The following is a 57,671-nucleotide window of genomic DNA, read 5'->3' as shown; positions in this document are numbered from 1 at the left end:
GCAGCCCGCGTAGCGGACGAGGTCCATGTGGACCCTCCGCCACAGGCGCACATCGGTGTCGGTCACGATCCGGAGTAGACCATGGAGGTGGGAGGCGGTCAACTGCTGCTCAGCATGCGGTCGCCGGGGTCCCGGCGATCGGTCACCGCCCCACCCGCAACCACACTGGGCGCCTCGCCCGAACGACGCTGGCCGCCTCGCCCACAGCGACGCCGGCCGCCCGCCCGCGACGAAGCCGGGTGCCTCGCCCGCAACCACACCGGCCGCCCGCCCGCAACGACGCCAGGCGCCTCGCCCGCAACGACGCCGGCCGCCCCGCCCGCAACGACGCCGGCCGCCTCGCCCACAACGACGCCGGCCGCCCCGCCCGCAACGACGCCGGCCGCCCCGCCCGCAACGACGCCGGCCGCCTCGCCCGCAACGACGCCGGGCGCCCCGCCTCCCGCACACCGCCAACCGCCCCGCCCGCGCCGCCGCCCCTCACTTCGCCGGCCGCCCCGCCCGCGCCTTGGCCCCGCTGCTCCCCTCCGCGCTCACTCGGGTCTCCCCGCCACCGCCACCGCCCCGCTGGGCGTCGTCACCGGCGTCCGCCGCTTCACCGGCCCCGTCCTTGGCGGCGCGCTTCACCGGCTTCGCGCCGCCCACCGCCGCCTCGGCCGCCGCGTACAGCTCGGCGGGGCGCACTCCGGAGAGCGCGGTGACCAGGTGGCCGTCGGGGCGGATGAGCAGGACCGAGTGCGCGGCGGCCCCGGGGTAGCTCTCCGCGACGAGCAGTTCGGCGGGGTGCGGCAGCGCCGTGACGGCGGCGGCGAGGCGCGGCATGATCCCGGCCGTCACCCAGTGCCGCCGCTCCCACACCACGGTGCCCGGCGCGACCAGGAGGACGAGGAGCCGGCCGAACCCGAGCCGTTCCCGCAGCTGGACGAACGAGCCGTCGGGCGCCGTCACCCGCACATCGGCCACGGGCGCGCCCACCTCCGTGCCCACCGCCACCTCGGACTCCGAGGGCGCGGGCGCCAGCGGCGAGTGCGCGTACGACGAGGGCGCGCCGAGCGGCCCGCGCCCCACGTGGCCGTCCGTGAGGAGCGCGTCGTGCCCGCGCGCGGACCCCGGCACGTAGGAGCGCAGGCCCTTGCCGCCCCGCAGGACCGGCAGCGACTGGTCGGCGGCGCGCAGGCGCGCGGCCACGCCGGCCCGCCGCTCGGCCTGGTAGCTGTCGAGCAGCGCGTCGCGCTCGCCGTGGTGCCAGGCGAACGCCAGCTTCCACGCGAGGTTGTCGGCGTCCCGCAGCCCCTCGTCGAGTCCCTGCGTTCCGAGCGCGCCGAGTAGATGCGCGGCGTCCCCGGCGAGGAAGGAGCGGCCGACCCGCCACCGGCGGGCGAGGCGGTGGTGGACGAGGTGGACACCGGTGTCGAGCAGTTCGTACGGCGGTGTGGCACCCCCGCACCAGCCGGCGAGGGTCTCCCGGATCCGCTGGACGAGGGCGTCGGGGGTCACCAGCTCGCCGCGCGGCGGCAGCAGCCAGTCGAGGCGCCACACCCCGTCCACCAGCGGGCGCCCGGTCACCTCGGCGCCCGCGCCGCGCCACGGAGGCATCCGGTGCAGCAACGCCTCACCGGGCCAGGGAAGTTCCGTACGCAGTGCTGCCACGGCGTGTCGCTCGACGGCCGTACGGCCGGGGAAGCGGATGTCGAGCAGCTTGCGCACCGTCGAGCGGGACCCGTCGCACCCCACCAGGTAACTGCCCCGCCACCACGTGTCCTTCGGCCCGCGCGTGTGGGCGGTCACTCCGGAGGAGTCCTGTTCCAGGGCGTCGAGCTTGCTCCCCACCGCCATCTCGACCAGGCGCTCGTGGGCGATGGCGTCGCGCAGCGCACCGGTCAGCACGTGCTGCGGCACGTGCAGCGGGGCGGGCACCTCGTCCCCGAAGGAGAGCTCCCGCATCACCTGCTTGCGCCGAAGGGACCGCCAATTGGTCCAGCGCGCACCCGACCGCGGATCACCGAGCGAGTGGCCCACCAGCCGTTCCACGAAGCCGGCGGTGTCCTCCCGGAGCACGACCGTCCGCGCCAGGCGCTGCTCGTCCTTGCCGGGACCGTCGTCCAGGACCACCGTGGGCACCGAGTGGCGGGCGAGGGCGAGAGCCAGGGCGAGGCCGACGGGTCCCGCGCCGACGACGATCACCGGGTCCACGGCACACACCCTCCGGCCCGTCGGGAGCCGAGGGTCCGGGCTGCTCGGAAGCGCTGGACGTACCTGTAGGAGCTGGCAGTTGGAGCCCGGTGCACGATCACAGAACGTATGCAACCCATTGCCGGTGCTTGCGTCAAGTGACGACGGCAGTGGCGTTCACCAGGAAGTAACAGCGGAGCGGCCTGCCGGGAGGGGGAGGCGGGCCCAGGGAGACGCGTGTGGGGGGCGGCTCGGTGGCCACCCCCCACACACTATGTCGACGCTACGTCAGTTGGATTTCCCAACCGAGCCGTTGGTGTCGTCGGTCGGGCCCTTGTCCGCCTCCGTGGCCACCGTCGGGCCGAGCGGCGTGGCCGCGTCCAGTACGGCGGGCGTCTCCGCGGGCTCCGCCGCGGCGGCCACCACGATGCCGGTCTTGGTGCGGCGCCCGCGCTTCTCGATCCAGGTGGCCAGCGAGGAGAGCGCCAGGCAGAGCCCGATGTAGATGGCACCGACGACCGCGACCGTCTGGACGAAGGGGTACGTGCCGTTCACGGGGGTGTTGTTGGCGATCAGCCGCGCCGAGTACAGCAGCTCGGGGTACAGAATGATGTAGCCGAGCGAGGTGTCCTTGAGCGTCACCACGAGCTGGCTGATGATCGTCGGCAGCATGGAGCGCACGGCCTGCGGGAACAGGATGCCGGCCGTCACCTGCGTCTTGCTCATGCCCAGGGCGTAGGCGGCCTCCCGCTGGCCCTTCGGCACGGCGTTCACGCCCGCGCGCAGGACCTCGGCCTGGACGCAGCCGTTGTAGATCGACAGGCCGAGGACCAGCGCCCAGAACGGCGTCACGTCGCCGACGATGCCGACCCACAGGGCGAAGATCGTGATCAGCAGCGGGATCGACCGGAAGAGGTCGATGAAGATCACCGAGGCCCAGCGCACCACCCGGTGCTCGGACAGCCTGCCGACACACAGCACGACCGCGAAGGCCAGCGAGAGCACCGCGGCGAGCGCGAAGGCCTTGAGCGTGGCCAGGAGCGCTTCGAAGATGTTCTCGCGGATGCCGGAGTAGTTGAAGATGTCCCACAGGGCGCCTTCGAACTCGCCCTTCTCGTTGAGCCGCAGGACGGCCCAGACGATCAGGCCGAGGACCGCCGCGGTGCCGGCGATGGAGTAGATCCGGTTGCGGACCTTGGCCTTGGGCCCGGGTGCGTCGAAGAGGACACTGGCACTCATCGGGCGACCTCCATGCGGTGCTCCAACAGCCGGAAGGCGCCGTTGATGGCGTACGTGATGATCAGGTACGCGACCGTGATCCAGACGAAGATCATGGCTATGTCGTAGCCCTCGTTGCTGAGGGTCTTGGCGACGTTGAACAGGTCGACGTTGTCGAAGCTGCCCGCGATGGCGGAGTTCTTCGTCAGCGCGATGAAGATCGACCCCATCGGGGCGACCACCGCACGGGTGGCCTGCGGGAGCACCACCACCCGCATGACCTGCGTGAAGCTCATGCCGATCGCGCGGGCCGCCTCGGCCTGGCCCATCGGCACGGTGTTGATGCCGGAGCGCAGTGCCTCGGCCACGAACGACGAGGTGTAGAACCCCAGCGCCACGACGCCGAGCACGAAGGAGTCCATGTCCGGGAAGAGGATCTTGGGGAGGATGAAGAAGGCCACCAGGAACAGCAGCGTCAGCGGGGTGTTCCGGAGGATGTTCACCCACAGGGTGCCGAAGACGCGCAGCGGCGGCACCGGGGAGACGCGGAATGCGGCGATGATCACGCCGAGCACCATGGCGATGACCCCGCTGACCACGGTCAGCTCCACGGTGCCGATGAACCCCTCGCGGAACAGCGACAGGTTGTCGGTCAGTACGTTCATGAATTCTCCGCGAGAGGGCGGTCGGGCGGCGATGGGCTCACAGGACGCCCCGCCCCGTACGGACGTGTCGGCCGTACGAAGCGGGGCGCGGGGGTCCTACTTGGGGTCGGTGAAGGCCGGCGGGTCCTTGTACTCGGAGCCGGACTTGCCGAGGGTGGCCTCGAAGGCCTTCTTGTAGTCGCCGTTCTCCTGGTGCGCCTTGATGGCGTCCGCGACGGCCTTCTGCAGGGCCTTGTCGCCCTTCTTGAGGCCGACGCCGTAGGGCTCGTCGGAGAAGGGCTTGCCGACGACCTTGAGCTTCTTCGGGTTCTGCGCCGCGTAGCCCATCAGGATGGCGTCGTCGGTGGTGACGGCGTCGACCTGGTCGTTGAGCATCTGCGCCACGCACTCGGAGTACTTGGACAGCTCGGTCACCTTGGCGCCGTACTTCGGCTTCTTGATGTTCTGCAGCGGCGTGGAGCCGACGATGGAACAGACCTTCTTGCCGCGGACGGTCTCCGGGCCCTTGATGTCCTTCTCGTCCTTGCGGACGAGCAGGGAGGCGCCGGCGTGGTAGTACGGCCCGGCGAAGTCGATCTGCTTCTTGCGCTCGTCGTTCATCGTGTACGTGCCGATCATCAGATCGACGTCGCCCTTGGAGACCGCGGTCTCCCGGGCGCCGGAGTCGACCGTCTTGTACTCGATCTGCTTCGCCGAGAAGCCCAGGTCCGCCGCGATCATCTTCGCGATCTCGATGTCGAAGCCGGACCGCTCCTTGGTCGACTGGTCCTCGAAGCCCAGGTACGGCTGGTCGGCCTTGGCGCCGACGATCAGCTTGCCGCGCTTCTTGGCCGCCTTGAAGACGGACGAGTCGAGCGACACGTCCTTCTTGACCGTGTAGCTGAGGGCCTTGGTGTCCTTGCTGTCCGGGCCCTGCGGCTTGTCGCCGGCGGAGCCCTCCTTGCCGCCGCAGGCGGTGGCGGTCAGCGAGAGCGCGGCGACGGCCGCCGCCACGGCAACGGACTTACGGAGCTTCATGGGGAACATCCTCTGATTCGACTGGAGTTGAGACGGCGTGAAGCCTCAGTGTTTAAGGATCTTCGACAGGAAGTCCTTGGCCCGGTCGCTGCGCGGGTTGCTGAAGAACTGGTCCGGCGTGGCCTCTTCGACGATCCGGCCGTCCGCCATGAAGACGACACGGTTCGCCGCCGACCGGGCGAAGCCCATCTCGTGGGTGACGACGATCATCGTCATCCCGTCGCGGGCGAGCTGCTGCATCACCTCGAGGACCTCGTTGATCATCTCCGGGTCGAGCGCCGACGTGGGCTCGTCGAAGAGCATCACCTTGGGGTCCATCGCCAACGCGCGTGCGATGGCGACACGTTGCTGCTGACCGCCGGAGAGCTGCGCGGGGTACTTGTCGGCCTGTGAGGCGACCCCCACGCGGTCCAGCAGGGCGCGGGCCTTCGTCTCGGCCTCCGCCTTGCCGGTCCTGCGCACCTTGGTCTGGCCCAGCGTCACGTTCTCGAGCACCGTCTTGTGCGCGAAAAGGTTGAACGACTGGAAGACCATGCCCACGTCCGCACGGAGACGGGCCAGCTCCTTGCCCTCCTGGGGCAGCGGCTTGCCGTCGATCGAGATGTCTCCCGAGTCGACCGTCTCCAGGCGGTTGATGGTGCGGCACAGGGTCGACTTGCCCGACCCGGAGGGGCCGATCACCACGACGACCTCGCCGCGGGCGATGGTCAGGTCGATGTCCTGGAGGACGTGCAGAGCGCCGAAGTGCTTGTTGACGTTCTTCAGCACGACCAGGTCGTCCGCCCCGGGCGGTATGGCGTCCTTGGTCACCGATACTTCGGTCACGGCTTGTTGCTCCATCCTCCTCGGTTGGGGAGGACAGTAATCACCCAGTGCGACCAGCGTCATTACATCTGAGGGGAAATTGAGCATAACGATCCGGCCGCAACCGGACACTCCGTGTGAAGAGGGCCCACGATGTCCGTACCGGCTGGATAACGGAACGTGTCCGTGACCCGAACCCTCTTGACGCGGTCCTCATCCATCGGCGTGGATGCCTTGGTGCGCTCGCGCGAGTACCGGCCACGGTCGAACCACGGATGAATTGGAGGGGGCCCGTATGAGACTGCTTCTTGTCGAGGACGACGATCACGTGGCCGCCGCCCTGTCCGCGATCCTGGCCCGGCACGGCTTCGACGTCGTGCACGCCCGCAGCGGCGAGGAGGCGCTGCAGGCTTTGCTCCCCGCGCAGGCGCCCCCCTTCGGAGTGGTCCTCCTCGACCTCGGCCTGCCCGACCAGGACGGCTACGAGGTCTGCGGCAAGATCCGCAAGCGCGGCTCGACACCGGTGATCATGGTGACGGCGCGCTCGGACGTGCGCTCCCGGATCCACGGCCTCAACCTCGGAGCCGACGACTACGTGGTGAAGCCGTACGACACCGGAGAACTCATCGCCCGCATCCACGCGGTCATCCGGCGACCCACCCCCGGCGGCGCGGCGGTACCGGGCGACAGCGAGCTGCGGCTGGGAGCCGTGCACATCGAACTGCCCACCCGGCAGGTCAGCGTGGACGGTTCGGTCGTCCAACTGACCCGCAAGGAGTTCGACCTGCTCGCCCTCCTCGCCCAGCGCCCCGGAGTGGTGTTCCGCCGCGAGCAGATCATCAGCGAAGTCTGGCGCACCAGTTGGGAAGGGACGGGACGCACCCTGGAAGTACACGTGGCGTCCCTGCGGGCCAAGCTGCACATGCCGGCGCTGATCGAGACGGTGCGCGGCGTCGGCTACCGCCTCGTCGCCCCGGCCACGTAGCAAGAGCGAGGACCGGTGCGCTCACGCCTCCTCCCGCTGCTGATCGTCCTCATGGCGGGCGTCCTGCTCGCGCTCGGCTTCCCGCTGGCCGTCAGTGTCGCGGCGGCGCAGCAGCAGAAGGCGGTCGTCGACCGGATCGACGACACGGCCCGCTTCGCCTCCCTCGCGCAGTTCGTCACCAAGCGGCCCTCGGGCTCCCGCGTCAAGGGCGACACCGACGAGCGCCGCGAGACCCTGCAGAAGGAACTCGACGACTACTACGAGGTCTACGGCATCAGGGCAGGCGTCTTCTACCGCGACGACAGCCCCATGGCACACGCCCCCGCCACCTGGTACCTGCCCACCGAGGGAGACGTCCGCGGCGCTTTCCGGGAAGCCCTGCGCTCCCGTGGCAGCCACGACCCCGAGCAGGTGTGGCCGTGGCGGCGCGGCCGCCTCGCCGTCGCGTCCCCGGTGATCAGGGACGGGGACGTCATCGCCGTCGTCGTCACCGACTCGCCGACCGGACGCATGCGCTCCAAGACGCTGTACGGCTGGCTGCTGATCGCCGCAGGGGAGTTCGCGGCGATGCTCCTGGCCGTCGGAGCCGCCCTGCGGCTCACGGGCTGGGTGCTGCGCCCCGTGCGCGTCCTGGACGCCACCACGCACGACATAGCCACCGGACGCCTCAAATCGCGCGTCGCGGCGGCCGGCGGGCCACCGGAACTCAGGCGCCTCGCCCGCTCGTTCAACGAGATGGCGGACCACGTCGAGGACGTGCTCGAACAGCAGCGCGCCTTCGTCGCCGACGCCTCCCACCAGCTGCGCAACCCCCTCTCCGCCCTGCTGCTGCGCATCGAACTGCTCGCCCTCGAACTGCCCGAGGGCAACGAGGAGATCGCCTCGGTCCGCACCGAGGGCAAGCGCCTCGCCCAGGTCCTGGACGACCTGCTCGACCTGGCGCTGGCCGAACACGCCGCGGCGGACCTGTGCCTCATCGACATCGGTGAACTGGCCGCCGAGCGCGTCGCCTCCTGGCGCCCGCTCGCCGAGCAGCGGGGGGTACGGCTGACGGGCGAGTGCCCGGCGACCACCGGCTGGGCCGACCCGGTCGCCCTCTCCAGCGCACTGGACGCGGTGATCGACAACGCCCTGAAGTTCACCCCCGAAGGCGGACCGGTCCACGTGGCGGTCTCCTCGGGCAACGGCTCGACGACCGTCGTGGTCACCGATGGCGGCCCCGGGCTCACCGACGACGAGCTGGCCCGCGTCGGCGACCGCTTCTGGCGCAGCAACCGCCACCAGAACGTCAAGGGCTCGGGCCTCGGCCTGTCCATCTCGCGGGCCCTGCTCGCGGCGGGCGGCGGCTCCATCGCGTACGCGCGGAACGAACCGCACGGACTGAGGGTGAGCGTCAGCGTCCCCCGCAGCGAGCCGTCGACGGGCCCCTGAGGGCCGTTCCGCGGCCTTGCCGGAGTCACCCGCTCACGGCTTGACCGAGCGGTAGTAGCGGCGCGCCCCGTCGTGCAGCGGCAGGGGGTCGGTGAACAGGGCGGTGCGCAGGTCCACCAGCTGGGCCGCGTGCACCTGGTCGCCGATGTGGTCCCGGCTGTCGATGACGGTCCGGGTCAGCCCGGCGGTGAGGTCGGCGTCGGCCCGGTCGGTGGTGACCAGGAGGTTGGCCACCGCCAGGGTCGGCACGGCGGAGCCCTGCTGGGCGTGCGGATAGGCGTCGGCCGGCATGGTCGCGGCCCGGTAGTAGCGCGAGGCGCCGCCCTGCTCGTGCAGCTTGTCGACGAGGTAGCCGAGTCCGACGAGACGAATGTCCGTCTTCTTCGAAAGCACCCGCACCGAGGTCGTCGGCAGCCCGCCCGACCAGAAGAAGGCGTCGATCGAACCCCTCCGCAACAGGTCGGGCATGGTGTCGATGCCCGCCGACACCGGCTCGATGTCCGTCCGCGGGTCGAGCCCCGCGGCGTCCAGCACCCGGTCCGCTATCAGCCGCACGCCGGAGCGGTCCTGCCCCACCGCCACCCGCTTGCCCCGCAGATCCGCCACGGAGTGGATGTCGGAGCCCCGGGGCACCACGAGCTGCACGTAGTCGTCGTAGAGGCGCGCGCAGCCGCGCAGGCGGTCCGCCCCCGGTGCGCCCTCCAGGCGGTACTTCTCCACGGCGTCGGCGGCCGCGATGGTGAAGTCGGCCTCGCCCGTGGCCACCCGCTCGACGTTCTGCGGCGACCCCTGGCTGTTGCGCAGATCGACGTCCACCTCCGGCATGTCCTGCGAGATCGCCGAGCGCAAGAGCTTGCCGTACCGCTCGTAGACGCCGTTGCGCACGCCCGTGCTGAACGTGATCCGGCCGCTCGGGGAGCTCTCGCCCATGGGCATCAGCCACCACACCAGCAGCCCGAACACCACGAGCGCGGCGGCCGCGCCCTGGAGGGCGCGGCGCCTGCCGATGCGGGGGAGTGCCTGGAGCATGCGCGCGATCCTGCCAGCACCCTCACCGGGATGACCAGGGGCGAGGTCACACCTCGGGGCCCTGACGGCCGCCCCCGGGGAGCCCCGGCCGCCGTCCCCGGCCACACGCGCGTGGCGACCCCGTACCCTGGGGGGCGAGATGAGCGCGAAGACTTACGAGGTGCGCACCTACGGGTGCCAGATGAACGTCCATGACTCCGAGCGGCTCTCCGGGCTGCTGGAGGACGCCGGCTACGAACGTGCGCCCGAAGGAGCCGACGGCGACGCCGACGTCGTCGTCTTCAACACGTGCGCCGTGCGGGAGAACGCCGACAACCGCCTGTACGGCAATCTCGGCCGCCTGGCCCCGATGAAGACCAAGCGGCCCGGGATGCAGATCGCCGTCGGCGGCTGTCTCGCCCAGAAGGACCGCGACACCATCGTCAAGAAGGCGCCCTGGGTCGACGTCGTCTTCGGCACGCACAACATCGGCAAGCTGCCGGTCCTCCTGGAGCGCGCCCGCGTCCAGGAAGAGGCGCAGGTCGAGATCGCGGAGTCCCTGGAGGCGTTCCCCTCGACGCTGCCCACGCGCCGCGAGAGCGCGTACGCCGCGTGGGTCTCCATCTCCGTGGGCTGCAACAACACCTGCACCTTCTGCATCGTCCCCGCCCTGCGCGGCAAGGAGAAGGACCGCAGGACCGGCGACATCCTCGCCGAGATCGAGGCGCTCGTCGGCGAAGGCGTCAGCGAGATCACCCTCCTCGGGCAGAACGTGAACGCGTACGGCTCGGACATCGGCGACCGCGAGGCCTTCAGCAAGCTGCTGCGCGCCTGCGGCGGGATCGAGGGCCTGGAGCGCGTGCGCTTCACCTCCCCGCACCCCCGCGACTTCACCGACGACGTCATCGCCGCCATGGCCGAGACGCCCAACGTGATGCCGCAGCTGCACATGCCGCTGCAGTCCGGCTCCGACCCGATCCTCAAGGCGATGCGCCGCTCCTACCGCCAGGACCGCTTCCTGGGGATCATCGAGAAGGTCCGCGCGGCCATGCCGGACGCGGCCATCTCCACCGACATCATCGTGGGCTTCCCCGGCGAGACCGAGGAGGACTTCGAGCAGACCATGCACGTCGTCCGCGAGGCCCGCTTCGCCAACGCCTTCACCTTCCAGTACTCCAAGCGCCCCGGGACCCCGGCCGCGACCATGGAGGACCAGATCCCCAAGGAGGTCGTCCAGGCGCGCTACGAGCGTCTGGTGGCCCTCCAGGAGGAGATCTCCTGGGAGGAGAACAAGAAGCAGGTCGGCCGCACCCTGGACCTGATGGTCGCCGAGGGCGAGGGCCGAAAGGACGGAACCACGCACCGCCTCTCCGGCCGCGCTCCCGACAACCGCCTGGTGCACTTCACCAAGCCGGACACCGAGGTGCGCCCCGGCGACGTCGTGACGGTCGAGATCACCTACGCCGCCCCGCACCACCTGCTCGCCGAGGGCGCCGTGCTGAACGTACGCCCCACGCGCGCGGGTGACGCGTGGCAGAAGCGCAACACCGAGGCGGCCGCGAAGCCCGCGGGCGTCATGCTGGGCCTGCCGAAGATCGGCGCCCCGGCCCCGCTGCCGGTGGCCACGGGGAGCGGCTGCGGCTGTGACTGATCGGGCCGGTCGCCCACCGGGTGCGCGTTAGTCTGCGGATCATGCTTGTCGCCGCAGCCGTCTGCCCCAGCGCGCCCCTGCTCGTGCCCGCCGTCGCCGCGGGAGCCGCCCCGGAACTGGACGCCGCGCGCGCGGCGTGCACCGACGCCCTAGGGGTGCTCGCCGCATCCCGGCCCGATCGCCTCGTCGTGGTCGGGCCCGCCGACGGACCGGGCGAAAGCGAGCCGTATCCGCAAGGCACCCTTGGCTCCTTCCGGGGCTTCGGGGTGGACCTCGACGTACGGCTCGGGCCCGGCACCGACGAGGGTGCGCCGGCTGGGCGCGAGCTGCCGCCCTCGCTCGCCGTGGCCGCCTGGCTGCTCGCGCGCACCGGGTGGTCCACCGCCCCGCCGGCAGGCCTGGCCGTCGGGGAGGCCCTCGCCGCCGAGCGCTGCCTCGCGGCGGGGGCGGAGATCGGGGCGCGGGCCGACCGGGTGGCGCTGCTGGTGATGGGCGACGCCAGCGCGTGCCGCACGCTGAAGGCCCCCGGCTACCTCGATGAGCGGGCGGCCGGTTTCGACGCGGCGGCCGGCCGCGCCCTCGGCACGGCGGACGTCGGCGCGCTGAAGGCACTGGACGCGGATCTGGCGCACGAACTGAAGGCGGCGGGCCGCGCACCCTGGCAGGTGCTCGCCGGGGCGGCCGACGGCGCGGCGCTGAGCGGAGAGCTGCTCTACGAGGACGCGCCCTACGGCGTCGGGTACCTCGTGGCCGCCTGGTCCTGAGGGCCCCGCCGGCGGCCCGCGCCGGGCCCGGACGGCCTTCCGGGGAACAGCCCCCACACGCGGCGACGGCCGCGAAGCAGGATGCTTCACGGCCGTCCGCCGATGCGGTTCAGGGAGCCGCGGGAGGCGTCGGGGGCGGGGGAGGAGTGGCGCTGCCGCCCGTGCCCCCGCCGTGCCCGTCCGTGCCGTGCGCAGGGCCGGCGAGACGGTCGACGGCGTCCTTCGCCTTTCCCGTTCCCGTGTGGATCTTGTCGCTGTACTTGCCCTTGGTCTTCGCGTCGACGACCTTCGCGGCCTTGTCCAGCCCCTGGTCGATCTTGTCCCCGTGCTGCTGTGCGAGGTCGGAGACCTTGCCCTTGGCAGGGGCCAGCTTGTCCTTCAGGCGGTCCAGGAAGCCCATGCATTCACCTTCCCTCGCCGGGAGTTCGCCGGGGTGCTACTTCCGGGCGCCCTCACCGGCTTCGTTGTCGGCCGCTTCGCCGGCCGACTGCTGCTTCGGGATGTCCACGCCGTCCGCCGCCTCGGCGGACTCCGCGGGCTTGTCCTCGCCGGCGCTCTCGGTGTCCGCGTCGGTCTTGACGGCCGGCTCGGCCTTGGCCTCGGCAGGGCATTCGGCGGCTCCCTCGCGCTCGGCGGACCCCTCGGCCTCGGAGGACTCCCCAGCGGCCTCGGCCGCCTCGGGCGTCTGCGCGTCGGTGGACACCTCGGCCGGCGCCGCCTCCTCGCTGTCCTTGGCCTTCCGGCGGAACCTTGCAAAAACGCCCATATCTACTCCATACGTTACTCGTGTGGGCGAAACCCCGCCCCACCCGGTGCGCCCATTGCGTCGCCCGGGGCATCGGTCCTCGAAACCGGCGGCCGAGACCTCGCAACAGGCAACGACCTGGGAGGCGTGCCGTCACGTAGCTCGTTCGGGAAGACTTGCGGGTGTTTGCGAGACTGGTGCGGTGAGTAGTGCAGCTCCCGCCCCGCGGGTCATCGCCGTCGTCGGTCCCACCGCGGCAGGAAAGTCCGATCTGGGCGTTTTCCTCGCCCAGCGCCTTGGCGGCGAAGTCGTCAACGCGGACTCCATGCAGCTCTACCGGGGGATGGACATCGGCACCGCCAAGCTGACGCCCGAGGAGCGCGGCGGCGTGCCCCACCAGCTGCTCGACATCTGGGACGTCACGGAGGCGGCCAGCGTCGCCGAGTACCAGCGACTGGCCCGCGCGCAGATCGACCGCCTCCTCGCCGAGGGCCGCTGGCCGATCCTCGTCGGCGGCTCCGGGCTGTACGTCAGGGGGGCCGTCGACCGCCTGGAGTTCCCCGGCACCGACCCCGCCGTACGGGCCCGCCTGGAGGAGGAGCTCACCCTGCGCGGCCCCGGCGCCCTGCACGCCCGCCTCGCCGCCGCCGACCCCGGGGCGGCGCAGGCGATCCTGCCCGGCAACGGCCGCCGGATCGTGCGCGCCCTTGAGGTCATCGAGATCACCGGCAAGCCCTTCACCGCCAACCTCCCCGGCCACGACTCCGTGTACGACACGGTCCAGATCGGCGTCGACGTGGCGCGCCCCGAACTCGACGAGCGCATCGCCACGCGCGTGGACCGCATGTGGGACGCCGGCCTGGTCGACGAGGTACGCGCGCTGGAGGCGCGGGGGCTGCGCGAGGGACGCACGGCGTCCCGGGCCCTCGGCTACCAGCAGGTGCTCGCCGCCCTCGCGGGGGAGTGCACCGAGGACGAGGCGCGCGCCGAGACCGTGCGCGCCACCAAACGCTTCGCACGCCGTCAGGACTCGTGGTTCCGGCGCGACCCCCGGGTGCACTGGCTGAGCGGCGCCATGGCCGACCGGGGGGAACTTCCTTCCCGTGCCCTCGCGTTGGTCGAACGACCGGTCACAGCCTGATCACGTGATGGCATCGGGACGCCCCGCGGGTCATCCGCGCACCTGACGCCGTGCCATCATCGACCATCGATCGACAGGTGGAGTCCGGAGTGGGAGGGCGCGTGGCGATGGAGGCCGGCCCTCGTGACACCGCGCATGACGGCGGAGAGCAGCTGAGTCCCGACGGTCCCGACGAGAGCGGGAGCGGCGTGACGGACGACGGACCCGGGGCGGACGAGATGTCCGCGCAGGACGAGGTCGAGGTCGAGCTGCGCCCGCAGCGGCGGCTGCGCGTCTGGCAGCTCGCGCCCATCGTGATCCTCGCCGCGGTCGGCTCGCTGATGTTCGCCTTCCCGCTGGCCTTCGAGTTCGGCGACGGCGGCGCGGTGGTCGCCATGCTCGGCCTGCTGATCAGCTGCTGCGCGGCCGGCTGGGGCATGATGGCCGCCCGCCGCGTCGGACACACCTGGCCCGGACTGCCCGAGCGGGGCTCGGGGCGCCGCCCGGACTGGCGGGTCGTCTGCGGCTACGCCCTGCTGTTCCTCGGCGCCGCGGTCCTCGCCGTGTGGCGGGTGGCCCGCCTCCGCTGACACCGGCCGGCGTCGCGCCGCTGTCGGGACCGCTCCGCCGGCGCCTTCGCGGCACCGCGCGGACCGCCTGTCGTACCCACCCCGTACGATCGAGGAATGAGCACGCGGATCGCCTTCCTCAAGGGGCACGGGACCGAGAACGACTTCGTGATCATCCCGGACCCGGACAACGCCGTCGAGCTGTCCCCGGCCGCCGTGGCCGCCCTGTGCGACCGCCGCGCGGGCATCGGCGCCGACGGCGTCCTGCACGTCGTGCGCTCCGCCGCCCACCCCGAGGCCCGCCATCTCGCCGACCGCGCCGAGTGGTTCATGGACTACCGCAACGGCGACGGCTCGATCGCCGAGATGTGCGGCAATGGAGTGCGCGTCTTCGCCCGCTACCTCCAGCACGCCGGCCACGTCGGCGAGGGCGACCTCACGGTGGCCACCCGCGGCGGCGTGAAGAGCGTGCACATCGCCAAGGCGGAATCCGGCGGCGAGATCACCGTCGGGATGGGCAAGGCGCTGCTCCCCGGCGGGGACGTCACCGTCTCCGTCTCCGAGCACCGGTGGCCCGCGCTCAACGTGAACATGGGCAATCCCCACGCGGTCGCCTTCGTGGACGACCTCTCCGAAGCGGGCACCCTCTACGAAGCCCCGCTCTTCAGCCCCGCCTCCGCCTACCCCGACGGGGTGAACGTCGAATTCGTCGTCGACCGCGGCCCGCGCCACGTCGCCATGCGCGTGCACGAGCGCGGCGCGGGCGAGACCCGCTCCTGCGGCACGGGCACGTGCGCCGTGGCCGTCGCCGCGGCCCGCAGAGACGCGCTTGACCCGGCCGTCACCGGGGCCCCGGTGACGTACACCGTCGAGGTCCTCGGCGGCCGCCTGGTGATCACCGAGCACCCCGACGGCGAGATCGAGATGACCGGCCCCGCCGTCATCGTCGCCGAAGGCGAGTTCGCGTCCGAATGGCTCGAAACGGCAATCGCATGAAGTGTCGCTCGAATGGGTGATCCGTTTCACGCTCGGCGAGAGGCGGTCAGTGCCGCGTGATGGGCTCGGTAGCATCAAGCACCGGCCCGGACGGAGTACGTCACCGTCCGTTCACCGCCGGTCGACGCAGCCGGAGGTGCCCATGAGCGCGGAGGCCACGAACCCTGCCACGCCCGTCCCCCTGACGACCGGGGGGCTGCGCAGGCGCGGCCGCGCCCGTCTCGACCTGCGCAGGCTCGGCAGGGCCGCCCTGCTGGGGCCCGGCGCCCGCGACCGCCTCCCCGACGCGATCGGCCACGTGGTGGAGGCCCACCGCGCCCACTACCCCGACGCCGACCCCGACCCGCTGCGCCGGGCGTACGTCCTCGCGGAGTCCTCGCACCGCGGCCAGACGCGCAAGAGCGGCGAACCGTACATCACGCACCCCCTCGCCGTGACCCTGATCCTCGCCCAGCTCGGCGCCGAGATCACCACGCTGACCGCCTCCCTGCTCCACGACACCGTCGAGGACACGGACGTCACGCTGGACCAGGTGCGGGCCGAGTTCGGCGACGACGTCTGCTATCTCGTCGACGGCGTCACCAAACTGGAGAAGGTCGACTACGGAGCGGCGGCCGAGCCGGAGACCTTCCGCAAGATGCTCGTCGCCACCGGCAACGACGTGCGCGTCATGTCGATCAAGCTCGCCGACCGGCTGCACAACATGCGCACGCTCGGCGTCATGCGCCCCGAGAAGCAGGCCCGCATCGCCAAGGTGACCCGGGACGTGCTCATCCCGCTCGCCGAGCGCCTCGGCGTCCAGGCGCTCAAGACCGAGCTGGAGGACCTCGTCTTCGCGATCCTGCACCCGCAGGAGTACGCCGAGGTCCAGGCCCTCATCACCGCCGACGCCCAGCGCGAGGGCGACCCGCTCGGGGACATCGCGAACGAGGTGCGCGGCGTGCTGCGCGAGGCCGGCATCACGGCCGAAGTGCTCATCAGGCCGCGCCACTTCCTCTCCGTCCACCGGGTGCACCGCAAACGCGGCGAGCTGCGCGCCTCCGACTACGGCCGCCTCCTGGTGCTCGTCGGCGAGGACGCGGACTGCTACGGAGTCCTCGGCGAACTGCACACCTGCTTCACGCCCGTCGTCTCGGAGTTCAAGGACTTCATCGCCGTACCGAAGTTCAACCTCTACCAGTCGCTGCACACGGCCGTCGCCCGGCCCGACGGCGAGGTGGCCGAAGTCCTCATCCGCACGCACCAGATGCACCAGGTCGCCGAGGCGGGCGTCGTCGCCCTCCGCAACCCTTACGCGCCTGCTCCGGAGGAGCACTCCGGGGCCGACGACGAGCGCGTGGACCCGACCAGGCCCGGCTGGCTCTCCCGGCTCCTCGACTGGCAGCAGGCCGCCCCCGACCCCGACACGTTCTGGTCGACACTGCGCGAGGACCTCGCCCAGGACCGCGAGATCACCGTCTTCCGGTCCGACGGCGGCACCCTCGGCCTGCCCGCCGGCGCCAGCTGCGTCGACGCCGCCTACGCCCAGTACGGCGAGGACGCGCACGCCTGCATCGGCGCCCGCGTCAACGGCCGCCTCGCGACGCTCAGCACGGTCCTGCGGGACGGCGACACCGTGCAGCTGCTCCTGAGCCAGGACGCCACCTCGGGCCCCTCCCGCGAGTGGCTGGAGCACGCCCGCACGCCGGCCGCGCGCATCGCCATCCGGCGCTGGCTCACCACCCACCCCGCCACCGCGGCGTCCGCCCCCGCGGCCACCCCGCCGCGCCCACCCGAGCAGGCGCCGGCGGCCGCGCCACGCCCCGAGGCCCCCGAGGCACCCGACGCCTCCCGCCCCGCCGCCGCGACCGCCGTGGTGGACCGCGAGGGTGCCACCGTGCGGCTCGCGGGGTGTTGTACGCCGGTGCCGCCCGACGCCATCACCGCCTTCGCCGTCCGCGGCGGCGCCGTGACCGTCCACCGCGCCGGCTGCCCCTCGGTGGAGCGCATGAAGGAGGTCGGGCGCGCGGAGGTGGGCGTGCGCTGGGGCGACAGCGCCGAGTGCCGCGTCACCCTCACCGCCGAATCGTTCGGCCGCGCGCACCTCCTCGCCGACCTCACCGAGGCGATCGCCCTGGAGGGCGTCGCCATCGTCTCCGCGACCGTGGAGCCACCGACCCAGCAGCGCGTACGCCACACCTACACGCTCCAACTGCCCGACGCGGCGCACCTCCCGGGGCTGATGCGGGCCATGCGGGCCGTGCCGGGCGTGTACGACGTGAGCCGCGCCCAGCACCCGGCGGCCGCCGCCCACTGACACGCGCAGGCCCGCCACCGAGGCGGCCCGGCCCATCAGGAGGGCCCCGGAGCGACACGTTCGAGTGGCATGGCGCGCGGCGTCGCACGGGGACGGGCGCGCGCTGATAGCGGTAAGTCCATGCTGCTCACCCCTCGGACCTCGGCCCCGCGGCCCAAGGCCCTTCGCACCCACCGCCTCGCCGTGGCACTGATCGCGGCGACCGCCTCCGCGGCCCTCGTCGCGGCGAGCGCGCCGTCGCCGGCCGCCCCCCTCGGCATCGGCGACCCGCTCTTCCCGCACCTGGGCAACCCCGGGTACGACGTGGAGTCGTACGACATCGACTTCACCTATCACGGTGACAACCGCAAGCCGCTGGACGCCATCACCAAGATCGACGCCCGGGTCACGGCTCCGCTGGAGCAGGTGAACCTGGACTTCACCCACGGCAAGGTGCGCTCCGTCGAGATCAACGGCCGGGCCGCCCGGTTCGACAGCTCCGGAGAGGACCTGGTCCTCACGCCGTCCGAACCGCTCTGGCCCGGCGAAGTTCTGCGCATCGCCGTCCGGCACACCAGTGACCCCGTCTCTACCAAGGAGGCGCAGAGCGGCTGGCTGCCCACCGACGACGGGCTCGCCATGGCCAATCAGGCGGACGCGGCCCACCTGGTCTTCCCCTGCAACGACCACCCCTCGGACAAGGCGGTGTTCACGTTCCGCGTGACCACCCCCAAGGGGCTCACCGCCGTCGCCAACGGCCTGCCGAGCGCCGAGCCCCGGCACACCGCGAAGACCACCACCTGGGAGTACCGCACCCACCACCCCATGGCGACCGAGCTGGCACAGGTGTCCATCGGCCGCTCCACCGTCCTGCACCGCGAGGGCCCGCACGGCCTCGTCGTACGCGATGTGGTGCCCACCAAGGACCGCAAGGTCCTGGAGCGCTGGCTGAAGAGGACACCCGGCCAGATCGACTGGATGGAGAAGAAGGTCGGCCGCTACCCCTTCGAGGCCTACGGCGTCCTGGTGGCGGGTGCCCGCACCGGCTTCGAACTGGAGACACAGACGCTCTCGCTCTTCGAGAGGGAGCTGTTCGTCCACCCCGGGATCCCCGAGTGGTACGTCGACGCGATCATGGTGCACGAACTGGCCCACCAGTGGTTCGGCGACAGCGTCAGCCCCCGGAACTGGTCGGACGTATGGCTCAACGAGGGCCACGCCACCTGGTACGAGGCGCTCTTCGCCGAGGAGAAGGCGAAGCGGCCCCTGAAGGACCGGATGCGGGCGGCCTACGGCCGGTCGGACGCCTGGCGCGCCGCCGGTGGCCCGCCCGCCAAGCCCAAGGAGCCCGCTCCGGGACAGAAGATCAGCCTCTTCAGGCCGGTCGTCTACGACGGCAGCGCCCTGGTCCTGTACGCCTTGCGCCAGGAGATCGGGCAGCGCGCCTTCGAGAGCCTGGAGCGGCAGTGGGTCCACATCCACCGCGACGGCAACGCGGAGACCGCCGACTTCATCCGGCTGGCCTCCTACCACGCCGGGCGTGACCTGCGCGGATTCTTCGACGCCTGGCTGTACGGCAAGAAGACCCCGCCGATGCCGGGCCACCCGGACTGGCGCACGACGGCGCCGGAGGCGAAGGCTCCGGGGAAGGCCGGGTAGCTCCGGGAAGGGCCGGCGGACGAGAAGAGACGGGGGCGGGGAACCCCGTAGGGGAAAACACGGATGACGAGACGGGCCGTGCCGTGCGACCATCGTCAGGTCGACGACGGCACGGCACGGCCCTTCCGGTCCGGGCAGGTCACGGGAATCTCCCGGCCGTACCGGGCGTTGTCGACAGTGACGGATGACGCATCCGTCGAGGGCGGGTCCCCGGATCCGGCCGCATTCCCATCGAAGCATCGACGTAAGGATCCAATGACCTCCTCTTCTTCCCCTTCCCAGGACGCACAGAGCTTCGCGCAGAACTACCCCGAAGGTCTTCGGGCCGATGCCCTGATGGAAGAGGACGTCGCCTGGAGCCACGAGATCGACGGAGCGCGGGACGGCGACCAGCTCGACCGCTCCGAGCGCGCGGCCCTGCGCCGTGTCGCCGGTCTCTCCACCGAACTCGAGGACGTCACCGAAGTCGAGTACCGCCAGCTCCGCCTGGAGCGCGTGGTCCTCGTCGGCGTGTGGACCTCCGGGACGGTCGACGATGCGGAGAACTCCCTCGCCGAGCTCGCCGCCCTCGCGGAGACCGCGGGCGCGCTCGTCCTCGACGGCGTCATCCAGCGCCGCGACAAGCCCGACCCGGCGACCTACATCGGCTCCGGCAAGGCCCTGGAGCTGCGCGACATCGTGCTGGAGACCGGCGCCGACACGGTCGTCTGCGACGGTGAGCTGAGCCCCGGCCAGCTGATCCACCTCGAAGACGTCGTCAAGGTCAAGGTGGTCGACAGGACCGCGCTGATCCTCGACATCTTCGCCCAGCACGCCAAGTCCCGAGAGGGCAAGGCGCAGGTCGCCCTGGCGCAGATGCAGTACATGCTGCCGAGGCTCCGCGGCTGGGGTCAGTCGCTCTCCCGTCAGATGGGTGGCGGCGGCGGTGGCGGCATGGCCACCCGTGGTCCCGGTGAGACCAAGATCGAGACGGACCGGCGTCGGATCCGCGAGAAGATGGCGAAGATGCGCCGTGAGATCGCGGAGATGAAGACGGGCCGCGACATCAAGCGACAGGAGCGCCGGCGCAACAAGGTGCCCTCGGTCGCCATCGCCGGGTACACGAACGCCGGCAAGTCCTCGCTGCTCAACCGCCTGACGGGCGCGGGCGTCCTGGTGGAGAACTCGCTGTTCGCCACCCTCGACCCGACCGTGCGCCGGGCCGAGACGCCGAGCGGCCGGGTGTACACCCTGGCCGACACCGTCGGGTTCGTGCGGCACCTGCCGCACCACCTCGTCGAGGCGTTCCGCTCCACCATGGAGGAGGTCGGCGACTCCGACCTGATCCTGCACGTGGTGGACGGCTCGCACCCGGTGCCGGAGGAGCAGCTGGCCGCCGTGCGCGAGGTCATCCGGGACGTGGGCGCGACCGACGTCCGCGAGATCGTGGTGATCAACAAGGCGGACGCGGCGGACCCGCTGGTCCTCCAGCGGCTGCTGCGCAACGAGAAGCACGCGATCGCGGTCTCGGCCCGCACCGGCGCAGGCATCGAGGAGCTGCTCGGGCTCATCGACACCGAACTGCCGCGGCCCGAGGTCGAGATCGAGGCCCTCGTCCCGTACACGGAGGGCCAGCTCATCTCGCGTGCCCACGCCGAGGGCGAGGTGCTCTCCGAGGAGCACACCGGTGACGGCACGCTGCTCAAGGCGCGGGTGCACGAAGAGCTCGCCGCGGAGCTCGGCCCGTACGTGCCGGCCACGCACTGACGGCGGCGCACACACGGCGAAGGCCCGCTCCCTTCCTCAGGGGGGCGGGCCTTCGCCGTGTCGCGTGTGGCATTCAGGCGTGCCGTACGGCTACTGGGAGCCGTACTTCTTGCTCATCATGTCGTAGACCCGCTCGGCGCCCTCGCCCAGCTGCGGTCCGGCCAGCCAGGTGTTCTCGGCCGGGCCGATGGACGTGTTCGACACGAGCTTCGTCTTGCCGCCCACCGCACGGAACCAGCCGCCGCCGGAGGAGCCGCCGGTCATGGTGCAGCCGATGCGGTACATGGTCGGCAGCGACGGCGAGAGCGAAAGGCGCCCCGGCCTGTCGACGCACTTGTGCATGATCAGACCGTTGAACGGGGGAGCGGCCGGGTAGCCCCAGGCGCCCATCGAGCCGACGCTCCGCGTCGCGGGGGCCGAGAAGTCGACGTCGAGAGCGTTGCCGACGGTCTCCTCCAGGGACTTGCCGCCCTGCTCCGGCTTGACGTGCATGACGGCGTAGTCGTGCGTCGCGCCGGCGCCGCCCGTCGGACCGCCCTCGTTGATCCACTCGTTGGAGGTCGAGACCCAGTCCGCCCAGTACTGGCCGTAGGGCGCCATCTCCTGCGAGGTCGCGCGGCCCAGCTCGGCCTCGGACTTGCCCAGGTCGTTGTACGAGGGCACGAACGCGATGTTGCGGTACCAGCCGCCGTTCCGCCCGGCGTGCACACAGTGGCCGGCGGTCCACACGAGGTTGGACCTGCCGGGGTTGCGCGGGTCCTTCACGACCGTGCCGGAGCAGACCATCGAGCCCTCGGGGGAGTCGAAGAAGATCTTGCCGACCGGGGCGGCGTTCTCGTGGTACGGCGTCTTCTCGGCCTTGGCCGGGACCGGCGTCGGCTCGGGGTCGGTCGCGCCCTGGTCGGCGGCCGCGTCCTTCGCGGCGATCGTCTTGTCGGGGTCCTTGGCCTCCCGCATCCGCTCGGGCTTCCAGAGCCCGGCGATGACCGGGTTGACGAAGTCCTTGGACTCGCGCAGCCAGTCGTCCTTGTCCCAGTTCTTCCAGGCGCCGTTCTTCCACTTGTCCGGGTCGATGCCGTGCTTCTTCAGCTTGTCGGCGAGGTCGTCCGGCAGCTTGGGGTCGGAACCCCCGGAAGCGGCCCCCGAGTTGTCGGCGCCCTGGGAGGCGGCCGCGTCGGACCGGTCGCCCGCCTTGTCGTCGTTCGGGCCGCAGGCGGTGGCGGTGAGCGCCAGGGCCGCGGCGAGCCCGGTCGTGGCGAGCGCGACGCGCCGCCCGCGACGGCGGGCGAAGGGCGCAGGAGTGGAACGCATGGTGCTGTTACCCCCGAGAGAACGTGTGGGTGCGAGAGCGCGCGCGTGGCGGCGCGGCCTCGCGGAATTCGGAATCGTAGGTGCGGGTGCGGGTGCGGGTGCGGGTGCGGGTGCGGGTGCTGGTGCTGGTGCTGGTGCTGGTGCCGAGGTGTTGTCATGTGCGTGTCACATGTACGCCCCTGCGAGACCGCGCGGCTCCGCCTTGACACAACACCCCACTATGCCCATGAGGTTGGGGACGAACGGCGGCGGGGTCGTGAAGGTTTTCCGGCGGCCCCGCCGCACACCGTCAGCGGCCGGCGAACTTCTTGCTGACCGCGCCGTAGACGCCCTTGGCCTCCTTGCCCAGGCGCGGGCCGGCCAGCCAGCCCGCCGTCACCGGGCCGATGGAGGTGTTCGACACAAGGGCGGGCTCGCCGTCCCGGCCCCGCGCCACCCAGCCGCCACCGGACGAACCGCCCGTCATGGTGCAGCCGACGCGGTACATCGTCGGGTCGGACTTGGTGAGCGAGAGCCGGCCCGGCTCGTCGGCGCACTGGAACAGCTTCTGGCCGTCGTACGGCGGCGCCGCCGGGTACCCGGTCGCCGTCATGGACTTGATCTCGGGCACCGCCGGGGCGTTGAAGTCCACGGGGAGCGCCGAACTGACGGTCTCCTCGAGCGACTTGCCCTCGCTGCCCTTCTCGGGCTTCACGTGCATGACGGCGAAGTCGTACGGCGCGCCCTTTCCGCCCGTCGGACCACCCTGCTCGATCCACTGGTCGGAGGTCTGCGCCCAGTCGCCCCACCAGACGCCGTACGGAGCGACCTCTTCCTTCGGGGCGTTCCGCAGTTCCTCGGCCGACTTGCCGCTGTCGTTGTACGAGGGGACGAAGACCATGTTGCGGTACCAGCCGCCCTTGGCGCCCGCGTGCACACAGTGGCCCGCGGTCCACACCATGTTGGACTTGCCCGGGTGGGCGGGGTCCTTGACGACGGTCGCGGAGCAGACCATCGAGCCCTCGGGCCCGTCGAAGAAGAGCTTGCCCGACTCGGCGGCCCGGCCGTGGTACGGCGCCTGCACGGCGGCCGCCTTCACGGGGGCCGGTGCCGGGTCGGTGACGCCCTGGTCACCGGAGATGTCGCTGTCGTCGACCCTCCGGTCCGGGTTCTTGTCGGCGTCCCGCATCCGGTCCGAGTCCCAGAGGTCCTCGATGATCGGGTTGACGAACTCGCCGGCCTCGCGCAGCCAGTCGTCCTTGTCCCAGTTCTTCCAGGCGCCGTTCCGCCACTTGTCCAGGTCGATCCCGTGCTCCTTGAGCCGGTCCCGGAGGTCGCCCGGTATCTGGACCTTGCCGTCGTCGGCGCTGTCGCCGGGCTGCGTCGACGACGCGTCACCGCCGGCGTTGTCCTCGCCGGGGCCACAGGCCGTGGCGGTCAGTGCGAGCGCCGCGCCGAGCACCACCGCGGCCGCCACGGGGGAGGTTCTGGTGCGCGTCCTCCTCCCCTCGCGGGCAGTGAAGAGCGGACGTATGGGTCGCATCGTGAGATTCCCCCTGGGCCTCGAAATCTTTCCAAAGTGCCGGACATCCGGGCGCGCGGCACCCGTCGCACACCGGCGCGCCCCCTTCTGTGACTCGACGGGCGGCGCACCTGTCCCTGGTGAACGGCACCCCACACTATGCCGGTGCCGTTGGGGACGGCCGACGGAAGGGCAACGGTTCCGTCACGGCAAGGATCTTCCGATGACCCGTGATCCCGCGGGGTCGCCGTCGTTGGTACGTACGGGGGAGTCGCGGCCTGCGTTCATCTCCCCTGCCAACTTGCCCGCGCGTCCGGCCACATGGGCTCCCCGGGATCGCCCCGGACCGGACGTGCTCGTCCACAGCGGGAGGACCAACAGTCGTGGCCGTGACCGAGCCTGCGTCCGCGGCGGCGTCCGCGGCACGCTCCGCAACGCAGTCCGCGCCGTCAGGGGCATCTGCGCCGTCCATGCCGCACGAGGCGTCTGCGGCATTCGTACCTTCTGCGCCATCTGCGCCTTCTGTCCCACCCGCGCCGTCCGGGTCCTCCGCTCCCTCCGTACAAGAGGGCATCCTCAGGCGGCAGGCCGCGCGTGAATCGGCGGCCCGCACCTACGCGCGAGCGCTGCCGATCGTGCCCGTGCGGGCGCGCGGCATGACCATCGAAGGCGCGGACGGAAGCCGCTACCTCGACTGCCTCTCGGGCGCCGGGACCCTGGCCCTCGGCCACAACCACCCGGTCGTGCTGGAAGCCATCAGGAAGGTCCTCGACTCCGGAGCACCGCTGCACGTCCTCGACCTGGCCACACCCGTCAAGGACGACTTCACCACCGAATTGTTCGCCACCCTGCCGCCCGCTCTCGCGGAGCGCGCCCGGATCCAGTTCTGTGGGCCCGCCGGGACCGACGCCGTGGAGGCCGCGCTGAAACTGGTCCGCGCCGCCACCGGCCGCGACGGCGTACTGGCGTTCACCGGCGCCTACCACGGCATGACGGCCGGGGCGCTGGCCGCCTCCGGCGGCGCGCAGGACGTACGCGTCGCGCGCCTGCCCTACCCGCAGGACTACCGCTGCCCCTTCGGCCTCGGCGGCCCGAGCGGGGCCGAGCTCTCCGCCCGCTGGACCGAGAGCCTCCTGGACGACACGAAATCCGGCGTACCGCTTCCGGGGGCCATGATCCTCGAACCGGTCCAGGGCGAGGGAGGCGTCCTCCCGGCGCCCGACGCGTGGCTGCGCCGGATGCGGGAGATCACCGCGGCCCGCGGCATCCCGCTCATCGCGGACGAGGTGCAGACCGGCGTCGGACGTACCGGCGCCTTCTGGGCCGTCGAGCACAGCGGCGTCGTACCGGACGTGATGGTGCTGTCCAAGGCCATCGGCGGCAGCCTTCCGCTCGCCGTCGTGATCTACCGGGACGACCTGGACGTCTGGCCGCCCGGCGCCCACGCGGGCACCTTCCGGGGCAACCAGCTCGCCATGGCCGCGGGCACGGCGACCCTCGCGTACGTCCGTGCGAACGGCCTCGCCGAGCGTGCCGCCTCCTTGGGCGAGCACATGCTCACGCAGCTCCGCTCACTGGCCGACGCGCACACCTGCGTAGGGGAGGTGCGGGGCCGGGGCCTGATGCTGGGCGTCGAACTCGTCGACCCCGAGGAAGCGCCCGACGGCGCCGGGGCCCGGGGTGACAACGCCGAGAACGCGTCGGACGGCCCCTCCGCCACCGCGTACGACCTGTCCACCCGAACCGCGCTCACCGCCCTGCCGGCCGCCGCCCGTCCGCGCCCGCCCGCACCCCGGCTGGCCGCCGCCGTGCAGCGCGAGTGTCTGCGCCGCGGCCTGATCGTCGAACTCGGTGGCCGCCACTCCAGCGTCGTACGACTCCTCCCGCCCCTGACCATCACCGACGAACAGGCGGCCGCGGTCCTCGACCGCCTCGCCGACGCGCTGGCCACCGCGGCGCACGCCCACCACGGATAGCAAGGACGGACCCGGGCCGCCCCGCGGCCACGAGACGCCGGGCGCGCCCCGGCCACGGTCGCCACACGGAGCCCGAACAACCACAAGGAACCCCTCTTGAACGCCACCCCCACACCCGAAGGCCGCCCCCACCCCGACGCCCCCGGCGCGTGCGTCACGCAACCCTCACGGGTGACGGAGTCCGGCACGGTGCCCCGGCAGAAGGGTGGCGGCCACGAGGCCGAGCACCTGTGCGGCACATCCACCGACCTGCTGGAGCACCCCGATCCGCACATCGCCGCGCAGGCGGCGGCCGTGGAGAACCTCCTGCGCTGCTGGGTCAGGGAGAACGACCTTCCGGCACCGGACCACGGCGCCCTGCGCGTCCCCCTCCAAGCCAGCGGCACCGCCCTGATCGTCCCCGTGCAGTACTGGTCGGTCACCGGCTGGCATCGCTTCGGCCTCCCCTACCTGGAGGACGGCCCACCCGGCGCGCCCCCCGTCGACGCCGTGACGGTCGCCGCCCTCCTCGGCCGCGAAACCGCCCGCCGCGGCGAGGAACCGGCGAGCGCCCCGAAGCACGCCGGCGCCGAACCCACCGCCGCTTCCGAAGCGGCGCACCCCGCACGCACCGGAGACGGCGCCGACCTGGTCGGCCGGGTCGCCGACTCCGTCCGACGCACCGCCGAGTTCCTCGCGGACCGCCGCGCCGACCCGCAGGACGAGCCCGACCTCTTCCTCGCCGCCGAACAGTCCCTCCTCCTCGGGCACCCCCTGCACCCGACCCCCAAGAGCCGCGAAGGGCTCTCCGACGCCGAATCCCGGCTCTACTCACCGGAGTCGCGCGGCGCCTTCCCGCTGCACTGGCTGGCCGTCGACCGCTCCGTCCTCGCCACGGACTCGGCGTGGACCGAGCGCGGCCGCGCGATTCCCGCCGAGCAGCTCACCGCCCGCCTGGCGGAAGCGGAACTGCCGCTGCCGGACGGCTGCGCCGCCTTGCCCGTCCACCCCTGGCAGATCCGCGAACTGCGACACCGCCCCGCGGCGGCCGAACTCCTCGACGCCGGGCTCCTGCGGGACCTCGGCCCGCACGGCGCGCCCTGGCACCCCACCTCCTCCGTCCGCACGCTGTACCGTTCCGGCGCGGCCGCCATGCTGAAGCTCTCGCTGGGCCTGCGCATCACCAACTCCCGGCGCGAGAACCTCCGCAAGGAACTCCACCGGGGCGTCGAGGTGCACCGGCTGCTGCGCAGCGGCCTCGGAGACCGGTGGCAGGCGATCCACCCCTGCTTCGACGTCGTCCGCGACCCGGCGTGGCTGGCCGTCGACGGCCCCGACGGCGCTCCCGTCACCGGCCTCGACGTCATGATCCGGCACAACCCCTTCGGCCCCGGCGACGACGCCACCTGCGTCGCGGGACTCGTCTCGCCGAGGCCCTCGGCACGGCCCGCCGGCCAGGACCTCCACCTCATGCGCTCCCGGCTCGGCGAGATCGTCACCAGGCTGGCCGGCCGCACGGGCCGCCCCCGAGGGGCCGTCGCCGCCGAGTGGTTCCTGCGCTACCTGGAGAGCGTCGTCCGCCCCATCCTGTGGCTGGACAGCGAGGCGGGCGTCGCCCTGGAGGCCCATCAGCAGAACACCCTCCTGCTGCTCGACCCGGACGGCTGGCCCATCGGCGGCCGCTACCGCGACAACCAGGGCTACTACTTCCGCGAGTCCCGGCGCGTCGAACTCGACCGGCGGCTCCCCGGGATCGGCGAGCACAGCGACACCTTCGTCTCCGACGAGGTGACGGACGAACGGCTCGCCTACTACCTCGGCATCAACAACATCCTGGGACTGATCGGCGCCCTCGGCGCCGAACGGCTCGCGGACGAACGGCTCTTGCTCGCCGCCTTCCGGCGCTTCCTGCGTGACGTCGCGACCGGCCCCGACAAGCTGCGCACCTCTCTGCCCGCCACGCTGCTCGACTCACCCGTGCTGCGGTGCAAGGCCAATCTCCTCACCCGGCTGCACGGTCTCGACGAGCTCGTCGGCCCGGTCGACACCCAGTCCGTCTACGTCACCATCGCCAACCCCCTCCATTCCTGAGGAACATGCCCACCTCCTCCGACTCCTGACAGGAGCGACGCCGTGCCTCCCACCGACGCGAGCACCGACGCCGGAACCGATGCCGGAACCGAGTCCGCGGCCACGGACTCGGACTTGGCCGCGGGTGCCGACGGTGCCGACGGCGCAGACACTCTGGACCTGCGCCTGCCCGACGAACTCATCGCGCTCCTGGCCGAGGGCGAGGAACGACCTGCGCGGGCGGCACCCATCGACCGGTCGGAGCGGGCGCGGGGCCCCGCCCCGGGCACGGTGGTCGAGGACCTCCTGGACAACATCGCCGGCTGGGGCCCGGTCACCACCCCGGTCGGCGTCTTCCAACTCGTACCCGTCCGCCTCGAACGTGACCTTCCGTTGATCAGCCGGTGGATGAACGACCCCGCCGTGGCCGCCTTCTGGGAACTCGCCGGTCCCGAGTCCGTCACCAAGGCCCATCTCAGCCCCCAGCTCGACGGCGACGGGCGCAGCGTGCCCTGTCTCGGCGTGCTGGAGGGCGTGCCGATGAGCTACTGGGAGATCTACCGGGCCGACCTCGATCCGCTGGCCCGGCACTACCCCGCGCGCCCGCACGACACCGGAATCCACCTCCTCATCGGCGGCGTCGTCCACCGGGGCCGTGGCCTCGGGACGGCGTTGCTGAGAGCCGTCGCCGATCTCGTGTTCGACCACCGGCCCGCGTGCGCGCGCGTCATCGCCGAACCCGATCTGCGCAACAGCCCTTCCGTCTCCGCGTTCCTGAGCGCCGGCTTCCGGTTCTCCGCCGAAGTGGAGCTGCCCGACAAAAGGGCGGCGCTCATGGTCCGTGACCGCGCCCTGCGCGCGGTGCTCTGACCTGATCACTCCTGCCTCACCACTCGCCCCGACCCGGTTCCCTCACGGAGGAGTCCCTGTGCCGCATCCGTCCGCACACCCGTCCCCCCGGCCCTCTGCCGCGCTCTACGACCCGCCCGAGCTGACCGAGACCAGATGGCACGCGGCCGGACGCCGACTGCTCGCCAAGATGATCGCCGAGTTCGCGTACGAGGAGCTCATCCGACCCGTACCGGTCATAGAGAACGGGGCGGACGGCCGTGACGCGTCCGCCGAAGGGGCCGGACCCGGCGACAGCGCGAGCCCTTACGCAGGGGGCGCGTCCGGGGGAGAGGCCGGGCCCGCCGAGTACCGCCTCCACCGCCTGTACCTCGAACCGGCGGAACCGGCGGACCCCGACGGACCGCTCGCCCCGGCCGGACGCGTCACCCCCGCCGGCAACGTCACCACCGCCCCCGGCGTGAGCACCACCCCCGCGAAAGGCCCCGCCGCCGCCCCCGGCGCCAGCCGTAGCGGCGCTCTTCTCACCTTCCGTGCCCGCCGGGGCGCCTACGGCGGCTGGCAGGTGAGCCCGGTCGGCCTGGCCCTGTCCCAGGGCGGCGCGCCCGCCGTCCCCTTCCACGACCCCCTGCGCTTCCTCGCGTTGGCCCGCCGGACCCTCGGACTCGACGGCGCCACCCTCGGCCACCTCATCCGCGAGCTGAGCGTCACGCTCAGCGCCGACGCCCGTATCGACCACACCGCGCTCGGCGCGGCCCAACTCGCCGACCTCGGGTACGCGGAGCTCGAAGGGCACCAGACCGGCCACCCCTGGCTCGTCCTCAACAAAGGGCGCATCGGCTTCTCCGCCGGCGACACCGCCCGCTGGGCCCCGGAGTGCCGCCGTTCCACGACGCTGCCGTGGATCGCCGTCCACACCGACCTCGCCGTGTACCGGGGCGTACGCGGGCTGGACACCGCTCGCCAGCTCTACGCGCGCGAGCTGACCGCGGCCACCCAGGAAGAGTTCGCGGAGTTACTCCGCGCGCGCGGGGTCGACCCGGAGGAGTACCTCTACCTCCCCGTGCACCCCTGGCAGTGGGACGAGATCGTCCTGCCGCTCTTCGCGCCCTCCGTCGCCGCGAACGCCGTCATCCCGCTCGGGAGCGACGGCGACCTGCGTCTCCCGCAGCAGTCCATCCGTACGTTCCTCAACGCGTCCCGCCCCGACCGGCACACCGTGAAGCTGCCGCTGTCGGTCCTCAACACACTGGTGTGGCGGGGCCTGCCGACAGAACGCACCGTCGCCGCGCCCGCCGTCACGGCGTGGATGCACGCGCTGCGCGACGCCGACCCCTTCCTGCGCGACGAGTGCGGGGTGATCCTGCTCGGCGAGGTGGCCTCCGTGGCCGTCGAGCACCCGGTGTACGACGGGCTGCCCGAGGTCCCCTACCAGTACAGGGAGCTGCTCGGAGCCATCTGGCGCGAGCCGATCACCCGCTACCTCGCCCCCGACGAACGCGCGCGCACCCTCGCCGCACTGCTGCACGTCGACCCGGACGGCAAGGCGTTCGTCGCGGAACTCGTGGCACGCTCCGGGCTCGCCCCCGCCGTCTGGCTGCGCCGGCTGTTCGCCGCCCTGCTGCCCCCGCTGCTGCACTTCCTCTACCGCTACGGAACCGTCTTCTCCCCCCACGGGGAGAACGCCATCGTCGTCTTCGACGACCAGGACGTGCCCGTCCGGCTCGCCGTGAAGGACTTCGTGGACGACGTGAACGTCAGCGCCACGCCGCTGCCCGAGCACGACTCCATGCCGGCCGACGTGCGGGACGTACTGCTCACCGAGCCGCCCGACTTCCTCACCCAGTTCATCCACTCCGGTCTCTTCGTGGGGGTCTTCCGCTACCTGGCGCCGCTGTGCGAGGAACAACTGGGCGTTCGAGAGGGCGACTTCTGGTCCGCCGTTCGCGCCGAGATCCTGCGGCACCAGGCGCGCGCCCCGGAGCTCAAGGAGCGATACGAGATGTTCGACCTGCTCACACCCCGTATCGAGCGGCTGTGCCTCAACCGGAACCGGCTCCTCCTCGACGGGTACCGGGACCGCCCGCAGCGCCCCCACGCCGCCGTGCACGGGACGGTCCCCAACCCTCTGCACCAGCCGTGATCGCGGGATTGTCAGTGGGGCACCGTAGGGTGGTCGCGCTATGACGAAGCCCTCCCTCCCCGAGCTCCTGCACGCCGCCGTCACCGCCGTCGGCGGCACGGAACGCCCTGGCCAGGTGGCCATGGCCGAGTCCGTCGCCGAGGCGATCGACGACGGCTCCCATCTGCTGGTCCAGGCCGGCACCGGCACGGGCAAGTCCCTCGGCTACCTCGTGCCGGCCCTGGCGCACGGGGAGCGCGTGGTGGTCGCCACGGCCACCCTCGCCCTGCAGCGCCAGCTCGTGGAGCGGGACCTGCCGCGCACGGTGGAGGCGCTGCACCCGCTGATGCGCCGCCGCCCCCAGTTCGCGATGCTCAAGGGCCGCTCGAACTACCTGTGCCTGCACCGCCTCCATGAGGGCATGCCCCAGGACGAGGAGGAGGGGCTCTTCGACCAGTTCGAGGCGGCCGCGCCCACCAGCAAGCTGGGCCAGGACCTGCTGCGGATGCGGGACTGGGCGGACGAGACCGAGACGGGCGACCGCGACGATCTCACCCCCGGGGTGTCCGACCGCGCGTGGGCGCAGATCTCCGTCTCCTCCAGGGAGTGCCTCGGGGCCTCGAAGTGCGCGTACGGGGCGGAGTGCTTCGCCGAGGCGGCCCGCGAGCGCGCCAAGCTCGCCGACGTCGTCGTCACGAACCACGCGCTGCTCGCCATCGACGCCATCGAGGGCGCCCCCGTCCTTCCCCAGCACGAGGTGCTGATCGTGGACGAGGCCCACGAGCTGGTCTCCCGCGTCACCGGCGTGGCCACCGGCGAGCTGACCCCCGGGCAGGTCAACCGCGCCGTCCGCCGCGCGGCCAAGCTCGTCAACGAAAAGGCGGCCGATCAGCTTCAGACCGCCGCCGAGGGCTTCGAGCGGCTGATGGAGCTGGCTCTGCCGGGCCGCCTGGAGGAGATCCCCGAGGACCTGGGGTACGCGCTGATGGCCTTGCGGGACGCGGCCCGCTCGGTGATCACGGCGCTCGGCTCCACCCGCGACAAGTCGGTCCAGGACGAGGACGCCGTCCGCAAGCAGGCGCTGGCCTCCGTGGAGTCGATCCACGACGTGGCGGAGCGCATCACCAACGGCTCCGAGTGGGACGTCGTCTGGTACGAGCGCCATGACCGCTTCGGCGCCTCCCTGCGCGTGGCCCCCATGTCCGTGTCGGGCCTCCTGAGGGAGAAGCTCTTCGCCGACCGCTCGGTGATCCTCACCTCGGCGACGCTCAAGCTGGGCGGCGACTTCAACGGGGTCGGTGCCTCCCTCGGCCTGGCCCCGGAGGGCACCGAGTCCGAGGACGCGCCCCAGTGGAAGGGCCTGGACGTCGGCTCGCCCTTCGAGTACGGCAAGCAGGGCATCCTGTACGTCGCCAAGCACCTGGCCCGCCCGGGCCGCGAGGGCACGCGCGACGACATGCTCGATGAGCTGGCCGAGCTGATCGAGGCGGCGGGCGGCCGCACGCTGGGGCTGTTCTCCTCCATGCGGGCCGCCCAGGGCGCGGCCGAGGAGCTGCGGGGCCGCCTCGACATGCCGATCCTGCTGCAGGGTGAGGAGACCCTGGGCGAGCTGATCAAGGGCTTCGCGGCGGACGCGCGCACCTGCCTGTTCGGGACCCTCTCGCTCTGGCAGGGCGTGGACGTGCCGGGCCCCAGCTGCCAATTGGTGATCATGGACAAGATCCCCTTCCCGCGTCCCGACGACCCGCTGATGAGCGCGCGCCAGAAGGCGGTCGACGAGGCCGGGGGCAATGGATTCATGGCGGTCGCCGCCACGCACGCGGCCCTGCTGATGGCCCAGGGCGCCGGTCGCCTCGTCCGAGCGTCCGGGGACCGTGGGGTGGTCGCCGTACTGGATCCCCGCCTGGCGACCGCCCGCTACGGCAGCTATCTGCGGGCCTCGCTGCCCGACTTCTGGTACACGACGGACCGCAATCAGGCCCGTAGGTCCCTGGCCGCGATCGACGCTGCGGCGAAGGCGGCCGAGGCGTAGCCCCTGCGGCTGGCCCCGGTCCCAGCGAGGTCCCGGACACAGCAGGGCCCCGGAACCGGCGCAGTTGGTTCCGGGGCCCGGTCAGGGGCGGTGGCTCACACCCGCCGCAGCACCGCCACGACCTTGCCGAGGATCGTCGCCTCGTCGCCGGGGATCGGCTGGTACGCGGAGTTGTGCGGAAGCAGCCAGACGTGCCCGTCCTCCCGCTTGAACCGCTTGACCGTCGCCTCGCCGTCCAGCATGGCGGCCACGATGTCGCCGTTCTCCGCGACGGGCTGGCGGCGGACCGTGACCCAGTCGCCGTCGCAGATGGCGGCCTCGATCATCGAGTCACCGACGACCTTCAGCACGAAGAGCTCACCGTCGCCCACGAGCTGGCGGGGGAGAGGGAAGACGTCCTCCACCGACTCCTCGGCGAGGATCGGGCCACCGGCCGCGATGCGGCCGACGAGCGGGACGTACGAGGCGGCCGGCTTGCCGGTGGTGTCGGTGGGCTGGCTGCTCGGCTGGTCGGAGCCGCGCACCTCGTACGCCCGGGGGCGGTGGGGGTCGCGGCGGAGGAAGCCCTTGCGCTCCAAGGCCATCAGCTGATGCGCGACCGACGAGGTGCTGGAGAGACCCACCGCCTGCCCGATCTCACGCATCGACGGTGGGTAACCACGTCGCTGCACCGAGTCCCTGATGACCTCGATCACGCGTCGCTGCCGGTCCGTGAGTCCCGAGCTGTCGGCACGGATGCCTGGAGGTCGGCCCGGCAGGGAGCGAGCGGGCTTGGGCCCCTCCGGGTTCGTGGCTGCGTCATTCATGGCATGCACCGGCTCGAGTCGGCTCTGGGAGCGGTCCTGGGCAGTGATGGTGGCGCTGTCTGCGGTGGTGGTCACGTCGGTCGGCCCCTCTCGAGATGTTCTCTCCCTAGCTAGCCAACGGTAGTTGCTTTCGAAAGGTTGCGCCAAACACACGTTCGAGTGAAAAACCAGCGATTACCTGACGTGATCAGGCATGCAGGTGTATGGCCGCGACCGGGCAGAACGGCAATTCGGTTCATTACGGTACGATTCACCGCCGGGCCCAGGAGCCCCTCGGTGGCGCTCCCATAGTGCCACCCGGTGCCTCGTCGGACCCGCACCGACCCCCGTTCCGGTCCGCCCCCGGCCCCGGTCCCGCCCGGCCCGGGGCGTCGCGGTGGGCGACTTCGTAGGTCTGACACGCTTCGGGACGGTGCGACACGCTAGGGGCCGAAAAAGCGGCTCAACCCCAGATCTAGTGGTTGGATTGCGGCAGCGGCCCAGAAGTTGTGGTCCCTGGTCCTCCAGAGGTGCAGGGATCGCCTATGCTGGGGGCTGCTTCGAGGGGCCCCGAGGGCCCACTGAGGCTTATGAGTCGTGCCGTCAAGGAGGGTTGGAAGTTCCATGCACTGCCCCTTCTGCAGGCACCCCGACAGCCGCGTGGTCGACAGCCGTACCACCGACGACGGCACGTCGATCCGAAGGCGCCGCCAGTGCCCTGACTGCTCCCGTCGTTTCACGACCGTGGAGACGTGCTCACTGATGGTGATCAAGCGCAGCGGCGTCACCGAGCCCTTCAGTCGTACGAAGGTCATCAACGGCGTCCGCAAGGCGTGCCAGGGGCGGCCGGTCACCGAGGACGCTCTCGCCCTGCTCGGCCAGCGGGTCGAGGAGGCGGTGCGCGCCACCGGAAGCGCCGAGCTGACCACTCATGACGTCGGACTGGCCATACTCGGTCCGCTGCAGGAACTCGACCTCGTCGCCTACCTGCGCTTCGCGTCCGTGTACCGGGCGTTCGACTCGCTCGAGGACTTCGAGGCCGCCATCGGGGAGCTGAGGGAACAGCGGCTCGACGCGGAGCCGCGCGAAGCGGGCGCGGAGCGCGTCGTGGATGACCGCGGGGCCGGAGGGACTGTCGAAGTCCCGGTGCCCGCCACCGCCGCCGACTGACCGGCTGACCGACCGGCCGGCGGCGAACACAGACCTGTCGTGGGTTTCCTTTGCGATGCCCGCGACGCCAGATACACATCCGTGCCACGGGAAGAACGTGGTACTTCAGGGCGTTTTAGCCTGAAACAGGGAGGCGGCATGACCGAGACGACGAGCGGCCCGGCACGAGGTTCCCGCGCCAAGGGATCCAAGGCCAAGGGTCTGCGCATCGAGCGCATCCACACGACCCCCGGCGTGCATCCGTACGACGAGGTGGTCTGGGAGCGCCGTGACGTCGTCATGACCAACTGGCGCGACGGCTCGATCAACTTCGAGCAGCGTGGCGTCGAGTTCCCCGACTTCTGGTCGGTGAACGCGGTCAACATCGTCACCAGCAAGTACTTCCGCGGGGCCGTCGGTACCCCGCAGCGCGAGACCGGCCTCAAGCAGCTGATCGACCGCATCGTGAAGACCTACCGCAAGGCCGGCGAGGACTACGACTACTTCGCCTCGCCCGCCGATGCCGAGATCTTCGAGCACGAGCTGGCGTACGCCCTCCTGCACCAGATCTTCAGCTTCAACTCGCCGGTCTGGTTCAACGTCGGAACGCCCCAGCCGCAGCAGGTGTCCGCCTGCTTCATCCTGGCCGTCGACGACTCCATGGAGTCGATCCTCGACTGGTACAAGGAAGAGGGCATGATCTTCAAGGGCGGCTCCGGCGCCGGCCTGAACCTCTCCCGGATCCGTTCCTCCAAGGAGCTGCTCTCCTCCGGAGGCAACGCCTCGGGTCCCGTCTCCTTCATGCGCGGTGCCGACGCCTCCGCGGGAACCATCAAGTCCGGTGGCGCCACGCGCCGCGCGGCCAAGATGGTCATCCTCGACGTCGACCACCCCGACATCGAGGGCTTCATCGAGACCAAGGTGAAGGAAGAGGAGAAGATCCGCGCCCTGCGCGACGCGGGCTTCGACATGGACCTGGGCGGCGACGACATCACGTCCGTCCAGTACCAGAACGCCAACAACTCGGTCCGCGTGAACGACGAGTTCATGAAGGCCGTGGAGTCCGGCTCCAAGTTCGGCCTGCGTGCCCGGATGACCGGTGACGTCATCGAGGAGGTCGACGCCAAGTCGCTCTTCCGCAAGATGGCCGAGGCCGCCTGGGCCTGCGCCGACCCCGGCATCCAGTACGACGACACGATCAACGCCTGGCACACCTGCCCGGAGTCCGGCCGGATCAACGGCTCGAACCCGTGCAGCGAGTACATGCACCTGGACAACACGTCCTGCAACCTCGCCTCGCTGAACCTGATGAAGTTCCTGAAGGACGACGACAAGGGCACCCAGTCCTTCGACGTCGAGCGCTTCTCGAAGGTCGTCGAGCTGGTCATCACCGCGATGGACATCTCGATCTGCTTCGCGGACTTCCCGACGCAGAAGATCGGCGAGAACACCCGCGCCTTCCGCCAGCTCGGCATCGGCTACGCCAACCTCGGCGCCCTCCTGATGGCGACCGGCCACGCGTACGACTCCGACGGCGGCCGTGCCCTCGCCGGCGCCATCACGTCGCTGATGACCGGTACGTCGTACAAGCGCTCCGCCGAGCTGGCCGCGGTCGTCGGGCCCTACGACGGCTACGCCCGCAACGCCACGCCGCACAAGCGCGTCATGAAGCAGCACGCCGACGCCAACGCCGCCGCGATCCGCGTGGACGACCTGGACACGCCGATCTGGGCCGCCGCCACGGAGGCCTGGCAGGACGTGATCCGCCTCGGCGAGAAGAACGGTTTCCGTAACTCCCAGGCGTCCGTCATCGCGCCGACCGGCACCATCGGTCTCGCGATGTCCTGCGACACCACGGGCCTGGAGCCCGACCTCGCGCTGGTGAAGTTCAAGAAGCTCGTCGGCGGCGGCTCGATGCAGATCGTCAACGGCACCGTGCCGCAGGCCCTGCGTCGCCTGGGCTACCAGGAGGAGCAGATCGAGGCGATCGTCGCCCACATCGCCGAGAACGGCAATGTGATCGACGCCCCGAGCCTGAAGACCGAGCACTACGAGGTCTTCGACTGCGCCATGGGTGAGCGTTCCATCTCCGCGATGGGCCACGTCCGCATGATGGCCGCGATCCAGCCGTGGATCTCGGGCGCCCTCTCCAAGACGGTCAACCTTCCGGAGACCGCCACCGTCGAGGACGTCGAAGAGGTCTACTTCGAGGCGTGGAAGATGGGCGTCAAGGCGCTCGCCATCTACCGCGACAACTGCAAGGTCGGCCAGCCGCTCTCCGCCAAGAAGAAGGAGGCGGAGAAGACCGAGATCACCGAGAAGGCCGAGGAGACGATCCGGGCCGCGGTCGAGAAGGTGGTCGAGTACCGCCCGGTCCGCAAGCGCCTCCCGAAGGGCCGTCCCGGCATCACCACCTCCTTCACGGTGGGCGGCGCCGAGGGTTACATGACCGCGAACTCCTACCCGGACGACGGTCTCGGCGAGGTCTTCCTGAAGATGTCCAAGCAGGGCTCGACCCTCGCGGGCATGATGGACGCCTTCTCCATCGCGGTCTCCGTCGGCCTGCAGTACGGCGTGCCCCTGGAGACGTACGTCTCCAAGTTCACGAACATGCGCTTCGAGCCGGCCGGTATGACGGACGACCCGGACGTGCGGATGGCGCAGTCGATCGTCGACTACATCTTCCGCCGCCTGGCGCTGGACTTCCTGCCCTTCGAGACGCGCTCCGCGCTCGGCATCCACTCCGCCGAGGAGCGTCAGCGTCACCTGGAGACGGGCTCCTACGAGCCGTCGCTGGAGGACTCCGAGGTGGACGTCGAGGGGCTGGCCCAGTCGGCTCCGCGCGCGACCGAGTCCCTGAAGGCCGTCGCCACGCCGAAGGCGGAGGCCGAGTCGGCCAAGCCCGCCCCGCAGCAGGCGCACACCAGCGCCGAGCTGGTCGAGATGCAGCTGGGCATCCAGGCAGACGCCCCGCTGTGCTTCTCCTGCGGCACGAAGATGCAGCGGGCCGGCTCCTGCTACATCTGCGAGGGCTGCGGCTCCACCAGCGGCTGCAGCTGACGCCAGGGGCCTGCCGGCCGCCGGCGGCCCGCTGACGGACGGTGGCCGCCGCTCACCGGCGGCGGCCACCGGCTGAAGGCTCAACGGAGGGGATCGACGCGATGCGTCGGTCCCCTCCGGCGTGCGCGGGGGGCTTGCCCCAGGCCGTCAGCGCTTGCCTCCCATGGCGGCGGTGAACGTCGCCAGGTCTCCGTCGAAGCCGTGGACGGCCTCGCGGAACGCCCACGCCCCGGCTTCGTCCCGGGTGAACTCGGCCACCGTCGTGGCCGTGCACGCGGCGACGTCGGCCAGATCGCGCTGCGCCAGCTCCGTGTAGCCCTCGCGGATCCGCACCGCCGTGTTCGGGATGTCGCCGAAGACCTTGGGATCTTCCTGCTGCTGGATCGCGACCCCCACCACGACGCGGGAGTACCTCGGCGCGAGGCGGTCCAGTTCCAGGACCATGACCTCGTCGAAGCCGAAGCCCTGCCCCGTCCGGCTGTCGCGGTTGAGCGCGATGGTGCCGTCCGGTGAGCGGCTGTCGAAGTGCACGAGGTAGTCCGGGGCTCCGTACGGGTCGTCCGACGTGTACGTCGCCGCGATGAGGTCGAGATCGTTGGGCGACGAGCCGGCCGGGCTCGGGTCCCACTTCAGACCGATCTCGACCTTCCTGAGTCCCTTGCTGACACTGCTCACTGGACTTCCCCCTCCTCGTGACCTGGGCGCTGCGGGACGCCGGGCATGTCCCACCCACACGCTACGACGCGGGACTGACAACGACGTAGCGTCCCTGGTCAGGCACGTCCAACAGAGCGGAAGCCCCGGCTGGTTGGCATCCGGGCCCACCCCCGGAGATCATTGCGCCATGACATGGAACGGGGAAGAGCTCGACGTCGACGCCTACTTGGCGAGACTCGGGCACACGGGCGGGACGAAGCCGGATCTGGACACCCTGCGTGCGCTCCACCGAGCGCACGTGACGGCGATTCCCTTCGAGAATCTGGAGATGATGCTCGGCCGTCCCGTACCGCTGGACCTGGCCGCGTTGCAGGACAAGATGGTGCGCGCGCGGCGGGGCGGCTACTGCTACGAACAGAACCTCCTCTTCGCGGCGGCCCTCGAACGCATCGGCTTCGACGTCACGGGACTAGGCGCGCGTGTCAGGGCGGGAGCAACCACCACGCGCGCGGTGACACACATGCTCCTGAGGGTCGAGGCGGACGGCGAACAGTGGCACTGCGACGTCGGGTTCGGCGGCGACGGCCTGCTCGAACCGATCCCCATGCGTGGCGGAGTGGAGGTGCGACAAGGAGAGTGGCGTTTTCGGACCCGGCAGGAGGACGACGGGGCGCTGGTCCTGCAGACGTGGCGCTCCGACGGCTGGTTCGACCTGTACGCCTACACCCAGGAGCCTCGCCTGCCCGTCGACTACGTAGTGATGAACCACTACACGTCGACCCACCCCAAGTCGTCCTTCATCCGGCGCCCCGTGATGCAGCGGGTCGCTCCGGACGTACGCCGCAGACTGACGGGCACCCAGTTCAGCGTCACGTTCCCGGACGGCTCGGTGACTGAACGAGACGTTCCTGTGGGCGAATTGAGGAGCGTCCTCGATCGGGAGTTCGGGATCGAACTGGACGACACGGACGTGGCCGAGCTGATCAGGGTGCACTACGCCGGAGCGTGACCCCGGCCGTGCTCAGCGCCGTACGATGGCGCGGTGCTGGTCAAGTGGATTCGCTGCACCGTGGTCGACCGTCGGGGGTTCGAGCGAGGGCAGCGAAAGTGGGCGGGGCTTCTGGGGGAGCCGGGGTTCCGGGGGCAGGGCGGGGGGTGGAGCCGAGGGCGGCCGGGCGTCGCCCATGTCTTCACCTTCTGGGAGAGCCGCGCCTTCTACGACTCCTTCATGGCCCGCTCGCACGATCGCCTCGCGGCCGCGCAGACGGGTACGTACAAGGACCTTCAGGCCAAGCTCTTCGATCACCGTTTCGACGTGAAGACGGGCTTCGAGCCGCGGTTCACGGGTGCCGACGTCGTGCGGGTCGCGCACTGCCGGGTCCGTGAAGCGCGGGTGGAGCACTTCGCGCTGATGCAGGAGAAGGTCTGGAACCCGGCGATGGCCGGCTCGCCCGGAATGGTGCGCGGGCTCTTCGGCGAGGCGCCGGGGCACGAGTTCCTCATCCTCTCCATGTGGCATTCCGCCGCCGAGCACGGGAAGTACCGGGCCGAGCGGGTGGAGCGCCTGTCGCTGCGCGCGCAGACGGAGGCGGATGTCTCCGCGCTCGCCGGGGACATCGTGCAGCTGGAACCGTCCTGGATCGTGTGAGCCCCGGCTCTCGCGGGTCCGGTGTCACCTGCGGGCGAAGGCCCCCTCGCGGGTCGCGGCGATCGCCGCTGCCGCCGCCTGGTCGGCCAGCGCCGCGTCGATGGGCTCCCGTGTGATGAACACGCGGAGCAGAAGGGGCGCGGACACGGCGCGCACGAGCGCCGCCGCGTCGGTGTCGGGGGCCGCCTCGCCGCGCTCCACGGCCCGCGCCACGACTGCCTCGCAGCGCCTGAACCGCTCGGCGTAGAAGGCGTGGAGGGCCTCGGCGGCCCGCTCCGACTGGAAGGCCGCGGCGACGAAGGCGGTGGGCGCCGCGGCCTTCGCCTCGTCGGAGAAGGAGTCGACCACCTCGCGAGCCAGTTCACGCAGATCACCCTCCAGGCTCCCGGTGTCGGGCGGTGTCCACGTGTCCTCGCCCGCCAGGTCCAGGGCGTCGGCGACCAGCCCTTCGAGGCCACCCCAGCGGCGGTAGAGCGTGGTCTTGTGCACTCCCGAGTGATCGGCCACGTACTCGACGGTGAGCCCGGGGTAGCCGTGATCGGCCAGGCCGCTCAGCACGGCGTCGCGCACGGCGGCACGGGTGCGGGCGGTGCGGCCGCCGGGGCGGCGCGTGCCCGGAGCGGCGTTGGCCGTCGGCTCTTTCTCGCCGGTCGCGACCACCTTGTCCGTCATGGCGTTCCTCTCCGTCGCTCCCCGTCCGGGGGAGATCGTCGCGGGTGAACAAGTGCAACCTCTGTTGCGTTAGCAGGGACACTGTGCCACACTCGTCGTAATGCGACACAAGTTGCGTTTGTGTGGCGTGGATGTGTGGCGTGGATACGAAACCCGGGGGTGCCCTTGCCTACTCAGATCTCTCTGCACGGTGTGACCAAGGCCCGTGGCGAGCGGCTGCTGTTCGACGGGGTGTCCTTGGCGATCAGGCCGGGTGAGCGCATAGGCGTCGTGGGGGAGAACGGCGCGGGCAAGTCCACGCTGCTGCGCCTGATGTCCGGTGACGAATGCCCCGACGAGGGCGAGGTCGTGACGGTCGCGGAGCGCGGAGCGGCTCTGCTCGCGCAGACTCCGGGCCTGCCCGCCGATCACCGTGTCGGTGACGCGATCGACGCGGCGCTGGCCGACCTGCGGGCCATGGAGCGGCGGCTGCGCGCTCTGGAGGCGGAGCTGGGTTCCGCTTCGGAACGCGTCTTGGGGGAGTACGGAGACCTCCTGACCGCGTTCGAGTCGCGGGGTGGCTATGAGGCCGACGCGCGCGTGGACAAGGCGATGCACGGGCTGGGACTCGGGCACATCGGCAGGGACAGGGTCCTGGGCAGTCTGTCCGGCGGCGAACAGGCGCGGCTGGGCCTGGCCTGCGTCCTCGCTGCCGCGCCGGAGGTCATGCTCCTGGACGAGCCGACCAACCACCTGGACGAGGGCGCGCTCGACTGGCTGGAGGGCGCCCTGTCCGCGCATCGCGGGACCGTGGTCGCCGTCTCCCACGACCGCACCTTCCTGGAACGGGTCACCACGGCCATCCTCGAAGTGGACGCCGACCGCAGGACGGTCGTGCGGCGCGGCGGTGGATATCAGGGACTGCTCGCCGAGCGGGCAGCCGCCCGTGCCCGCTGGGAGCAGGAGTACGCGCAGTGGTGCGAGGAGAGAAACCGGCTCCAGGAGTTCATGGCGACCACCGCGCATGCCGTCGCCGGCGGCCGTGCCATGAAGGACAACAACAAAATGGCGTACGACCGGGCGGGCGGCCGGGTCCAGGCATCGGTCGCGGGCCGCGTGCGCAGCGCCCAGGAGCGGCTCCGCAGGCTCCAGGAGCAGCCGGTGCCCAAGCCTCCCGAGCCGCTGCGGTTCGCGGCACGCCCGATGGCGGGCGCAGCCGAAGGGGCCTTGGTGACCTTGCGGGACGTGCGCGTGGGCGACCGCTTGGCCGTCGACGAGCTCACGGTGTCGGCCGGCGAGCGGCTGCTGATCCACGGGGGCAACGGCGCGGGGAAGTCCACCCTGCTGCGCACCATGGCGGGCGTACTGGAACCCGACGCGGGCACCGTTCTGCGCAAAGGACGGATCGGCTACCTCGCGCAGGAGATACCGACGCGGCGTCCCGCCGAGAGCGTGCTCGCCGTGTTCGGCCAAGGCCTCGGGCTGACGGAGGAGGAGCAGACGGAACTGCTCCTTTCGTTCGGTCTCTTCCGGGCGCGCGACCTGCACGTGCCGGTGGGGGCGCTCTCCGCCGGGCAGCGCCGCAGGCTGGCTCTCGCGCGGCTGCTTGCCCGGCCCGCTGATCTGCTGCTCCTCGACGAGCCGGCCAATCACCTGGCGCTCGGCCTGGTCGAGGAACTGGAGGCCGCGCTCGATCAGTGGACCGGAGCGCTGGTCGTCGTCTCGCACGACCGGTCGCTGCGCCGGCGTTTCACGGGTCGAATACGCCGGATGGAGTCCGGACGGCTACCCGCCTGAGTCACGCGACGGCACCGCGATCTAGGGTTTCCGCATGGCACGCCCGCGGCGCATCATCCTGGTCCGGCACGGCGAGTCGGCGGGAAACGCCGACGACACCGTGTACGAGCGCGAACCCGATCACGCGCTCGCCCTCACCGAGGCGGGGTGGGCGCAGGCGGAGGAGAGAGGCAAACAGCTCCGGGAAGTGCTCGGGCGGGAGCGGGTGAGCGTGTACGTCTCGCCGTACCGCCGCACCCACGAGACGCTCCAGGCGTTCCGCCTCGACCCCGAGCTGGTGCGGGTGCGCGAGGAGCCCAGGCTGCGGGAGCAGGACTGGGGCAACTGGCAGGACCGCGACGACGTGCGCCTGCAGAAGGCGTACCGGGACGCGTACGGGCACTTCTTCTACCGCTTCGCGCAGGGCGAGTCCGGAGCCGATGTCTACGACAGGGTGGGAGCCTTCCTGGAGAGCCTCTACCGCAGCTTCGAGGCCCACGACCACCCGCCGAACGTCCTGCTGGTCACGCACGGGCTCACCATGCGGCTGTTCTGCATGCGGTGGTTCCACTGGTCGGTGGCCGAGTTCGAGTCCCTGTCCAACCCGGGGAACGGCGAGATGAGGATGCTGGTGCTGGGCGAAGACGGCAAGTACGCGCTGGACCGGCCCTTCGAGCGCTGGCGCCGGCCAGAGCCGTACGGCGTCACCGGATAGAGTGGCAGGGCGATGACCGCTGACTCCTCTCCCGACCGGCGCCTGGAGCGCGCACTGGCCAGCCTGCGCGGACTGGCGGTGGGGGACGCCCTGGGCTCCCAGTTCTTCGTTCCCGCGCACTACCCACTGCTCAAGCACCGGCAGGTGCCGGACGCGCCGTGGCAGTGGACCGACGACACCGAGATGGCCTGCTCCGTGCTGGCTGTGCTGGCCGAGCACCGCCGGATCGACCAGGACGCGCTCGCCCGGTCCTTCGCCGAGCACCACGACTTCGACCGGGGTTACGGCCCTGCCGTGAACCGTCTGCTGCGGCAGGTCCGCGAGGGCGGGGACTGGCGGGAGCTGGCCTCCGCGCTCTTCAAGGGCCAGGGCTCCTGGGGCAACGGCGCCGCGATGCGCATCGCCCCGCTCGGCGCCTGGTACGCGGACGACCCGGAGCAGGCGACACACCAGGCGGAGATCTCCGCCTACCCCACGCATCAGCACCGGGAGGCCGTGGTCGGGGCCATGGCGGTGGCCGCGGCCGCGGCGCTGACGGCCTCTCCCCAGGGGCCGCCCACACCGCAGGCGCTCCTCGACGGGGTCATCGCGCTGGTTCCGCGCAGTGCGGTCGGGGCCGGGCTGCGCAGGGCGCGGGACATGCTCGACTACGACGACCCGGGCACGGTCGCCGCGGTCCTCGGATGCGGGCGCCGTACGACGGCCCACGACACGGTGCCGTTCGCGCTGTGGTCGGCCGCGCGCGGGCGCGGCGCGTACGAGCGGGCGATCTGGGACACCGCGCAGGTCGGTGGCGACATGGACACGACCTGCGCCATCGTGGGCGGTGTGATCGCCGCGGGAGAGGCAGGCGCGCCGCCCGTGGAGTGGCTGAAGCGGACCGAGGCCCTGCCGGGCTGGGTGCCCGGCGGGCAGGGGTGACTCCGGGGCCTCCCGGAGCCTTCGAGCCGCCTCTCGGCGTACCCCTCGTAACCCTCAGAGAGCTGACGCACCCGCCTTGCCGCTCAGCGCTTCCAGGTCGCTCTTGCGGACCTGGATGACGAAGAGGGAGACGAGCGCCGCCGCGACGGCCATCGCGGCGGCGGCGATGAAGGCGTTGCCGATGCCGTGGCTGAGGACCGTGTCGCCCCACGGCGCGGGCAGCTTGTGGCTCTGGGCGAAACGGGCCTTCTGCTCGGCTGTGGCCTCGGCGAGGAACTTCCGGGTCTGGGTCTCGCCCTCGTCCTTGGCCGCGTTGCTGAACACCGTGGTGAGGATGGACAGGCCAAGCGCGCCACCCACCTGCTGGGTGGCGTTGAGCATGCCGGACGCGGCACCGGACTCGCTGTCCGAGACGCCGGACACGGCGGTCAGGGTGAGGGTGACGAAGTTCAGGCCCATGCCGATGCCGAAGAGCAGCATCGGGACCAGCAGACCGCCGAGGTAGGAGCTGCCGGGGTCGAGAAGGGTGAGCCAGGCCATTCCGGTGGCCGTGAGCAGGCAGCCCACCACCATGAAGGGCTTCGGGCCGAGGCGGGGCAGCAGACTGCTGGAGAGCCCCGCGCCGACGGCGATCGCGGCGGCGACGGGCAGGAAGGCGAGGCCGGCCTCGACGGGGCTGTAGTGCAGCACGTTCTGCACGAACAGCACGATGAAGAAGAACATGCCGAACATCGCGGCGGAGAGGCTGAGCATGATCGCGTAGGTGCCGGAGCGGTTGCGGTCCGCGAAGAGGCGCAAGGGCGTGATCGGTTGCGAGGTGCGCCGCTCGACGAGGACGAAGGCGGCGAGCAGCACCAGCGCGGCGGCGAAGGAGATGAGGGTGAGGTCGTCGCGCCACCCTTCCTCCGAGGCGCGGATGAAACCGTAGACGAGAGAGGCCATGCCGAGCGTCGAGGTGAGCGCGCCGGTCAGGTCGAACCGGCCGGGATGGCGTTCGGACTCCCTGATGTAGCGCGGCGCGAGCACGGCGATGACCAGCCCGATGGGTACGTTGACGAAGAGCACCCACCGCCAGTCCAGCCACTCGGTGAGGACACCGCCCGCGAGGAGGCCGACGGCGCCACCGCCCGCGGAGACACCGGCGAAGACACCGAACGCGCGGTTGCGTTCGGGCCCTTCGGGGAACGTGGTGGCGATCAGCGCGAGGGAGGTCGGCGAGGCGATGGCGCCGCCGACGCCCTGCAGCGCGCGGGCCGCGAGCAGCTGCCAGGGCTCCTGCGCGAAGCCGCCGAGCAGCGAGGCGAGCGTGAAGAGGGCGATGCCCGTGATGAACATGCGGCGGCGGCCGAGCAGGTCCCCGGCACGTCCGCCGAGCAGCAGCAGTCCGCCGAAGGTGAGGGCGTAGGCGTTGATCACCCAGGTGAGGTCGCTGGTGGAGAAGTCCAGCGCGGTCTGAATCTGGGGCAGGGCGATGTTGACGATGGTGGCATCGAGCACGACCATCAGCTGGCACGCGGCGATCACGGTGAGGGCGATGCCGGGGTGCGCGGGGCGTGCGTCGCGATGGGGCTCGGGCGCGGATGAGTGCGTACGGATCTGTTCGTGGGTCACGAGCGTTTCCCCCGGAAGTGAATTAGTGAACGCAGCCGTTCACTATGAGGGACGGTATCGAGCCCGCTCCCGCGAACGCAAGCATTGACAGGGCGAGTTGACCGCTCTGTGGGCGCCCTCACAGGGCGGCTGCGCCGGGGGCCGCGGCGGCGCCGTGCCGTTGGGAGGATCGCGGGCCGCCACCTCAACGCGCTGCCGCCTCAAGGTCGGGCCGCCTCAAGGCCGGGCCGCCTCAAGGCAGGACCGCCTCAACGGCACGGAATCGTTCCCTCCGCCCCGCCCGACGGGAGACCTTGTCCGGGCCGGCCGCCAGGTGATCGCCGACAGGTATTACCGGACACGGGGCCATCGAAGGGCACCCGCCGGCCTGGCATGCTGGGCGAAGGCGCGGTGCCGCCGGGCCGCCCCCGGGGTCGGCGCGCCGACATGCTGGCTCGACGGAGAGAAGGCGATGGTTGCTTCGCGCTGGACGGCGGCTGCTCCCGCCCGGACGGCTGCCCCGCGGCGCCGGGGCGCCGTCCTGGAACAGGCGATCCTCGACGCCGCCCTGGAACAGCTCGGCACGGTCGGCTGGAGCGGCCTGACGATGGAGGGCGTGGCCGCGGCCGCCCAGACGGGCAAGGCCGCGGTCTACCGCCGCTGGCCGTCCAAAGTGGACCTCGTCGCGGACGCGCTGCGCGCCGCGCTGCCGAGCTTCGAGGGCGCACCGGACCTCGGCGGCGTCCGGGAAGATCTTCTGGCGCTGTGCGCGAGAATGCGGGCGGCGATGTATTCACGCCCCGGATTCGCCCTCCGCTCCGTGCTTCACGAATGCGACACAGCGACGGCCGAGCGTTTCCATGACGTGATCTTCCGAGGCCTCATCGAACCGAGCGTAAAGCTGATCAAGGAAGTCGTGCACAGGGGAATCGAGCGCGGAGAGGTGCGCTCGGACGGCACGGCCGACTATGTGTGCGATGTCATTCCGGCCATGCTCATGTATCGCTCGAAGGTGTGCGGGAGCGAATGGCGGGACGAGGACTTCGAGGCCCTGATCGACCAGGTGATGGTGCCGTTGCTGCGCCCCTGAAAGGCGGGCACGGCGGCCGGTCCGACGCGCCGCCGCGGGCCCCGCGACGAGCGGGGGAGACCTGGGTGTCGCGGGCGGCCCCCGGCGGCGTAGGCTATCTGGCGCCATGCCGTACGAAGCACCCACCCACACCGTCGAGCGCTCCTTGCGCGCCACCACCGGAGCGAAGATCGTCGCCGGTGTCGACGAGGTCGGCCGCGGTGCGTGGGCGGGCCCCGTCACCGTCTGCGCGGCGGTCACCGGACTGCGCCGGCCGCCCGAAGGGCTCACCGATTCCAAGCTGATCACCCCCAAGCGGCGCACCGCGCTCGCGGCGGAGCTGGAGAGCTGGGTCACGGCGCACGCCCTCGGACACGCCTCGCACGAGGAGATCGACCGACTGGGGATGACGGCCGCGCTGCGGCTCGCCGCGGTGCGCGCGCTGGAGGGGCTGCCGGTCCGTCCGGACGCGGTCATCCTCGACGGCAAGCACGACTACCTCGGCACTCCCTGGCGGGTCCGTACGGTGATCAAGGGGGACCAGTCCTGTGTGGCCGTCGCCGCCGCTTCGGTGATCGCCAAAGTTCGGCGCGACAAAATGATGGCCGAACTGGGCATCGAACATGCAGACTTCGGTTTTGCGGCCAACGCCGGCTATCCGTCGCCGGTGCACAAGGCCGCGCTGGCGGAGCGGGGGCCCACCCCGTACCACCGGCTTTCGTGGGCGTATCTTGATGCGCTGCCCCAGTGGCGGCACCTCAAGAAGGCCCGCAGTTGGGCGGACGGAAACGTTCCGGAAATCGAGGGTCAGCTCGGCTTTGAGTTCTGACCCTTTTCCGGCACGTCCGATCGCACTCATGTGCCACCCGCCGACGCGAGTCGCATCGGCGTTTGATAGACAACACATCATGCCTCTCATTCCCGAGGAGCCTCAGATTCACGAGAGTGCCCAGGGTCCCCGCGTCACGCCGGCCAGTGGCCGCACCGCGCCGACCCCCCGCCCCGTACCCGGCCCGCGTCCCGCGGCCTCGCCGCGCCCCGGCCGCCCGGGTCCTGCCCGGCCGATGCCGCCCGCGCAGCGCACGCCGCGCGACCCGGGCGCCAAGCCCGCGCCGTCCGCCCCCGCGGCCGCTTCCGCAGTGACCGCTTCCGCGGTGACCGCCCCCGTAGCGACCGCTTCCGGAGTGACTGCTCCCGGAGCGACCGCTTCCGGAGTGGTCGCTCCGGCAGTGCCCGCCGACCGCGTCCCCGTGTCCTCGGTCCCGCAGATCCAGCTGATCCCGGCTTCGGCCGAGGGCGCGCTGGACGCGGCCGAGGAAGCCGTCGACCTCCTCCTGGACTCCGGGCGCGCGCCCGGGGACGTCCTGGTGGTCACCACCGGCGACCCGCATCCGTGGGCCACGCACGAGCTGTCCTTCGGTGAAGCCGCCTACTGGGCGCAGCACGACGCGGGCGACGACGTCTTCTACGCCGACTCCGCCGCGCTGAGCCGTGCGGCGTCCCGGCCGGTGGTCGTCGTCGCCGTGAACGGCGGCAGCGAAGAGGCGGCGCTCGCGGCGCTGCCGACCGCTGTGACCCGGGCGGGGACTCTGCTGATCGTGTGCGGCGACCCGCAGCGGATCAACTCGATGCTGGGCGCGGGCGTCTGACGCTCGGGCGACGCGCGCCCGAGCGTCCCGGTACCTTCGCGCGTCCCGGCATCGGACGCCCGGTGGGGCAGTACGTCGGTCGGTGCGGGCCGTACGGCGGCACAAGGCGCCGTACGGTGTCCGCCGTGCCGTCGGGCCCGTGCCGGCCCGCGCGCAGGGGGCGACGTCGGGCCGGGTGATCAGCGTGCCGCCGCGCGCCGGAGCACATCCGAAGCGGCGCCTCCGGTACGAGGTCCCGGCAGATCGGCCCCGGCCAGCGCCTCGGGCTGTGATCCGACGCTCGGTCTGCGCCCCCCGCGCCCCTCGCCGAGGACCTGCCAGCCGTCCCGGGTCAGCGTGATGTACGCGCCGCAGCGCAGCCCGTGCAAGGTACAGGCGTCCCGCAGGCCCCACATCCAGGCGCCGTCCTCCTGGGTCCAACGCCCGTCCCCGTCACGGCAGTGGAGCAGTACGGCGGTCCGCACCGGTGTTCGGCGTCGCAGATCGTGCGGGATGATCCGGCGCAGTTGTGAGAGCAGCGTGTTGCGGAAGACCCAGCCGTCCGTGACACTCGCGCGACGGCTGAACGAGGCGCTCGCGCACAGCCGTTCGTCCTGATCCAGCACGGCCACGACGGCTGTGGCGGCTGTGGGTCGATGTCGGGAGTGCAGCCCGCTGACGATCTCACGCGGGTTGCGCAGCAAGGGGATCCCCGCGGCCGACCACTCCGCCGGCTCGAGCACCCGGGCCAGTCGGTGGGCGGCATCGGCGGACATCTCGGTCGGCGGCGAAGGCGGCGGCGAAGCCGCATCGGACGGAGTGAATCCGAAGGTCACGGTCCTCCCTTCGGCTACGCGCCCCTACGGAGGGCGGGGGTCGGGCTGGGGGCGCACCGCGGCACAGCCCTGCCGGGCCGTGGAACCGCGCGGGATGCGGTTCCAATTCTTCCCGTCGCGCGGACTCGCGGCAACGAGCAATTGGGGCCGTACGCCGGTATCAGGTGATGCGTCGTGTATATCCCTGCCCAGCTCGCGGCCCTTCGATGCTCCCCTCGGCCCCGCACGACCGGGACCGAGGGCCACACCGCTGCCGTCCGCGTTGGGCGATTGTCGGTGGCATCGGGTTGCATGGGGCCATGGACAACCATGCGCTCCGCGCCGAAGCCGATGCCATCCTCGCCGAGCTCGTCGGCGATCCGGGGGGTTCCGCGCGCCTGCGGGAGGACCAGTGGCAGGCCGTGGCGGCCCTGGTCGAGGAGCGTCGGCGGGCTCTGGTGGTGCAGCGCACGGGCTGGGGCAAGTCGGCCGTGTACTTCGTCGCCACCGCCCTGCTGCGCCGCCGCGGCTCCGGCCCCACGGTGATCATCTCGCCGCTGCTCGCCCTCATGCGCAACCAGGTCGAGTCGGCCGCGCGGGCGGGCATCCGGGCGCACACGATCAACTCGGCCAACCCCGAGGAGTGGGAGACCATCTACGAGGAGGTCGAGCGCGGCGAGACCGACGTGCTCCTCGTGAGCCCGGAGCGCCTCAATTCCGTGGACTTCCGTGAGCAGGTGCTGCCCAAGCTGGCGGCCACGACCGGCCTGCTCGTCGTCGACGAGGCACACTGCATCTCCGACTGGGGGCACGACTTCCGGCCCGACTACCGCCGCCTGCGGGCGATGCTCGCCGAGCTGCCCGCCGGTGTGCCGGTGCTGGCCACCACCGCGACTGCCAACGCGCGTGTCACCGCGGACGTCGCCGAGCAGTTGGGCACCGGCGCGGGCGAGGCACTGGTGCTGCGCGGTCCGCTGGAGCGGGAGAGTCTGCGCCTGGGTGTGGTGCGGCTGCCGGACGCCGCGCACCGGCTGGGCTGGCTCGCCGAGCACCTGGATGAGCTGCAGGGCTCGGGGATCATCTACGCCCTCACCGTGGCGGCGGCCGAGGAGGCCACCGCCTTCCTGCGCCAGCGCGGCTTCCCGGTGGCCTCCTATACGGGGCGCACGGAGAACGCCGACCGCCTCCAGGCCGAGATCGACCTCCAGGAGAACCGGGTCAAGGCGCTGGTGGCGACTTCCGCGCTCGGCATGGGCTTCGACAAGCCGGACCTGGGCTTCGTGGTGCACCTCGGCTCGCCGTCCTCCCCGATCGCCTACTACCAGCAGGTCGGCCGCGCGGGCCGCGGTGTCGAGCACGCCGACGTGTTGTTGCTGCCCGGCCAGGAGGATGAGGCCATCTGGCGCTACTTCGCAGACACGGCCTTTCCGCCCGAGGCCCAGGTACGCCAGACCCTGGCCACCCTCGCCGATGCGGACCGGCCGCTGTCCGTACCGGCCCTGGAGGCGGCGGTGGACCTTCGGCGCACCCGCCTGGAGACCATGCTGAAGGTGCTGGACGTGGACGGAGCGGTCAAGCGGGTCAAGGGCGGCTGGACGTCCACGGGCCGGCCGTGGGCCTACGACTCGGAGCGGTACGCCTGGGTCGCGCGGCAGCGCGCGGCCGAGCAGCAGGCCATGCGCGACTACGTGAGCACCGGCGAGTGCCGGATGGAGTTCCTCCGCCGGCAGCTGGACGACGAGGGCGCGGCCCCGTGCGGCCGTTGCGACAACTGCGCCGGCGCGTGGGCCGACGCCTCCGTCTCGCGGGAGACGTTGACCGGTGCGGCGAAGGAGCTGGACCGACCCGGAGTGGAGATCGAGCCGCGCCGGATGTGGCCGACGGGCATGCCGGCTCTGGGCATCAGCCTCAAGGGACGTATCCCGGCCAAGGAACAGTGCGCCACCGGACGCGCCCTGGGGAGGCTCTCGGACATCGGATGGGGAAACCGGCTGCGCCCGCTGCTGGCGGAGAACGCGCCCGACGGCCCGGTCCCCGACGACGTCCTGCGGGCGGCGGTGTCCGTGCTCGCCGACTGGGCGCGCTCGGCCGGAGGCTGGGCGCCGAACGTCCCGGACGCCTCCCCCCGACCGGTGGGCGTCGTGGCCGTGCCGTCCTTGTCCCGGCCGCAGCTGGTCGATTCCCTCGCCCGAGGAATCGCGTCCGTCGGCCGCCTTCCCTTCCTCGGCACCCTCGCCTACACGGGCCCGGACGGCGCGCACACGGCTCGCCGCAGCAACTCCGCCCAGCGCCTCAGGGCGCTTTCCGGCGCCTTCGCGGTCCCCGAGGAGCTGGCCGCCGCGCTGCGGGCCGCCCCGGGCCCCGTCCTGCTCGTGGACGACTACACCGAATCCGGCTGGACCCTCGCCGTCGCCGCCCGTCTGCTGCGCCAGTCGGGCAGCGAACAGGTGCTTCCGCTGGTCCTCGCGGCGGCGGGCTGAACCGCTGCCCCGGCCCTCTTTCGTGCTCAGTACGTACACGCGCCGGCGCCGCCCGCAGCTCACATTCTGACGGCTGCGCGGGATATTCGGGGAGGCTGTGGATAACCCTGGACCGGCTCGGCACCACCTTGGCGTGCCCCTGATCGGAGTTATCCACAGGGCCAACCGGAATGTCGCGTTCTGCGGGACAGTCGGCGCATGACGAATCACAGCGAAGCAATCGGCCCGATCGAGCCGGACGACGCGTCCCGTTCCGGGGACCCCGCCATCGAGGCGGACGGCGGTGGCCCGGCCGGCGACCCGTTCGGCGAGCCCGTCGTCACCTTGCGCACCCCCGCCGAACTGGCCGATGCCCTGCCGTACTTGCTCGGCTTCAAGCCCGAGGAGAGCGTCGTGCTCATCGCCCTGCACGGCGAGCGCGGCCGGTTCGGTGGCCGCGTGCGGCTGGGCATCCCCGAGCGCCCGGAGGACTGGCCCTCCGTCGCGGAGCAGCTGGCCCACTGCCTGGTGGGCGGTTGCGAGCGAAGGGGGGCCCGCCCCGATGGCATCGTCGCCTTCCTCTGCCAGGAGCCGGGAGCGGCGGAGACCGGGCAACAGGTGGTGGAACGCCTGCGGCCGCTCGCCCAGGTGCTGCGCACCGCATGCGGTGCCCTCGACGTCCCGGTGTTCGAAGTGGTGTGCATCTCGGGAGACCGCTTCTGGACCTACTGCTGCCCGGACGTCCGGTGCTGTCCGCCTCAGGGCGTTCCTCTGCTCCGGCCGGGCACCTCGGTCCTGGCGGCCGCCGCGACCTACGCGGGAATGCGGCCGGTCGCGGCGCAGGGAGACATCAGGGCACGGCTCACCCCCTGGGGAACCGCCGCGGCGGTCGAGCAGGAACGCGCGCTGGATGCGGCCGGCCTCACGCTCATCCCGAGGATGCTGACTCAGGAGGCCCGAGTCGTCGCAGCCGACACGCTCGACCTGGCCCGCCGGGTCATGGGGCGGCTGGCCGCCGCACCACCTGCCTCCGGGGCGCGCGAGGCGGACGTCAGGGACGACGAACTGATCGCGCATGACGAAGCGGCCGCACTGATCATCGGCCTCCAGGACCGCACGACACGCGACCGGGCCGCGGAGTGGATGGAAGGCGACGAGGCACCCTCCGCCCTGCGGCTCTGGCGAGCCCTGGCCCGACGCTGCGTCGGCGCATACGGGGAACACGCGGCGGCGCCCCTCTCCCTCGCCGGTTGGGTCGCCTGGTCCCTCGGCGACCTCACGGAAGGCCGGGAGGCCCTGACCATGGCAGTGTGCGCCGACTCCGAGTACATGTTCGCCCTGCTCCTGCTCCAGGCGTGCGGTGAGGACACGGACCCGGAACCGATCCGTCGCTGCCTGCGCGGAAAGCGCGAGGAGCCGGATGACGAGCTCGATCCGGGCGCGGCCTTCGAACCGGCGGCAGGGGCACAGGGTACGAGCTCCCCTAGCAGCACGCCCGAAGCGCCGGACACCAACCGCCTGTTGGAGGCAGAAGCCTCGGGAGATCGGACGGGAAGGGCACAGGAAGGCGCTTCCCGCCGTCGTCGCCGCCGATTGCCGCGCCTGCCGGGAAGCGGCAGCGACCTGCGGAGTGCCGCCGGCCCCGGCACCCCAGGCGGGCCTGGCAACCTTCGCCCCTCCGGCGCCCCCGGCGCAGGACCCCGGAATCGGCGGGCGGTCAGGCGCGGTGCGAGGCCCGGTCGATGAGCGCGTCCCCCCGGCGGTGGGCCGGGTGGTCAGGAAGGGCGGCGTGGCTGCGCGTGGCAGTGGCGTCCGTACGAAGTTGGCTCCAGGTGGTCGGCTTCCTGCCGAGGAAGCGTGACTTGCGGCGGGGCGGGCCCGTTCACCTGAGTGGCGGTACGTGCGGCAGGGTCGCGCCGCCGTGGCACCGCCTCCGACCTTCCGTAGCGCAGACAACGCCGAAGAAGCCGCCCCATGTCCCTTTCCGCTCCGTCTCCCGCTCCGTCTCCTGCTCCCGCTTCCGCTCCGTCTCCCGTGTCCGACAGAGAGGGGCCGCGGCAGGCCGCGCCGGCCCCCGCGTTCCGTCCCGGCGCCCCACGTCCGCCCGGCGCACCCGTTCTGGCACTGCGCCCCACGGTCGAGCTTCCGCCCGCCCACACGGCCCTGATCTGCGTGGCCCTGCCCGCCTTCGCGATCTCGACGGACCAGGGGCAGCTGATGGGCCGTGGCCTGGAGGGCTTCTACCGCTCGGGCCGCCGCGTCCTGTCGCGTTGTCGGCTACGGGTGGCGGGACGAGAGCCGGTCGCCGTGCAGGCCCGCATGCTCTCGGCGGACAGTGCCCGTTTCGTGGGGACGCTGCGCCTGTCGACCGATGCCCGTCCCGACCCCGAGATCGTCGTCGAACGGGTGCGTCACGCGGACGGTACGGAGCGGATCACCCTGCACAGCGCGGCCGAGCGCCCCCTGCGGCTGCCCGTAGAGGTCTCACTCGGCACGGACCTCGCCGAGTTGGGGCTCGTCGCCTCCGGCCGAGCCGGTCCCGAACTGCCCGCCGACGTGCACGACTCCGGTATGCGATGGTCCTCCGCCACGGCCCGCTGCACGGTCACCGCGGACCCGGCGCCCGCGGACGCCCTGGCCTCGGCAGGGTTGCTGCGGTGGGAACTGGACCTGCCCCCGGGTGCTTCCCGGAGCGTGGAGCTGCGGGTGAGGGCTGACAGCGCCGGGCCGATCCGTGCGACGGGCCACGGAATGAAGCGCTCCTTCACCACGGCGAGCGCCACCGGGGACGACCCCAGGGTCCAGCCACTGCTCACCCGGTCCGTCGAGGACCTACGTGCGTTGTTGCTGCGGGACCCCGACCATCCCACCGACATGTACCCGGCGGCGGGCGCTCCCTGGCGGTGCGGACTGGCCCCCGCCGAGGCGCTGGCCGCCGCCCGCATGGCCCTGCCCCTCGGCACCCGAGTCGCCGCCGGCACTCTGCGCACCCTCGCCCGAAGCCAACTCACGGGCCCGGGAACGCGGTCCGGCATGATTCCCGGGCCGCTGAGGGACGCGGGCCCGCATCTGCCGCCCGGCTGCACCGGCACCGAAGCCACGCTGCTCTTCCCCGTGCTCCTCGCCGAGGCGCGACGCTGGGGGCTGCCCGAGCAGGAGGTGGAGGAACTGCTGCCCGCGGCGCAGGGATGCCTGCGGTGGCTGCGCACCGCGGTCGGCGACGGCACGTTCTTGCCGGATGCCGACCCGGACGGGCCGGCACGCTGTGAGACCCAGGCGCACGCGCACCGGGCCGCGCTGCTCGGCGCCGACCTGCTGGACGCGTACGGCGTCGAGGGCGGTGCGGCTCTGCGGCAGTGGGCCAACCGGCTGCGGACCGCGTTCCGGTCGGAGTTCTGGGTGGAGGACCGGGCAGGAGGCCGACCGGCCATGGCCCGCTTGAGCGACGGCCGCCTCGTGCCGCACCTCGCCGGGGGAGCGGCCCACCTCTTGGACACCGGCCTGCTCGGGTCCGGGACGCTCGCCCCGGGGCTGCTCGACAAGGTGCAGACCGAACAGCTGGCCCGGCTGCTCGGCGGGCCCGCCATGGACTCCGGTTGGGGGCTGCGCAGTCTGGGGTCCCAAGAGGCCGCGTACAACCCGTTCGGGCACCGGGGTGGTGCGGTCCGGGTGCAGGAGACGGTGGTCGCCGTCTCGGGTCTCGCGGCGGCCGGGTACGAGAAGGAGGCCGGTTCCCTGCTGCGGGGGATGCTCGCGGCATCCGAGTGCTTCGGTCACCGGCTGCCCGAGATGTACGCGGGGGAGCAGCGCTCCGAGGGCGGGGCTCCGCTGCCGCACCCGACCGCCTGCCGTCCGGCGGCGACCGCCGCGGCCGCCGGGGTGCATGCCCTCACGGCGCTCGTCGGGATCCGTCCCGACGCACCGGCCGGCACGGTGACGCTCGGGCCAGTCCGCAGCGTCCCTCTGGGCGAGCTGGGGCTGACCGCACTGAGCGTCGCGGGCGCCCCGTTCTCCGTACGCGTGAGCCGACTGGGCCTCGCCATGGTCGAGGAGGCGGCCGAAGGCCTCCAGTTGGGCGTCTGAAACGGCAGGCCCTCAGCTGGGGCCCGGGGCGAGGGCGGAGGCAGGCCCGGGGCGACGGCGCGAAGAATCGGACCGGACGGCCTGGGCGAAGGAGATGTTTATCGTCAGGCAGACGACTATGATCGCGGCATGCCCCCCTACGACCCGTCGGCCTTCCCGCCCTTCGCCGTCACCGTCGACCTGGTCGTGCTGACCGTGCGCCGCGACGCCCTCTGCGCGCTGGCCGTGCGGCGCGGTGAGCAGCCGTTCCAGGGGCGTTGGGCGCTCCCCGGAGGATTCGTACGTCCCGACGAGGACCTCTCGGCCGCGGCGGCGCGCGAACTCGTCGAGGAGACGGGTCTGTGCGCCCACGACCCCCAGGCTCCGGCGCAGGCCAACGGAGCGCACCTGGAACAGCTCGCCACCTACGGCGACCCCGAGCGGGATCCGCGGATGCGGGTGGTGAGCGTCGCGCACCTCGCGCTCGCTCCCGACCTGCCCGCTCCCCGGGCGGGCGGCGACGCGCACAGCGCACGCTGGGCGCCGGTGGAGTCCCTGCTCGGCGAAGCGGCGTTCGGGCGTGACGGCGAGCCGGCCGCGCCGCTCGCCTTCGATCACACGCAGATCCTCGCGGACGGCGTGGAGCGCGCCCGTTCCAAAATCGAATACTCCTCACTGGCCACGGCCTTCTGCCCACCGGAGTTCACCGTCGGAGAGCTGCGACGCGTGTACGAGGCGGTCTGGGGCGTCGTCCTCGACCCACGCAACTTCCACCGCAAGGTGACCGGCACCCCCGGTTTCCTCGTGCCCACGGGCGGCACCACCACCCGGCAGGGCGGTCGCCCCGCCCAGCTCTTCCGCGCGGGAGGGGCGACGCTCCTCAACCCGCCGATGCTGCGCCCCGAAGTCTGAGCACCACAGGTCGTCCCCTTCCTGCGCCGTGCGGCGCCCGGAGGACACCAGCGGCCCACCTCCTGCCCGAAAAGCGGGAAATGTCGCGTTATCTTGCTGGAGTACCCACGGGGTTCGCCCGTCCCTGAACCGGCGGACGGTCCCGGCCGTCGAGCGGTCGCACATCCTGCGAGAGAAGCGATGATCCAGGCCATCGGACTGACCAGCAACCCCCGCCAGGAGCTCCCGCCCGCCGTCGACGACGTGTCCTTCGAGGCGCGCACCGGCCGTGTCACGGCGCTGCTCGGCGCTAAGGACGCCGGCAAGACCACGGCGCTGCGGCTGATGCTCGAACTCCAACAGGGCCGGGGCGTCACGTACTTCAGAGGCCGCCCCCTGCACCGCATCGCCCATCCGTCGCGTGAGGTGGGCGTCCTCCTGGGCGATGTCCCCGGGCACCCGGCCCGCACGGTCCGCGGACATCTGCGCATGCTGTGTGCCGCCGCCGGTGTGCCCGTCCAGCGCGCCGACGACGTCCTGGAGGCCGTGGGGCTCGTCAGCCTCCGGGACCAGCGCCTCGGCACCCTCTCGCGCGGCATGGACCGCCGCCTCGGGCTGGCCTGCGCCCTGCTGGCCGACCCGCACACGCTCGTCCTGGATGGGCCGACCGACGGGCTCTCGCACCGGGAGGGGGCCTGGCTGCACGAGATCCTGCGCGCGCACACGAGCCAGGGCGGCACGGTCCTGTTCACCACGGACGACCCCAAGGAAGCGGCACGGACCGCCGACCGCGTCGTCACGCTGGAGGCGGGGCGGCTCGTCGCGGACCAGGACGCCGCGGACTTCGCCCGGACCAGGCTGCGGCCCCGGGTCGCCGTCCTGAGCCCCTACGCGGCCCGTCTCGGCGCGCTCCTCGCCAAGGAGGCCCGCGCGCGGCAGCGTTCCATCGAGGTGGTCAGCGAGGGCGGCAACCGGCTCTCCGTCTACGGCAGCAACTGCGCCGACGTGGGGGAGACCGCCTACCGGCACGGCATCCTCATCCACCAACTCGCCGACGAGGTCGGTGCCGCCGGGCCCACACGGCCACCCGGGACCGGGGAGCGACCGGAGCCGCCGAGGCCCCGGCCGAT

The 57,671-nt window shown here is 71.9% G+C and carries 46 protein-coding genes (2 of these 46 cut by a window edge); 30 read left to right on the top strand and 16 right to left on the bottom strand.

Annotated elements, in window-relative coordinates; translation table 11 throughout:
• The 6 genes from ABZ385_RS19545 to ABZ385_RS19520 form a co-directional block, all read right to left on the bottom strand.
• Positions 1 to 51, bottom strand: the 5' portion of a protein-coding gene (locus ABZ385_RS19545; RefSeq protein WP_358701433.1) for a putative leader peptide. Its footprint begins 21 nt before the window's first position; the window shows 51 of its 72 coding nt (coding positions 1-51); it begins with the start codon at positions 49 to 51; the stop codon falls past the left edge of the window.
• Positions 52 to 480: 429 nt separating this feature from the next.
• On the bottom strand, positions 481 to 2,193 hold the full coding sequence (locus ABZ385_RS19540; RefSeq protein WP_358912391.1) for an FAD-dependent monooxygenase: 1,713 nt from the start codon (positions 2,191 to 2,193) through the stop codon (positions 481 to 483).
• 267 nt (positions 2,194 to 2,460) lie between these two features.
• On the bottom strand, positions 2,461 to 3,411 hold the full coding sequence (locus tag ABZ385_RS19535; RefSeq protein ID WP_358582026.1) for an amino acid ABC transporter permease: 951 nt from the start codon (positions 3,409 to 3,411) through the stop codon (positions 2,461 to 2,463).
• Positions 3,408 to 4,055, bottom strand: coding sequence for an amino acid ABC transporter permease (locus ABZ385_RS19530; RefSeq protein WP_358582029.1), 648 nt, complete (start codon positions 4,053 to 4,055; stop codon positions 3,408 to 3,410). The genes ABZ385_RS19535 and ABZ385_RS19530 overlap by 4 nt, the downstream gene beginning before the upstream one ends.
• 96 nt (positions 4,056 to 4,151) lie before the next feature.
• Positions 4,152 to 5,072, bottom strand: a complete 921-nt coding sequence (locus ABZ385_RS19525) for a glutamate ABC transporter substrate-binding protein (RefSeq protein ID WP_358582032.1) — start codon at positions 5,070 to 5,072, stop codon at positions 4,152 to 4,154.
• A 45-nt stretch (positions 5,073 to 5,117) separates the two neighbouring features.
• A complete protein-coding gene (locus ABZ385_RS19520; RefSeq protein ID WP_358582035.1) occupies positions 5,118 to 5,897 on the bottom strand; it encodes an amino acid ABC transporter ATP-binding protein in 780 nt (259 codons plus the stop codon).
• Between the two features lie 274 nt (positions 5,898 to 6,171).
• Between ABZ385_RS19520 and ABZ385_RS19515 the strand changes: the two genes are divergently transcribed.
• Both ABZ385_RS19515 and ABZ385_RS19510 read left to right on the top strand, forming a co-directional pair.
• Positions 6,172 to 6,861: a response regulator transcription factor gene (locus ABZ385_RS19515; RefSeq protein WP_358582038.1), complete on the top strand. Its 690-nt coding sequence runs from the start codon at positions 6,172 to 6,174 to the stop codon at positions 6,859 to 6,861.
• Positions 6,862 to 6,876: 15 nt separating this feature from the next.
• Positions 6,877 to 8,292 (top strand): ATP-binding protein, encoded by a 1,416-nt coding sequence (locus ABZ385_RS19510; RefSeq protein ID WP_358912389.1) that lies wholly within the window; start codon positions 6,877 to 6,879, stop codon positions 8,290 to 8,292.
• 33 nt (positions 8,293 to 8,325) lie between these two features.
• Here the strand turns inward: ABZ385_RS19510 and ABZ385_RS19505 are convergent, their stop codons facing one another.
• Complete coding sequence (locus ABZ385_RS19505; RefSeq protein WP_358582042.1) at positions 8,326 to 9,321, bottom strand: TAXI family TRAP transporter solute-binding subunit; 996 nt, start codon at positions 9,319 to 9,321, stop codon at positions 8,326 to 8,328.
• Between the two features lie 139 nt (positions 9,322 to 9,460).
• Here ABZ385_RS19505 and miaB point away from each other — a divergent pair, with 139 nt between their 5' ends.
• A complete protein-coding gene (gene miaB, locus ABZ385_RS19500; RefSeq protein WP_358582044.1) occupies positions 9,461 to 10,951 on the top strand; it encodes a tRNA (N6-isopentenyl adenosine(37)-C2)-methylthiotransferase MiaB in 1,491 nt (496 codons plus the stop codon).
• Between the two features lie 41 nt (positions 10,952 to 10,992).
• Positions 10,993 to 11,715 (top strand): class III extradiol dioxygenase subunit B-like domain-containing protein, encoded by a 723-nt coding sequence (locus ABZ385_RS19495; protein WP_358582046.1) that lies wholly within the window; start codon positions 10,993 to 10,995, stop codon positions 11,713 to 11,715.
• Between the two features lie 109 nt (positions 11,716 to 11,824).
• Here the strand turns inward: ABZ385_RS19495 and ABZ385_RS19490 are convergent, their stop codons facing one another.
• Positions 11,825 to 12,115, bottom strand: a complete 291-nt coding sequence (locus tag ABZ385_RS19490) for an antitoxin (protein WP_358582048.1) — start codon at positions 12,113 to 12,115, stop codon at positions 11,825 to 11,827.
• A 36-nt stretch (positions 12,116 to 12,151) separates the two neighbouring features.
• Entirely contained in the window at positions 12,152 to 12,481 is a 330-nt protein-coding gene (locus ABZ385_RS19485; protein ID WP_358582050.1) for a hypothetical protein, read from the bottom strand.
• A gap of 181 nt (positions 12,482 to 12,662) precedes the next feature.
• Between ABZ385_RS19485 and miaA the strand changes: the two genes are divergently transcribed.
• The 6 genes from miaA (at position 12,663) to hflX (ending at position 20,825) form a co-directional block, all read left to right on the top strand.
• Positions 12,663 to 13,601 (top strand): tRNA (adenosine(37)-N6)-dimethylallyltransferase MiaA, encoded by a 939-nt coding sequence (miaA, locus tag ABZ385_RS19480; protein WP_358582053.1) that lies wholly within the window; start codon positions 12,663 to 12,665, stop codon positions 13,599 to 13,601.
• Positions 13,602 to 13,708: 107 nt separating this feature from the next.
• On the top strand, positions 13,709 to 14,170 hold the full coding sequence (locus tag ABZ385_RS19475) for a hypothetical protein (protein WP_358582067.1): 462 nt from the start codon (positions 13,709 to 13,711) through the stop codon (positions 14,168 to 14,170).
• 96 nt (positions 14,171 to 14,266) lie between these two features.
• Positions 14,267 to 15,145: a diaminopimelate epimerase gene (gene dapF, locus ABZ385_RS19470; protein ID WP_358912388.1), complete on the top strand. Its 879-nt coding sequence runs from the start codon at positions 14,267 to 14,269 to the stop codon at positions 15,143 to 15,145.
• Between the two features lie 142 nt (positions 15,146 to 15,287).
• Positions 15,288 to 17,441 carry an HD domain-containing protein gene (locus tag ABZ385_RS19465; protein WP_358912386.1) on the top strand — a complete coding sequence of 718 codons (2,154 nt, stop codon included), beginning with the start codon at positions 15,288 to 15,290 and terminating at the stop codon, positions 17,439 to 17,441.
• A gap of 120 nt (positions 17,442 to 17,561) precedes the next feature.
• The gene (locus ABZ385_RS19460) at positions 17,562 to 19,079 is read left to right on the top strand and encodes a M1 family metallopeptidase (protein ID WP_358912384.1); all 1,518 of its coding nucleotides are present in this window, start codon (positions 17,562 to 17,564) and stop codon (positions 19,077 to 19,079) included.
• A 255-nt stretch (positions 19,080 to 19,334) separates the two neighbouring features.
• The gene (gene hflX / locus ABZ385_RS19455; protein WP_358696521.1) at positions 19,335 to 20,825 is read left to right on the top strand and encodes a GTPase HflX; all 1,491 of its coding nucleotides are present in this window, start codon (positions 19,335 to 19,337) and stop codon (positions 20,823 to 20,825) included.
• A gap of 90 nt (positions 20,826 to 20,915) precedes the next feature.
• Here hflX and ABZ385_RS19450 read toward each other — a convergent pair whose 3' ends face one another.
• Together ABZ385_RS19450 and ABZ385_RS19445 are read right to left on the bottom strand one after the other, a co-directional pair.
• Positions 20,916 to 22,136, bottom strand: a complete 1,221-nt coding sequence (locus ABZ385_RS19450; RefSeq protein ID WP_358583293.1) for a hypothetical protein — start codon at positions 22,134 to 22,136, stop codon at positions 20,916 to 20,918.
• A gap of 289 nt (positions 22,137 to 22,425) precedes the next feature.
• Positions 22,426 to 23,658, bottom strand: coding sequence for a hypothetical protein (locus ABZ385_RS19445; protein WP_358912383.1), 1,233 nt, complete (start codon positions 23,656 to 23,658; stop codon positions 22,426 to 22,428).
• Between the two features lie 362 nt (positions 23,659 to 24,020).
• Between ABZ385_RS19445 and ABZ385_RS19440 the strand changes: the two genes are divergently transcribed.
• The 5 genes from ABZ385_RS19440 (at position 24,021) to ABZ385_RS19420 (ending at position 32,665) form a co-directional block, all read left to right on the top strand.
• Positions 24,021 to 25,613, top strand: a complete 1,593-nt coding sequence (locus ABZ385_RS19440; RefSeq protein ID WP_358912381.1) for a diaminobutyrate--2-oxoglutarate transaminase family protein — start codon at positions 24,021 to 24,023, stop codon at positions 25,611 to 25,613.
• Between the two features lie 189 nt (positions 25,614 to 25,802).
• Positions 25,803 to 27,683 carry an IucA/IucC family protein gene (locus ABZ385_RS19435; protein ID WP_358583337.1) on the top strand — a complete coding sequence of 627 codons (1,881 nt, stop codon included), beginning with the start codon at positions 25,803 to 25,805 and terminating at the stop codon, positions 27,681 to 27,683.
• 114 nt (positions 27,684 to 27,797) lie between these two features.
• Complete coding sequence (locus tag ABZ385_RS19430) at positions 27,798 to 28,532, top strand: GNAT family N-acetyltransferase (RefSeq protein WP_358912413.1); 735 nt, start codon at positions 27,798 to 27,800, stop codon at positions 28,530 to 28,532.
• A 58-nt stretch (positions 28,533 to 28,590) separates the two neighbouring features.
• Entirely contained in the window at positions 28,591 to 30,654 is a 2,064-nt protein-coding gene (locus ABZ385_RS19425; protein WP_358912379.1) for an IucA/IucC family protein, read from the top strand.
• A 40-nt stretch (positions 30,655 to 30,694) separates the two neighbouring features.
• Complete coding sequence (locus tag ABZ385_RS19420; RefSeq protein WP_358696513.1) at positions 30,695 to 32,665, top strand: ATP-dependent DNA helicase; 1,971 nt, start codon at positions 30,695 to 30,697, stop codon at positions 32,663 to 32,665.
• Positions 32,666 to 32,760: 95 nt separating this feature from the next.
• Here ABZ385_RS19420 and lexA read toward each other — a convergent pair whose 3' ends face one another.
• Positions 32,761 to 33,546 carry a transcriptional repressor LexA gene (gene lexA, locus ABZ385_RS19415; RefSeq protein WP_358912377.1) on the bottom strand — a complete coding sequence of 262 codons (786 nt, stop codon included), beginning with the start codon at positions 33,544 to 33,546 and terminating at the stop codon, positions 32,761 to 32,763.
• A 528-nt stretch (positions 33,547 to 34,074) separates the two neighbouring features.
• Here lexA and nrdR point away from each other — a divergent pair.
• Positions 34,075 to 34,620, top strand: coding sequence for a transcriptional regulator NrdR (nrdR, locus tag ABZ385_RS19410; RefSeq protein ID WP_358912375.1), 546 nt, complete (start codon positions 34,075 to 34,077; stop codon positions 34,618 to 34,620).
• 138 nt (positions 34,621 to 34,758) lie between these two features.
• Positions 34,759 to 37,659, top strand: a complete 2,901-nt coding sequence (locus ABZ385_RS19405) for a vitamin B12-dependent ribonucleotide reductase (RefSeq protein WP_358912373.1) — start codon at positions 34,759 to 34,761, stop codon at positions 37,657 to 37,659.
• Between the two features lie 147 nt (positions 37,660 to 37,806).
• Here ABZ385_RS19405 and ABZ385_RS19400 read toward each other — a convergent pair whose 3' ends face one another.
• Positions 37,807 to 38,388, bottom strand: coding sequence for a TerD family protein (locus ABZ385_RS19400; protein ID WP_358912371.1), 582 nt, complete (start codon positions 38,386 to 38,388; stop codon positions 37,807 to 37,809).
• Between the two features lie 115 nt (positions 38,389 to 38,503).
• Between ABZ385_RS19400 and ABZ385_RS19395 the strand changes: the two genes are divergently transcribed.
• Both ABZ385_RS19395 and ABZ385_RS19390 read left to right on the top strand, forming a co-directional pair.
• A complete protein-coding gene (locus ABZ385_RS19395) occupies positions 38,504 to 39,325 on the top strand; it encodes an arylamine N-acetyltransferase (protein ID WP_358912370.1) in 822 nt (273 codons plus the stop codon).
• A gap of 33 nt (positions 39,326 to 39,358) precedes the next feature.
• A complete protein-coding gene (locus ABZ385_RS19390) occupies positions 39,359 to 39,964 on the top strand; it encodes a YdbC family protein (RefSeq protein WP_358912368.1) in 606 nt (201 codons plus the stop codon).
• 24 nt (positions 39,965 to 39,988) lie between these two features.
• Here ABZ385_RS19390 and ABZ385_RS19385 read toward each other — a convergent pair whose 3' ends face one another.
• Positions 39,989 to 40,636 carry a TetR/AcrR family transcriptional regulator C-terminal ligand-binding domain-containing protein gene (locus ABZ385_RS19385; protein WP_358583312.1) on the bottom strand — a complete coding sequence of 216 codons (648 nt, stop codon included), beginning with the start codon at positions 40,634 to 40,636 and terminating at the stop codon, positions 39,989 to 39,991.
• A 165-nt stretch (positions 40,637 to 40,801) separates the two neighbouring features.
• Here ABZ385_RS19385 and abc-f point away from each other — a divergent pair, with 165 nt between their 5' ends.
• From abc-f to ABZ385_RS19370, 3 genes are read left to right on the top strand one after another with little or no spacing between them, the layout of a single operon-like run.
• The gene (abc-f, locus tag ABZ385_RS19380) at positions 40,802 to 42,412 is read left to right on the top strand and encodes a ribosomal protection-like ABC-F family protein (RefSeq protein ID WP_358912366.1); all 1,611 of its coding nucleotides are present in this window, start codon (positions 40,802 to 40,804) and stop codon (positions 42,410 to 42,412) included.
• Positions 42,413 to 42,446: 34 nt separating this feature from the next.
• On the top strand, positions 42,447 to 43,106 hold the full coding sequence (locus ABZ385_RS19375; protein ID WP_358583316.1) for a histidine phosphatase family protein: 660 nt from the start codon (positions 42,447 to 42,449) through the stop codon (positions 43,104 to 43,106).
• 12 nt (positions 43,107 to 43,118) lie between these two features.
• A complete protein-coding gene (locus ABZ385_RS19370; protein ID WP_358912364.1) occupies positions 43,119 to 44,027 on the top strand; it encodes an ADP-ribosylglycohydrolase family protein in 909 nt (302 codons plus the stop codon).
• Between the two features lie 54 nt (positions 44,028 to 44,081).
• Here the strand turns inward: ABZ385_RS19370 and ABZ385_RS19365 are convergent, their stop codons facing one another.
• Complete coding sequence (locus tag ABZ385_RS19365; protein ID WP_358912411.1) at positions 44,082 to 45,623, bottom strand: MFS transporter; 1,542 nt, start codon at positions 45,621 to 45,623, stop codon at positions 44,082 to 44,084.
• 466 nt (positions 45,624 to 46,089) lie between these two features.
• On the opposite strand from ABZ385_RS19365, the gene ABZ385_RS19360 reads away from it, so the two are divergent.
• From ABZ385_RS19360 to ABZ385_RS19350, 3 genes are all read left to right on the top strand, one after another.
• On the top strand, positions 46,090 to 46,707 hold the full coding sequence (locus ABZ385_RS19360) for a TetR/AcrR family transcriptional regulator C-terminal ligand-binding domain-containing protein (protein ID WP_358912362.1): 618 nt from the start codon (positions 46,090 to 46,092) through the stop codon (positions 46,705 to 46,707).
• A 106-nt stretch (positions 46,708 to 46,813) separates the two neighbouring features.
• On the top strand, positions 46,814 to 47,515 hold the full coding sequence (locus ABZ385_RS19355) for a ribonuclease HII (protein WP_358583321.1): 702 nt from the start codon (positions 46,814 to 46,816) through the stop codon (positions 47,513 to 47,515).
• Between the two features lie 79 nt (positions 47,516 to 47,594).
• Entirely contained in the window at positions 47,595 to 48,335 is a 741-nt protein-coding gene (locus ABZ385_RS19350) for a hypothetical protein (RefSeq protein WP_358583323.1), read from the top strand.
• A 179-nt stretch (positions 48,336 to 48,514) separates the two neighbouring features.
• Here the strand turns inward: ABZ385_RS19350 and ABZ385_RS19345 are convergent, their stop codons facing one another.
• Entirely contained in the window at positions 48,515 to 49,150 is a 636-nt protein-coding gene (locus ABZ385_RS19345) for a hypothetical protein (RefSeq protein WP_358583325.1), read from the bottom strand.
• A gap of 299 nt (positions 49,151 to 49,449) precedes the next feature.
• Here ABZ385_RS19345 and ABZ385_RS19340 point away from each other — a divergent pair, with 299 nt between their 5' ends.
• The 5 genes from ABZ385_RS19340 to ABZ385_RS19320 form a co-directional block, all read left to right on the top strand.
• Positions 49,450 to 51,609: a RecQ family ATP-dependent DNA helicase gene (locus ABZ385_RS19340; RefSeq protein WP_358583327.1), complete on the top strand. Its 2,160-nt coding sequence runs from the start codon at positions 49,450 to 49,452 to the stop codon at positions 51,607 to 51,609.
• Between the two features lie 198 nt (positions 51,610 to 51,807).
• Complete coding sequence (locus ABZ385_RS19335) at positions 51,808 to 53,334, top strand: DUF4192 domain-containing protein (protein WP_358912361.1); 1,527 nt, start codon at positions 51,808 to 51,810, stop codon at positions 53,332 to 53,334.
• A gap of 228 nt (positions 53,335 to 53,562) precedes the next feature.
• Positions 53,563 to 55,671 (top strand): glycogen debranching N-terminal domain-containing protein, encoded by a 2,109-nt coding sequence (locus ABZ385_RS19330; RefSeq protein ID WP_358912359.1) that lies wholly within the window; start codon positions 53,563 to 53,565, stop codon positions 55,669 to 55,671.
• A 129-nt stretch (positions 55,672 to 55,800) separates the two neighbouring features.
• Complete coding sequence (locus ABZ385_RS19325) at positions 55,801 to 56,562, top strand: NUDIX hydrolase (RefSeq protein WP_358912357.1); 762 nt, start codon at positions 55,801 to 55,803, stop codon at positions 56,560 to 56,562.
• 180 nt (positions 56,563 to 56,742) lie between these two features.
• On the top strand, positions 56,743 to 57,671 hold the start of the coding sequence (locus ABZ385_RS19320; RefSeq protein ID WP_358696483.1) for an ABC transporter ATP-binding protein. The gene runs 1,051 nt beyond the window's last position; only the first 929 of its 1,980 coding nucleotides appear in the window; it begins with the start codon at positions 56,743 to 56,745; its stop codon lies beyond the right edge, outside the window.

Origin of the sequence: Streptomyces sp. NPDC005898, from assembly GCF_040629635.1 — a bacterium.
Taxonomy (GTDB): Bacteria; Actinomycetota; Actinomycetes; order Streptomycetales; family Streptomycetaceae; genus Streptomyces.
The sequence above is the reverse complement of the archived record's forward strand: the minus strand, read 5'-3'. Positions and strand labels throughout refer to the sequence as shown.

What these genes read in the sequence shown, in the direction of transcription:
- ABZ385_RS19535 (WP_358582026.1), bottom strand. Translation starts at nt 3,411, where the DNA reads ATGAGTGCCAGTGTCCTCTTCGACGCACCCGGGCCCAAGGCCAAGGTC.
- ABZ385_RS19530 (WP_358582029.1), bottom strand. Translation starts at nt 4,055, where the DNA reads ATGAACGTACTGACCGACAACCTGTCGCTGTTCCGCGAGGGGTTCATC.
- ABZ385_RS19525 (WP_358582032.1), bottom strand. Translation starts at nt 5,072, where the DNA reads ATGAAGCTCCGTAAGTCCGTTGCCGTGGCGGCGGCCGTCGCCGCGCTC.
- ABZ385_RS19515 (WP_358582038.1), top strand. Translation starts at nt 6,172, where the DNA reads ATGAGACTGCTTCTTGTCGAGGACGACGATCACGTGGCCGCCGCCCTG.
- ABZ385_RS19505 (WP_358582042.1), bottom strand. Translation starts at nt 9,321, where the DNA reads ATGCTCCAGGCACTCCCCCGCATCGGCAGGCGCCGCGCCCTCCAGGGC.
- miaB (WP_358582044.1), top strand. Translation starts at nt 9,461, where the DNA reads ATGAGCGCGAAGACTTACGAGGTGCGCACCTACGGGTGCCAGATGAAC.
- ABZ385_RS19495 (WP_358582046.1), top strand. Translation starts at nt 10,993, where the DNA reads ATGCTTGTCGCCGCAGCCGTCTGCCCCAGCGCGCCCCTGCTCGTGCCC.
- ABZ385_RS19490 (WP_358582048.1), bottom strand. Translation starts at nt 12,115, where the DNA reads ATGGGCTTCCTGGACCGCCTGAAGGACAAGCTGGCCCCTGCCAAGGGC.
- ABZ385_RS19485 (WP_358582050.1), bottom strand. Translation starts at nt 12,481, where the DNA reads ATGGGCGTTTTTGCAAGGTTCCGCCGGAAGGCCAAGGACAGCGAGGAG.
- ABZ385_RS19475 (WP_358582067.1), top strand. Translation starts at nt 13,709, where the DNA reads ATGGAGGCCGGCCCTCGTGACACCGCGCATGACGGCGGAGAGCAGCTG.
- dapF (WP_358912388.1), top strand. Translation starts at nt 14,267, where the DNA reads ATGAGCACGCGGATCGCCTTCCTCAAGGGGCACGGGACCGAGAACGAC.
- ABZ385_RS19465 (WP_358912386.1), top strand. Translation starts at nt 15,288, where the DNA reads ATGAGCGCGGAGGCCACGAACCCTGCCACGCCCGTCCCCCTGACGACC.
- ABZ385_RS19460 (WP_358912384.1), top strand. Translation starts at nt 17,562, where the DNA reads ATGCTGCTCACCCCTCGGACCTCGGCCCCGCGGCCCAAGGCCCTTCGC.
- hflX (WP_358696521.1), top strand. Translation starts at nt 19,335, where the DNA reads ATGACCTCCTCTTCTTCCCCTTCCCAGGACGCACAGAGCTTCGCGCAG.
- ABZ385_RS19450 (WP_358583293.1), bottom strand. Translation starts at nt 22,136, where the DNA reads ATGCGTTCCACTCCTGCGCCCTTCGCCCGCCGTCGCGGGCGGCGCGTC.
- ABZ385_RS19445 (WP_358912383.1), bottom strand. Translation starts at nt 23,658, where the DNA reads ATGCGACCCATACGTCCGCTCTTCACTGCCCGCGAGGGGAGGAGGACG.
- ABZ385_RS19420 (WP_358696513.1), top strand. Translation starts at nt 30,695, where the DNA reads ATGACGAAGCCCTCCCTCCCCGAGCTCCTGCACGCCGCCGTCACCGCC.
- nrdR (WP_358912375.1), top strand. Translation starts at nt 34,075, where the DNA reads ATGCACTGCCCCTTCTGCAGGCACCCCGACAGCCGCGTGGTCGACAGC.
- ABZ385_RS19405 (WP_358912373.1), top strand. Translation starts at nt 34,759, where the DNA reads ATGACCGAGACGACGAGCGGCCCGGCACGAGGTTCCCGCGCCAAGGGA.
- ABZ385_RS19395 (WP_358912370.1), top strand. Translation starts at nt 38,504, where the DNA reads ATGACATGGAACGGGGAAGAGCTCGACGTCGACGCCTACTTGGCGAGA.
- ABZ385_RS19385 (WP_358583312.1), bottom strand. Translation starts at nt 40,636, where the DNA reads ATGACGGACAAGGTGGTCGCGACCGGCGAGAAAGAGCCGACGGCCAAC.
- ABZ385_RS19375 (WP_358583316.1), top strand. Translation starts at nt 42,447, where the DNA reads ATGGCACGCCCGCGGCGCATCATCCTGGTCCGGCACGGCGAGTCGGCG.
- ABZ385_RS19370 (WP_358912364.1), top strand. Translation starts at nt 43,119, where the DNA reads ATGACCGCTGACTCCTCTCCCGACCGGCGCCTGGAGCGCGCACTGGCC.
- ABZ385_RS19360 (WP_358912362.1), top strand. Translation starts at nt 46,090, where the DNA reads ATGGTTGCTTCGCGCTGGACGGCGGCTGCTCCCGCCCGGACGGCTGCC.
- ABZ385_RS19355 (WP_358583321.1), top strand. Translation starts at nt 46,814, where the DNA reads ATGCCGTACGAAGCACCCACCCACACCGTCGAGCGCTCCTTGCGCGCC.
- ABZ385_RS19350 (WP_358583323.1), top strand. Translation starts at nt 47,595, where the DNA reads ATGCCTCTCATTCCCGAGGAGCCTCAGATTCACGAGAGTGCCCAGGGT.
- ABZ385_RS19340 (WP_358583327.1), top strand. Translation starts at nt 49,450, where the DNA reads ATGGACAACCATGCGCTCCGCGCCGAAGCCGATGCCATCCTCGCCGAG.
- ABZ385_RS19335 (WP_358912361.1), top strand. Translation starts at nt 51,808, where the DNA reads ATGACGAATCACAGCGAAGCAATCGGCCCGATCGAGCCGGACGACGCG.
- ABZ385_RS19330 (WP_358912359.1), top strand. Translation starts at nt 53,563, where the DNA reads ATGTCCCTTTCCGCTCCGTCTCCCGCTCCGTCTCCTGCTCCCGCTTCC.
- ABZ385_RS19325 (WP_358912357.1), top strand. Translation starts at nt 55,801, where the DNA reads ATGCCCCCCTACGACCCGTCGGCCTTCCCGCCCTTCGCCGTCACCGTC.